This is a genomic window from Actinomadura meridiana (assembly GCF_039537545.1).
GTDB classification, from domain to species: domain Bacteria; phylum Actinomycetota; class Actinomycetes; order Streptosporangiales; family Streptosporangiaceae; genus Spirillospora; species Spirillospora meridiana.
Genome location: NZ_BAABAS010000006.1, coordinates 115344 through 170390 on the forward strand (window position 1 = coordinate 115344; position 55047 = coordinate 170390).

The 55047-nt window shown below is 69.9% G+C and carries 60 protein-coding genes (2 of these 60 running past the window's edge); 37 read left to right on the forward strand and 23 right to left on the reverse strand.

Features of this window, described 5'->3' with window-relative positions:
* The 18 genes from rpmE to ABD808_RS13835 all read left to right on the forward strand — a co-directional run.
* Positions 1-98: the end of a 50S ribosomal protein L31 gene (gene rpmE / locus ABD808_RS13750; protein WP_344895592.1), read on the forward strand. It extends 121 nt beyond the left edge of the window; 98 of the gene's 219 nt are visible here — the last part of the coding sequence; its start codon lies beyond the left edge, outside the window; the stop codon is at positions 96-98.
* Between the two features lie 88 nt (positions 99-186).
* The gene (gene prfA / locus ABD808_RS13755) at positions 187-1251 is read left to right on the forward strand and encodes a peptide chain release factor 1 (RefSeq protein ID WP_344895594.1); all 1065 of its coding nucleotides are present in this window, start codon (positions 187-189) and stop codon (positions 1249-1251) included.
* Positions 1252-1360: 109 nt separating this feature from the next.
* A complete protein-coding gene (gene prmC, locus ABD808_RS13760) occupies positions 1361-2221 on the forward strand; it encodes a peptide chain release factor N(5)-glutamine methyltransferase (protein ID WP_344895598.1) in 861 nt (286 codons plus the stop codon).
* 116 nt (positions 2222-2337) lie between these two features.
* Positions 2338-3177 (forward strand): L-threonylcarbamoyladenylate synthase, encoded by an 840-nt coding sequence (locus ABD808_RS13765; RefSeq protein WP_344895601.1) that lies wholly within the window; start codon positions 2338-2340, stop codon positions 3175-3177.
* 72 nt (positions 3178-3249) lie between these two features.
* Positions 3250-4338 carry a DUF2207 domain-containing protein gene (locus ABD808_RS13770; protein ID WP_344895604.1) on the forward strand — a complete coding sequence of 363 codons (1089 nt, stop codon included), beginning with the start codon at positions 3250-3252 and terminating at the stop codon, positions 4336-4338.
* Positions 4339-4404: 66 nt separating this feature from the next.
* Complete coding sequence (locus ABD808_RS13775; protein ID WP_344895607.1) at positions 4405-5553, forward strand: glycosyltransferase family 4 protein; 1149 nt, start codon at positions 4405-4407, stop codon at positions 5551-5553.
* A 263-nt stretch (positions 5554-5816) separates the two neighbouring features.
* Positions 5817-6233, forward strand: a complete 417-nt coding sequence (locus ABD808_RS13780) for a Cg1360 family ATP-synthase-associated protein (RefSeq protein WP_344895610.1) — start codon at positions 5817-5819, stop codon at positions 6231-6233.
* An 84-nt stretch (positions 6234-6317) separates the two neighbouring features.
* A complete protein-coding gene (locus tag ABD808_RS13785; RefSeq protein ID WP_344895613.1) occupies positions 6318-6542 on the forward strand; it encodes an AtpZ/AtpI family protein in 225 nt (74 codons plus the stop codon).
* A gap of 73 nt (positions 6543-6615) precedes the next feature.
* On the forward strand, positions 6616-7410 hold the full coding sequence (gene atpB, locus ABD808_RS13790) for a F0F1 ATP synthase subunit A (RefSeq protein ID WP_344895616.1): 795 nt from the start codon (positions 6616-6618) through the stop codon (positions 7408-7410).
* A 103-nt stretch (positions 7411-7513) separates the two neighbouring features.
* Positions 7514-7759: an ATP synthase F0 subunit C gene (gene atpE, locus ABD808_RS13795; protein ID WP_344895619.1), complete on the forward strand. Its 246-nt coding sequence runs from the start codon at positions 7514-7516 to the stop codon at positions 7757-7759.
* Positions 7760-7791: 32 nt separating this feature from the next.
* Complete coding sequence (locus ABD808_RS13800; protein ID WP_344895622.1) at positions 7792-8349, forward strand: F0F1 ATP synthase subunit B; 558 nt, start codon at positions 7792-7794, stop codon at positions 8347-8349.
* Entirely contained in the window at positions 8346-9167 is an 822-nt protein-coding gene (locus ABD808_RS13805; RefSeq protein WP_344895625.1) for a F0F1 ATP synthase subunit delta, read from the forward strand. The genes ABD808_RS13800 and ABD808_RS13805 overlap by 4 nt, the downstream gene beginning before the upstream one ends.
* 39 nt (positions 9168-9206) lie before the next feature.
* Positions 9207-10841 (forward strand): F0F1 ATP synthase subunit alpha, encoded by a 1635-nt coding sequence (gene atpA / locus ABD808_RS13810; RefSeq protein WP_344895628.1) that lies wholly within the window; start codon positions 9207-9209, stop codon positions 10839-10841.
* 5 nt (positions 10842-10846) lie between these two features.
* Positions 10847-11743 (forward strand): F0F1 ATP synthase subunit gamma, encoded by an 897-nt coding sequence (locus ABD808_RS13815; protein ID WP_344895631.1) that lies wholly within the window; start codon positions 10847-10849, stop codon positions 11741-11743.
* Between the two features lie 2 nt (positions 11744-11745).
* Positions 11746-13176 carry a F0F1 ATP synthase subunit beta gene (atpD, locus tag ABD808_RS13820; protein ID WP_344895634.1) on the forward strand — a complete coding sequence of 477 codons (1431 nt, stop codon included), beginning with the start codon at positions 11746-11748 and terminating at the stop codon, positions 13174-13176.
* A 60-nt stretch (positions 13177-13236) separates the two neighbouring features.
* On the forward strand, positions 13237-13623 hold the full coding sequence (locus ABD808_RS13825; RefSeq protein WP_344895637.1) for a F0F1 ATP synthase subunit epsilon: 387 nt from the start codon (positions 13237-13239) through the stop codon (positions 13621-13623).
* Between the two features lie 21 nt (positions 13624-13644).
* Entirely contained in the window at positions 13645-14109 is a 465-nt protein-coding gene (locus ABD808_RS13830; RefSeq protein ID WP_344895640.1) for a DUF2550 domain-containing protein, read from the forward strand.
* 117 nt (positions 14110-14226) lie between these two features.
* Complete coding sequence (locus tag ABD808_RS13835; protein WP_344895643.1) at positions 14227-15777, forward strand: M28 family peptidase; 1551 nt, start codon at positions 14227-14229, stop codon at positions 15775-15777.
* Positions 15778-15801: 24 nt separating this feature from the next.
* Here the strand turns inward: ABD808_RS13835 and ABD808_RS13840 are convergent, their stop codons facing one another.
* Positions 15802-16734 carry a DUF4097 family beta strand repeat-containing protein gene (locus ABD808_RS13840; protein WP_344895645.1) on the reverse strand — a complete coding sequence of 311 codons (933 nt, stop codon included), beginning with the start codon at positions 16732-16734 and terminating at the stop codon, positions 15802-15804.
* Between the two features lie 301 nt (positions 16735-17035).
* Positions 17036-17662 carry a cob(I)yrinic acid a,c-diamide adenosyltransferase gene (locus ABD808_RS13845; protein ID WP_344895648.1) on the reverse strand — a complete coding sequence of 209 codons (627 nt, stop codon included), beginning with the start codon at positions 17660-17662 and terminating at the stop codon, positions 17036-17038.
* A gap of 70 nt (positions 17663-17732) precedes the next feature.
* Between ABD808_RS13845 and ABD808_RS13850 the strand changes: the two genes are divergently transcribed.
* On the forward strand, positions 17733-19325 hold the full coding sequence (locus tag ABD808_RS13850) for a GMC family oxidoreductase (protein WP_344895651.1): 1593 nt from the start codon (positions 17733-17735) through the stop codon (positions 19323-19325).
* On the opposite strand, the gene ABD808_RS13855 is transcribed toward ABD808_RS13850, so the two are convergent.
* Together ABD808_RS13855 and ABD808_RS13860 are read right to left on the reverse strand one after the other, a co-directional pair.
* Entirely contained in the window at positions 19322-19801 is a 480-nt protein-coding gene (locus tag ABD808_RS13855) for a hypothetical protein (protein ID WP_344895654.1), read from the reverse strand. The two genes, ABD808_RS13850 and ABD808_RS13855, sit on opposite strands and share 4 nt — an antisense overlap.
* 37 nt (positions 19802-19838) lie before the next feature.
* Positions 19839-21152 carry a peptide deformylase gene (locus ABD808_RS13860; protein ID WP_344895657.1) on the reverse strand — a complete coding sequence of 438 codons (1314 nt, stop codon included), beginning with the start codon at positions 21150-21152 and terminating at the stop codon, positions 19839-19841.
* A gap of 48 nt (positions 21153-21200) precedes the next feature.
* Here ABD808_RS13860 and ABD808_RS13865 point away from each other — a divergent pair, with 48 nt between their 5' ends.
* The 3 genes from ABD808_RS13865 to ABD808_RS13875 are packed head-to-tail and all read left to right on the forward strand — an operon-like array spanning position 21201 to position 24033.
* A complete protein-coding gene (locus ABD808_RS13865; RefSeq protein WP_344895661.1) occupies positions 21201-22361 on the forward strand; it encodes a Gfo/Idh/MocA family protein in 1161 nt (386 codons plus the stop codon).
* Positions 22358-23575 carry a DegT/DnrJ/EryC1/StrS family aminotransferase gene (locus tag ABD808_RS13870; protein ID WP_344895664.1) on the forward strand — a complete coding sequence of 406 codons (1218 nt, stop codon included), beginning with the start codon at positions 22358-22360 and terminating at the stop codon, positions 23573-23575. The genes ABD808_RS13865 and ABD808_RS13870 overlap by 4 nt, the downstream gene beginning before the upstream one ends.
* Positions 23572-24033: an NUDIX domain-containing protein gene (locus ABD808_RS13875; protein ID WP_344895667.1), complete on the forward strand. Its 462-nt coding sequence runs from the start codon at positions 23572-23574 to the stop codon at positions 24031-24033. Before ABD808_RS13870 ends, ABD808_RS13875 begins: the two co-directional genes overlap by 4 nt.
* A gap of 110 nt (positions 24034-24143) precedes the next feature.
* Here ABD808_RS13875 and ABD808_RS13880 read toward each other — a convergent pair whose 3' ends face one another.
* Together ABD808_RS13880 and ABD808_RS13885 are read right to left on the reverse strand one after the other, a co-directional pair.
* Positions 24144-24404: a DUF397 domain-containing protein gene (locus ABD808_RS13880; RefSeq protein WP_344897926.1), complete on the reverse strand. Its 261-nt coding sequence runs from the start codon at positions 24402-24404 to the stop codon at positions 24144-24146.
* Between the two features lie 2 nt (positions 24405-24406).
* Complete coding sequence (locus ABD808_RS13885; RefSeq protein ID WP_344895670.1) at positions 24407-25219, reverse strand: helix-turn-helix domain-containing protein; 813 nt, start codon at positions 25217-25219, stop codon at positions 24407-24409.
* Positions 25220-25434: 215 nt separating this feature from the next.
* On the opposite strand from ABD808_RS13885, the gene ABD808_RS13890 reads away from it, so the two are divergent.
* Together ABD808_RS13890 and ABD808_RS13895 are read left to right on the forward strand one after the other, a co-directional pair.
* Positions 25435-25749 carry a hypothetical protein gene (locus ABD808_RS13890; RefSeq protein ID WP_344895673.1) on the forward strand — a complete coding sequence of 105 codons (315 nt, stop codon included), beginning with the start codon at positions 25435-25437 and terminating at the stop codon, positions 25747-25749.
* Positions 25750-25949: 200 nt separating this feature from the next.
* Entirely contained in the window at positions 25950-27116 is a 1167-nt protein-coding gene (locus ABD808_RS13895; protein WP_344895676.1) for a methyltransferase domain-containing protein, read from the forward strand.
* 43 nt (positions 27117-27159) lie between these two features.
* Here the strand turns inward: ABD808_RS13895 and ABD808_RS13900 are convergent, their stop codons facing one another.
* Entirely contained in the window at positions 27160-28392 is a 1233-nt protein-coding gene (locus ABD808_RS13900) for an NAD(P)/FAD-dependent oxidoreductase (protein WP_344895679.1), read from the reverse strand.
* Positions 28393-28617: 225 nt separating this feature from the next.
* On the reverse strand, positions 28618-29142 hold the full coding sequence (locus tag ABD808_RS13905) for an EF-hand domain-containing protein (RefSeq protein ID WP_344895681.1): 525 nt from the start codon (positions 29140-29142) through the stop codon (positions 28618-28620).
* A gap of 174 nt (positions 29143-29316) precedes the next feature.
* On the opposite strand from ABD808_RS13905, the gene ABD808_RS13910 reads away from it, so the two are divergent.
* Positions 29317-30816, forward strand: coding sequence for a hypothetical protein (locus ABD808_RS13910; RefSeq protein ID WP_344895683.1), 1500 nt, complete (start codon positions 29317-29319; stop codon positions 30814-30816).
* Between the two features lie 134 nt (positions 30817-30950).
* On the opposite strand, the gene ABD808_RS13915 is transcribed toward ABD808_RS13910, so the two are convergent.
* Complete coding sequence (locus ABD808_RS13915) at positions 30951-31526, reverse strand: TetR/AcrR family transcriptional regulator (RefSeq protein WP_344895685.1); 576 nt, start codon at positions 31524-31526, stop codon at positions 30951-30953.
* Between the two features lie 91 nt (positions 31527-31617).
* Between ABD808_RS13915 and ABD808_RS13920 the strand changes: the two genes are divergently transcribed.
* Together ABD808_RS13920 and ABD808_RS13925 are read left to right on the forward strand one after the other, a co-directional pair.
* Entirely contained in the window at positions 31618-32511 is an 894-nt protein-coding gene (locus ABD808_RS13920; RefSeq protein ID WP_344895688.1) for an SDR family oxidoreductase, read from the forward strand.
* A 23-nt stretch (positions 32512-32534) separates the two neighbouring features.
* Positions 32535-34058: an MFS transporter gene (locus ABD808_RS13925; protein WP_344895691.1), complete on the forward strand. Its 1524-nt coding sequence runs from the start codon at positions 32535-32537 to the stop codon at positions 34056-34058.
* A gap of 57 nt (positions 34059-34115) precedes the next feature.
* Here the strand turns inward: ABD808_RS13925 and ABD808_RS13930 are convergent, their stop codons facing one another.
* The 6 genes from ABD808_RS13930 to ABD808_RS13955 all read right to left on the reverse strand — a co-directional run bounded on the left by ABD808_RS13930 (position 34116) and on the right by ABD808_RS13955 (position 39052).
* Positions 34116-34268: a hypothetical protein gene (locus ABD808_RS13930; RefSeq protein ID WP_344895695.1), complete on the reverse strand. Its 153-nt coding sequence runs from the start codon at positions 34266-34268 to the stop codon at positions 34116-34118.
* Positions 34269-34360: 92 nt separating this feature from the next.
* A complete protein-coding gene (locus ABD808_RS13935) occupies positions 34361-34882 on the reverse strand; it encodes a GNAT family N-acetyltransferase (protein ID WP_344895698.1) in 522 nt (173 codons plus the stop codon).
* Between the two features lie 11 nt (positions 34883-34893).
* Positions 34894-36393: an aldehyde dehydrogenase family protein gene (locus tag ABD808_RS13940; protein WP_344895701.1), complete on the reverse strand. Its 1500-nt coding sequence runs from the start codon at positions 36391-36393 to the stop codon at positions 34894-34896.
* Between the two features lie 62 nt (positions 36394-36455).
* Positions 36456-37814 (reverse strand): carotenoid oxygenase family protein, encoded by a 1359-nt coding sequence (locus tag ABD808_RS13945; protein WP_344895704.1) that lies wholly within the window; start codon positions 37812-37814, stop codon positions 36456-36458.
* Positions 37815-37851: 37 nt separating this feature from the next.
* Positions 37852-38070, reverse strand: coding sequence for a hypothetical protein (locus tag ABD808_RS13950; protein ID WP_344895707.1), 219 nt, complete (start codon positions 38068-38070; stop codon positions 37852-37854).
* A gap of 160 nt (positions 38071-38230) precedes the next feature.
* Entirely contained in the window at positions 38231-39052 is an 822-nt protein-coding gene (locus tag ABD808_RS13955; protein WP_344895710.1) for an SDR family oxidoreductase, read from the reverse strand.
* 81 nt (positions 39053-39133) lie between these two features.
* Here ABD808_RS13955 and ABD808_RS13960 point away from each other — a divergent pair, with 81 nt between their 5' ends.
* Positions 39134-39751 carry a TetR family transcriptional regulator gene (locus tag ABD808_RS13960; RefSeq protein WP_344895714.1) on the forward strand — a complete coding sequence of 206 codons (618 nt, stop codon included), beginning with the start codon at positions 39134-39136 and terminating at the stop codon, positions 39749-39751.
* A gap of 7 nt (positions 39752-39758) precedes the next feature.
* On the opposite strand, the gene ABD808_RS13965 is transcribed toward ABD808_RS13960, so the two are convergent.
* The 3 genes from ABD808_RS13965 to nucS all read right to left on the reverse strand — a co-directional run bounded on the left by ABD808_RS13965 (position 39759) and on the right by nucS (position 41831).
* The gene (locus ABD808_RS13965; protein ID WP_344895717.1) at positions 39759-40547 is read right to left on the reverse strand and encodes a site-2 protease family protein; all 789 of its coding nucleotides are present in this window, start codon (positions 40545-40547) and stop codon (positions 39759-39761) included.
* Positions 40548-40666: 119 nt separating this feature from the next.
* Positions 40667-41080: a DUF3224 domain-containing protein gene (locus tag ABD808_RS13970; RefSeq protein ID WP_344895720.1), complete on the reverse strand. Its 414-nt coding sequence runs from the start codon at positions 41078-41080 to the stop codon at positions 40667-40669.
* A 70-nt stretch (positions 41081-41150) separates the two neighbouring features.
* Complete coding sequence (nucS, locus tag ABD808_RS13975) at positions 41151-41831, reverse strand: endonuclease NucS (protein ID WP_344895723.1); 681 nt, start codon at positions 41829-41831, stop codon at positions 41151-41153.
* Positions 41832-41941: 110 nt separating this feature from the next.
* On the opposite strand from nucS, the gene ABD808_RS13980 reads away from it, so the two are divergent.
* Entirely contained in the window at positions 41942-42166 is a 225-nt protein-coding gene (locus tag ABD808_RS13980) for a hypothetical protein (RefSeq protein WP_344895726.1), read from the forward strand.
* Positions 42167-42372: 206 nt separating this feature from the next.
* A complete protein-coding gene (locus tag ABD808_RS13985; protein ID WP_344895729.1) occupies positions 42373-42759 on the forward strand; it encodes an SCO5389 family protein in 387 nt (128 codons plus the stop codon).
* Positions 42760-42857: 98 nt separating this feature from the next.
* Here the strand turns inward: ABD808_RS13985 and ABD808_RS13990 are convergent, their stop codons facing one another.
* Positions 42858-43850 (reverse strand): LLM class flavin-dependent oxidoreductase, encoded by a 993-nt coding sequence (locus tag ABD808_RS13990; RefSeq protein ID WP_344895732.1) that lies wholly within the window; start codon positions 43848-43850, stop codon positions 42858-42860.
* A gap of 45 nt (positions 43851-43895) precedes the next feature.
* On the opposite strand from ABD808_RS13990, the gene ABD808_RS13995 reads away from it, so the two are divergent.
* From ABD808_RS13995 to ABD808_RS14010, 4 genes are all read left to right on the forward strand, one after another.
* On the forward strand, positions 43896-45470 hold the full coding sequence (locus ABD808_RS13995) for a 3-hydroxyacyl-CoA dehydrogenase family protein (RefSeq protein WP_344895735.1): 1575 nt from the start codon (positions 43896-43898) through the stop codon (positions 45468-45470).
* Positions 45471-45483: 13 nt separating this feature from the next.
* Positions 45484-45795 (forward strand): ATP/GTP-binding protein, encoded by a 312-nt coding sequence (locus ABD808_RS14000; protein ID WP_344895737.1) that lies wholly within the window; start codon positions 45484-45486, stop codon positions 45793-45795.
* Between the two features lie 10 nt (positions 45796-45805).
* Positions 45806-46528, forward strand: coding sequence for an alpha/beta hydrolase (locus tag ABD808_RS14005; RefSeq protein WP_344895739.1), 723 nt, complete (start codon positions 45806-45808; stop codon positions 46526-46528).
* An 89-nt stretch (positions 46529-46617) separates the two neighbouring features.
* Positions 46618-47409, forward strand: a complete 792-nt coding sequence (locus ABD808_RS14010; RefSeq protein ID WP_344895741.1) for an alpha/beta fold hydrolase — start codon at positions 46618-46620, stop codon at positions 47407-47409.
* Between the two features lie 53 nt (positions 47410-47462).
* Here ABD808_RS14010 and ABD808_RS14015 read toward each other — a convergent pair whose 3' ends face one another.
* Complete coding sequence (locus tag ABD808_RS14015; RefSeq protein WP_344895743.1) at positions 47463-48203, reverse strand: TetR/AcrR family transcriptional regulator; 741 nt, start codon at positions 48201-48203, stop codon at positions 47463-47465.
* Between the two features lie 146 nt (positions 48204-48349).
* Here ABD808_RS14015 and ABD808_RS14020 point away from each other — a divergent pair, with 146 nt between their 5' ends.
* Positions 48350-49627 carry an FAD-dependent monooxygenase gene (locus tag ABD808_RS14020; protein WP_344895746.1) on the forward strand — a complete coding sequence of 426 codons (1278 nt, stop codon included), beginning with the start codon at positions 48350-48352 and terminating at the stop codon, positions 49625-49627.
* On the opposite strand, the gene ABD808_RS14025 is transcribed toward ABD808_RS14020, so the two are convergent.
* The 3 genes from ABD808_RS14025 to mce form a co-directional block, all read right to left on the reverse strand.
* The gene (locus tag ABD808_RS14025) at positions 49602-51137 is read right to left on the reverse strand and encodes an AI-2E family transporter (RefSeq protein ID WP_344895749.1); all 1536 of its coding nucleotides are present in this window, start codon (positions 51135-51137) and stop codon (positions 49602-49604) included. The two genes, ABD808_RS14020 and ABD808_RS14025, sit on opposite strands and share 26 nt — an antisense overlap.
* A gap of 159 nt (positions 51138-51296) precedes the next feature.
* Complete coding sequence (locus tag ABD808_RS14030) at positions 51297-52628, reverse strand: DivIVA domain-containing protein (RefSeq protein WP_344895752.1); 1332 nt, start codon at positions 52626-52628, stop codon at positions 51297-51299.
* 372 nt (positions 52629-53000) lie between these two features.
* Positions 53001-53423 (reverse strand): methylmalonyl-CoA epimerase, encoded by a 423-nt coding sequence (gene mce / locus ABD808_RS14035; protein ID WP_344895754.1) that lies wholly within the window; start codon positions 53421-53423, stop codon positions 53001-53003.
* A 107-nt stretch (positions 53424-53530) separates the two neighbouring features.
* Between mce and ABD808_RS14040 the strand changes: the two genes are divergently transcribed.
* Entirely contained in the window at positions 53531-54724 is a 1194-nt protein-coding gene (locus ABD808_RS14040) for an acetyl-CoA C-acetyltransferase (protein ID WP_344895757.1), read from the forward strand.
* A 69-nt stretch (positions 54725-54793) separates the two neighbouring features.
* Positions 54794-55047, forward strand: partial view of a DUF3817 domain-containing protein gene (locus ABD808_RS14045; protein ID WP_344895760.1) — the 5' portion only. 34 nt of this gene lie beyond the right edge of the window; only the first 254 of its 288 coding nucleotides appear in the window; it begins with the start codon at positions 54794-54796; the stop codon falls past the right edge of the window.

Below are 55047 nucleotides of genomic sequence, written 5' to 3' on the forward strand. Positions count from 1 at the left end.
GCCACCCGTTCTACACGGGCAAGCAGAAGATCCTCGACACCGGCGGCCGGGTCGCGCGCTTCGAGCAGCGCTTCGGCAAGAAGAGGGCCGGCAAGTAGGACGAGCGCCGCACCCACACAGCGACCAAGTGACGGCCCGGGGACTCACCGAGGGTCCCCGGGCCTTGCGAACGGGCCAGGACACATCGTGAATCTCGACGAACTGATCAGCGAATACGCGGGCATCGAGGAACGGCTCGCCGATCCGTCCGTCCATGCGGACCAGGGCCTGGCGCGCAAGCTCGGGAAGCGCTACGCGGAGCTGCGGCCGATCGTCGAGACGCACCGGGAGCTGGCCTCGACGGAGGACGACCTCGCCACGGCCAAGGAGCTGGCCGGGGAGGACGAGGCGTTCGCCACCGAGGCCGTCGACCTGGAGCGGCACCGCGAGGAGCTGACCGAGCGGCTGCGGCGGCTGCTGGTCCCGCGCGACCCGAACGACGCGAAGGACGTCATCCTCCAGGTGAAGGCCGGGGAGGGCGGCGAGGAGTCGGCGCTGTTCGCCGGTGACCTGCTCCGCATGTACCTGCGCTACGCCGAGCGCGTCGGCTGGAAGACCGAGGTTCTCGACGGGCACCCGTCCGACCTCGGCGGCTACAAGGACGTCACCGTCGCGGTGAAGGCCAAGGGCGCCAAGGACGAGGGCGTCTGGACGCGTCTGAAGTACGAGGGCGGCGTCCACCGCGTCCAGCGCGTCCCCGCCACCGAGTCGCAGGGACGCATCCACACCAGCGCGGTCGGTGTGCTGGTGACCCCGGAGGCCGAGGACGTCGACGTCCAGATCGACGCCAACGATCTGCGCGTGGACGTGTACCGCTCGTCCGGTCCGGGCGGGCAGAGCGTCAACACCACCGACTCGGCGGTCCGCATCACACACCTGCCGACGGGCGTCGTCGTCTCCTGCCAGAACGAGAAGAGCCAGCTCCAGAACAAGGAGCAGGCGATGCGCATCCTGCGGTCACGCCTCCTGGCGATGGCGCAGGAAGAGGCCGACGCGGCGGCGGCGGCCGAACGCAAGAGCCAGGTCCGCACCGTGGACCGTTCTGAGCGGGTGCGCACCTACAACTATCCGGAGAACCGGATCTCCGACCACCGGGTCGGCTACAAGGCCTACAACCTCGACCAGGTCCTGGACGGCGACCTCCACAACGTCACGCAGGCGCTCGTGGACGCCGACATGGAGCGCCGACTGGCCGAAGCCCAACGCGCATGAGCGCAGCGAATCGGGGGGCGTGGGGGGTCGTCCCCCCTCGGATAGGCACGCGCATGAGCGCAGCGAACCTGGGGGTGTGGGGGGTTGTCTCCCCTCGGAGGGCAGGATCATGAACCTGCTGCTCGACGAGATCGCCAGGGCCACGGCGCGGCTCGCGGACGCGGGGGCCGCCTCGCCCCGCGCGGACGCCGAGGAGCTGGCGGCGGCCGTGCACCGGGTGAAGCGCTCGGAGCTGCACGGCGTCCCGGACGGCTCGTTCGACGCCCGGTTCTGGGAGTTCGTCGCGCGGCGCGAGGCGGGCGAGCCGTTGCAGCACATCACGGGCCGCGCGTTCTTCCGGTACCTGGAGTTGAAGGTCGGGCCCGGCGTGTTCGTGCCGCGTCCGGAGACCGAGGTGATGGTCGGCTGGGTGCTGGACACGCTGCGTGACATGGACGTCCGCGACCCTCTCGTCGTCGATCTCGGGACGGGGTCGGCGGCGATCGCGCTGTCGATCGCGCTGGAGGCGCCGCGTGCCCGCGTCCACGCCGTGGAACGCGACCCTACGGCGTTCGTCCACGCGACCCGCAACGTCGAGGAGCTGGACGAGCGGGGCCGCGTCCGCCTGCACCTGGACGACTTCGCCACCGCGCTGCCCGAGCTGAACGGCACCGTCGACCTGGTCGTCTCCAACCCCCCGTACATCCCGATGAGCGAGTGGGAGTACGTGCCGCGCGACGTCCGCGACCACGATCCGGCCGACGCGCTGTGGGGCGGCGGCGACGACGGCTTGGACGCGATCCGTGTGGTGGAGCAGACGGCCCGGCGCCTGCTGCGTCCCGGCGGCCACATGGCGGTCGAGCACAGTGACCTGCAAGGCAACGCGGTGTACTGGGTCTTCGCGGAGGAGAACGGCTGGCGCGACGTCCGCAACCGCCGCGACCTCACCAACCGGGACCGCTTCGTCACCGCGCGGACCACGTCCGACTGACCGCGAGGACCGCCTCGGAGTGACCGCGCGTACCGCCTCGAACTAGTGGTCTGGACCGCCGCTATCCTTGGCGGTGCCATACCGGACGAGTGTTGCGCAGAGGAAGACGGGCGACCGTGAGCCGACGTTATGACTGCTCCGATCCGAAGGAGCGCACCCGCGGGGTCGCCGAGGCCATGTCGGCCGTGCGACGCGGTGAACTGGTCGTCCTGCCGACCGACACGGTGTACGGCGTCGGCGTGGACGCCTTCACGCCCGCCGCCGTCGAGAAGCTGCTGGACGCCAAGGGACGCGGCCGCGAGATGCCGCCGCCGGTCCTGGTCGGGTCGGTGCGGGCGGCGTCCGCGCTGGCCGACGACCTGGGCGTCTACGGGCAGGACCTCATCGACGAGTTCTGGCCGGGCGCGCTGACCCTGGTGGTCCGCGCCAACCCGAGCCTCATGTGGGATCTCGGTGAGACGAAGGGCACCGTGGCACTGCGCATGCCGATGCACGACCTGGCGGTGGAGCTGCTCAAGGAGACCGGCCCGATGGCCGTCAGCAGCGCGAACCTGAGTGGTCGTCCGGCGGCGCGCGACGCGGAGGAGGCCGAGAAGATGCTCGGCGAGTCCGTCGCCGTCTATCTGGACGGCGGCGTGTCCGGGCACAACGACCCGTCGACGATCGTCGACCTCACCGGTTCGGTGCCGCGCCTGCTGCGCGCGGGCGCCATTCCCGAGGACAAGATCCGCTCGGTGGTCGGCGTCCTGCTGACCGACGAGGACGACGCCGACGCCCCCGACCTGGACGCCGCCGACACCCCCGTCGCGGACGCTTCGGACGCGAAGATCGGGGAGCCCGCAGCCGCCCCGTCCGCCGCCGAGATCGCCAAGCCCTCCCTCACCAAGGAGGCCCCGGTCGCGACGCCCGACGAGCCTGCTGAGCCCTCCACGAACACCTCTGAGCAAGACTCCTGACCCGGTTCGGGTAGGCGGACCTGGCGAACCGTCCACCCGTTACGCGGTCCCTTTCGCGGTAACGGTGGAAGCATGTCCGAGGTGCGTGGTCGTGTCCGGGGGCCGGCGATCGTCGCGGGTGTGCTGTTGCTGCTGCCCGCGCTCGTCCTGGTGCTGCCCGTCCACGCCGTGGGAGAGCCGGGTGAGCGCATCCCGACCTACGACGTCGTGCTCACCATCGGCGCGGACGGCCTGCTGCACGTCCGGGAGACGATCACCTACGACTTCGACCGGAGCGGCGAGCACGGGATCGCGCGGAACGTGCGGTTCCGGCGTGGCGACCGGCTGTTCGACGTGCGGGACGTGCGGAGCAGTTCGTCCACCGGCGCTCCGTCCCGGGCGAGGACGACGAGGTTCCTGAACGACGTGCGGATCACCGTCGGCGACCGTGGCCGCGAGGTGCGCGGCAGGCAGGCGTACGTGATCGAGTACGCGGTGGCCTGGGCGTTCACGCCCCGCGCCGACCACGACGAGCTGGTGTGGGACGCGATCGACCGGAGCTGGAACATCCCGATCGGGCACGCGGCCGTCCGGGTGGAGGCGCCGGTGCCGCTGCGGTACGCGACCTGCCGGGCGGGCGTTCCCGGCGCGACGACCCGGTGCCTGCGCGACCGCGACGGCCCCTACGCCGTGGACTTCATCCAGAACGCGCTCGCCCCGCACGAGGGCATGAAGGTCAAGGTCAGGCTGCCCAAGCGGGCGGTCGCCGTGCCGCCGCCGAGGTACGCCTCGCCGCGCTGGAACGGCGACTGGACGGGCACCGCCCTGCTCGTACTCGCCCTCGCGGCCGTGATCCTGTTCGCGCGCCGCCCGTCCCCGTCCCCGTCCCGGGCCCCGACCGCGACCCCGACCCCGTCACGGCGCGTCGGCGCGGTGCTGATCGCGGCCGGATTCCTGCTGATCGTCGCCGATGTCGGGGACGATGTCGTGGCGCACGGGGCGTGGGCGTTCTCGCTCGGGAACCGCTGCCTGGCCGGGCTCGCGCTCGTGATCGTCGGCGCCGGGATCGGCTACGGAAGCGGCACCGGTTGGGCGGATCGGCCGCGCCGAGTCGGCGGGCGGACTACAGTTGATCGGTCGCGCTGTGAACAGATCGACGCGGCGAGCCGTCTACCAAGGTGACGGCCCGCGCGGACGGGGTACGGGGCGTAGGCGGGCGGCACGGATCGGCGAGGGGAGGCGGGGGAGGTGCGGGAGTACCTGCTCAGCATCCTCGTGGCCGCCCTCGTCGCCTATCTGCTGACCCCCGTGGTGCGCTCGTTCGCCGTCTGGATCGGCGCGCAGGCCGTCCCCCGCGAACGCGACGTGCACGTCATCCCGACGCCCCGGCTCGGTGGTCTCGCGATGTTCGGCGGGATGGTCGCCGCCCTGGTCGTCGCGACGGGGTTGCCGGAGATGCGCAAGGTCCTCGCGGACGGCGACATCAACGTGACCAGGGCACTTCTGCTGTCGGGCGGGCTACTCGTGCTGATCGGCATCGCCGACGACAAGTGGGAGGTCGACGCCCTCACGAAGTTCGCCGGTCAGGTCGCCGCGGCCGGGATCTTCATCATGCAGGGCATCCAGATCTACGCGATCCCGCTGCCGACGGGCGAGTCGCTGACGCTGCCGCCCGCCTACGGGGTGCCGCTGACCGTCCTGATCGTCGTCGCGACGATCAACGCGGTGAACTTCATCGACGGTCTGGACGGTCTCGCCGCGGGCGTCGTCGGGATCGCCGCGCTGGCGCTGTTCACCTACGCCTACCTGCTGTCCCGGTCGTACGGGCTGACCACGCTGACCGCCGCGACGCTGATCGCCGCGATCCTGTTCGGGATGTGCCTGGGCTTCCTGCCGCACAACTTCAGCCCCGCCAAGATCTTCATGGGGGACACCGGCTCGATGCTGATCGGGCTGCTGCTCAGCGCGTCCACGATCATGCTGACGGGCCAGTTCGACCCGGCCATCCTCGCGAACGGGCTGTTCCCGTTCTTCGTCCCGATCCTGCTGGTCCCGGCGGTGGCCGCGATCCCGTTCATCGACATGCTGCTCGCCGTGTGGCGCCGCACCAACCAGGGCCGGTCGCCGTTCGCGCCCGACAAGCAGCACCTGCACCACCGCCTGCTGCAACTGGGCCACTCCACCCGGCGGGCCGTCCTGATCATGTACTGCTGGGTCGGGCTGCTGGCCTCGGGCCTGGTCGGGCTGGCCAAGTTCGACGCCGCCTGGATCACCGTCGGCATCACCCTGCTGGTCGCGGTCGTCGGCGTGCTGCTCATGCTGAAGCCCCGCCGCCGCGACCCGGCGATCCCGCCGGGGGACGACCGCGTCCCGAAGCGCCCGACGATGCACGTCTGACCTTCGCTTTTCGCCCGCCGACGCGCCGCCGGACGGCATCCGGGTCCGGCCGTGACCCTGCCCATGACCGTGCCCGCGACCCCGCCCGTGACCCTGCCCGTCGGCGGGCTGGGCTAGAGTCCAGGCAGCGAGCCCGGCTCGCGATTCGTGGACGGTCCATCTCCGCGTCGCGTTACCTCTAGGGTAATTGTGGACAATCCGGACGCTTGTGATACCTTTCACGAACAACAGACGACCACTGACCGTGACCAGCCGGAGCCCTCATGCAAACCTCCGACGCCCGGATGCTCCGCGGCGCCGCGATCCCGGCCACCGCCGCCGGGGTGGGCGCCGTCCTGATCGGCCTACTGGCGGCGGGCACCAAGGGTGCCCTCGCGGCGGCACTGGCCTCCGTCGTGGTGATCGCCTTCTTCTCGATCAGCGCGATGGTGGTGTCCTGGGCCGCCAAGTACTCCGCGCAGACCATGATGCTCGCCGCGCTGGTGAGCTACCTGGTGAAGATCCTCGCCGTGATGGCGCTGGTCGGCGCCATGGACGAGGTCACGATCTGGAACACCAAGGTCTTCGGCTGGACGGTCATCGGGCTCGCCCTGCTGTGGATCGCCGCTGAGGCCAGGCTCGTGATGCAGCACAAGCTGTACATCGACGAGCCCGAGAACAGCCTGGACCGGAGTCCGTGATGATGCCGCCGCGGACGGGGCTGGCCCTCCTGGACTACTCCAATATGACCACCGCCGTCATGGCCTGCTATCGTCCGGAGCGCGATGAGCGAGCAGAAACCACGGCCGGACGACGGTCAGCGGGAATTCGCCGACGCCGCCTGGTCCGTGCCCAGCTACCTCCTCTCCGGGATCCTGATCTGGGGCGGCCTCGGTTGGCTGCTGGCCAAGTGGACGGACCAGGCCTGGCTGATTCCGATCGGCGTGGTCATCGGTGCCGGGCTCGCCATCTACCTGGTCTACGTGAAGTACGGTCGCGTCTCCTCCTGAGCGGCCCCGCCGCCGAGGAAGCCACCGAGGAAAGCTTCGTGAAACATCACCACATTGATGAAGGGAACGCCGCGTGAACGCGCTGACGGTCCTCGCCTCCGAGGGGGACAAGTTCGAGGCCCCCGGGACGGAGTTGTTCGACTTCCCGCCCCTCTTCGCCGGCGGCCCCGCCTGGCTCACCAAGCCCGCCTTCTTCGCGCTCTTCGGCGCGGTCGTCGTGTGCGTCGTGTTCTGGATGGCGTTCGCCAACCCGAAGCTGGTGCCGCGCGGCATGCAGAACATCGGCGAGGTCGGCTACATGTTCGTGCGCGACGAGATCGCGCGCCCGTTCCTCGGCCGCAACACCGAGCGGTGGATGCCGCTGCTCATGTCGCTGTTCTTCATGATCTGGATCTGGAACATCTTCTCGGTCGTCCCGATCATCCAGTTCCCGATCGCGTCGCACATCGCGTTCCCGGCCGTCCTCGCGGGGCTGGTCTACTGCATCAAGGTCTACCTGGGCATCAAGCACCAGGGCCCGGTGAAGTACTTCACGAACATGATCCCCAAGGGCCTGCCGCTGCCCGTCTACTTCCTGCTGGTGCCGATCGAGTACCTCTCGACCTTCATCATCGCCCCCTTCACCCACGCGGTCCGGCTCTTCGCCAACATGTTCGCCGGGCACATGATCCTGGCGTTCTTCAGCCTCGTCGGCTTCTGGTTCCTGTTCGAGAAGCCCACGGTGGCCGGGTTCGGCGTCGGCATCCTCGGCGTGGTCGTCACCATCCTGCTGACGATGTTCGAGCTGCTGATCCAGTTCTTGCAGGCGTTCCTGTTCGCGATGCTCGCCGCCATGTACATCCAGAGCGGTCTGCACGCGGACCACTGATTCCCAGGGTCGTGCGGCGTTCCAAGCGCCGGACCGCCCGTTCGACAACCTCGTAAGCCAGACCGGTGGGAGACTCCGCCGGCCGACAGAAAAGGAAGAACCCATGACGGGAGCCATCCTCGCCGCCTCCGATGGACTCACGGGCAACGTCACCGCGATCGGCTACGGCCTCGCGGCCATCGGCCCCGGCATCGGCATCGGCATCATCTTCGGTCAGGGCGTGAACGCCATCGCCCGCCAGCCGGAGCTCACCGGCGTGATCCGCACCAACATGATGCTGGGCTTCGTCCTCACCGAGGCCCTCGCCCTGATCGGTCTGGTCGCGCCGTTCATCTTCCAGAGCATCTGACCCCGGGTCCCACCTGAGGAAGGACTGCGGACATGATCAAAACAGCGTCCGTCCTTGCGGCGGAAGAAAACAATCCGCTCATCCCGCACAACTTCGAACTGGTCGTCGGCATCTTCTCGTTCGTCGTCGTCCTGGTGGTCCTCGGCAAGATCCTGACCCCGCGAATCCAGAAGACCCTGGAGGAGCGCACCGAGGCGATCGAAGGGGGCCTGGCCCGCGCCGAGCAGGCGCAGGAAGAGGCCCGGCAGGTCCTTGAGCAGTACAAGGCCCAGCAGAAGGCGGCCGCGGTCGAGGCGTCCAACGAGCGGCGCAAGGCCGAGGAGCAGGGCGCGCAGATCATCGCCCAGGCCAAGGAGCAGGCCCAGGTCGAGGCGCGCCGGATCGTCGACAACGCCAAGGCGCAGATCGAGGCGGAGCGGCAGCAGGCGTTGCAGTCGCTGCGCGCCGAGATCGGCACCCTGTCGGTGGAGCTGGCCGGACGGGTCGTCGGCGAGTCCCTTGAGGACAGCGCGCGGCAGAGCCGCATCGTCGACCGGTTCCTCGAGGAGCTGGAGGAGCGGGCCCGCACACAGGAGCAGGTCACCTCATGACCATCACGGGAGCGGTGAGCAGGGCGTCGCTGGCCGAGGCCAAGGAGAAGCTGGAGGCGGTTCTACCGTCCGCCGACCTGGCCGAACTCGGCGGCGACCTGTTCGCGGTGCTGCACCTGATCGACCGGGAGCACGGTCTGCGGCGGGCGGTCTCCGACCCGGCGCGCGACGGTGCCGACAAGGCCCAGCTCGTCCAGATCCTGCTGGAGGGCAAGGTGTCGCCGGCCGCTCTCGGGCTGGTCGCCGACGTCGTCCGGCTGCGCTGGTCGAAGCCGTCGGAGCTGGCGGACGCGGTGGAGACCCTCGCGGTCACCGCCGAGGCCGCCCGCGCGGAGGCGGCGGACGCGATCGACGACCTGGAGGACGAGCTGTTCCGGTTCTCCCGGGTCGTCGAGGGCGAGCCCGCGCTGCGCGGGGCCCTCGCCAATCCCGGCCTGCCGGACGAGCGCAAGCTCGGCCTGGTCGGGGCGTTGCTGGACGGCAAGGTCACCCCGGCGACGCTGACGCTGGTCACCGAACTGGTGGCGCGCCCCCGAGGACGTAGCCTGGAAGGCGGGCTGGCCGAGTACGGCAAGCTCGTCGCCCAGCGCAGGCAGCGGCTGGTCGCGCTCGTGCGCGCCCCGGTCGAACTGCCGGAGGCGCAGCGGACGCGGCTCGCCGCGGCGCTCGCCACCGCCTACGGGCACGACGTACACCTGAACATCGAGATCGACCCCACGGTGATCGGCGGACTGTCGATCCAGATCGGGGACGAGATCATCGACGGCACGATCGTCGGACGGCTGGACGACGTCCGTCGGCGGCTCGGCACCGGCTGACGCCGGCAGAGCGGACTTCTGAGGAGCAAGAGAGGAATCATGGCGGAGCTGACGATCCGTCCGGATGAGATCCGGACCGCGCTGGAGCGCTTCGTCCAGTCGTACGAGCCCGAGGCCGCCGCGCGCGAAGAGGTCGGCACCGTCGTCGATTCCGGCGACGGTATCGCCCACATCGAGGGGCTGCCGTCCGCGATGGCGAACGAACTCCTTGAGTTCGAGGACGGTACCCGTGGCCTGGCTCTGAACCTGGACGTGCGCGAGATCGGCGCCGTTGTCCTTGGTGACTTCAGCAAGATCGAGGAGGGCCAGAAGGTCCGCCGCACCGGCGAGGTCCTTTCGGCCCCCGTCGGCGACGGCTTCCTCGGTCGCGTCGTCGACGCGCTGGGCAACCCCCTGGACGGCAAGGGCCCGATCGAGACGACCGAGCGCCGCGCGCTCGAACTACAGGCGCCGACGGTCGTGCAACGGCAGTCGGTGAGCGAGCCGTTGCAGACCGGCATCAAGGCGATCGACGCGATGACGCCGATCGGCCGCGGCCAGCGCCAGTTGATCATCGGTGACCGGCAGACGGGCAAGACGACCGTCTGCGTGGACACGATCATCAACCAGAAGGAGAACTGGGAGTCCGGCGACGAGAGCAGGCAGGTTCGCTGCATCTACGTCGCGGTCGGCCAGAAGGGCTCCACGATCGCCAACGTGCGCCGCTCCCTGGAGGAGGCCGGCGCGCTGGAGTACACCACGATCGTGGCGGCGCCCGCGTCCGAGCCGGCGGGCTTCAAGTACATCGCCCCCTACACCGGGTCCGCGATCGGGCAGCACTGGATGTACCAGGGCAAGCACGTCCTGATCATCTTCGACGACCTGTCGAAGCAGGCGGAGGCGTACCGCGCGGTGTCGCTGCTGCTGCGCCGCCCGCCGGGCCGCGAGGCCTACCCCGGTGACGTGTTCTACCTGCACTCCCGGCTGCTGGAGCGCTGCGCGAAGCTGTCGGACGAGATGGGTGCCGGTTCGATGACGGGCCTGCCGATCATCGAGACCAAGGGCAGCGACGTGTCGGCGTACATCCCGACGAACGTCATCTCCATCACCGACGGGCAGTGCTTCCTGGAGACGGACCTGTTCAACCAGGGCGTCCGCCCGGCGATCAACGTCGGCATCTCGGTGTCCCGGGTGGGCGGCGACGCGCAGATCAAGGCGATGAAGCAGGTCGCCGGCACGCTGCGCCTCGCGCTGTCGCAGTTCCGCGACCTGGAGGCGTTCGCCGCGTTCGCGTCCGACCTGGACGCGGCGTCCCGCGCGCAGCTCGACCGCGGTTCCCGGCTCGTGGAACTGCTCAAGCAGCCGCAGGGGTCGCCGTACCCGGTCGAGCAGGAGGTCGTGTCGGTGTGGGCGGGCACGTCCGGTGAGCTGGACGACGTCCCGGTCGCCGACATCCACCGCTTCGAGCGCGAGTTCCTCGACTACGTGGAGCGCGAGGCGGGCGGCGTGCTGACCACGATCCGGGAGACCGGCAAGCTGTCCGACGACGCCCTGACCGGTCTCAAGAGCGCCATCGCGGAGTTCAAGCGGGGCTTCCAGACCAATGAGGGCGAGCTCCTCGCGGAGGAGCCGGTCGAGCCGATCGACGACGAGGATGTCGAGCAGGAGACGATCACCCGCGTCAAGAAGGGCTGACGGCCATGGCCGCACAGCTTCGTCAACTCCGGCAGCGGATCAAGTCGGTCAAGTCGACCGCCAAGATCACGCGTGCCCAGGAGATGATCGCCACCTCGCGGATCGTCAGGGCCCAGCATGCGGTGGCGGCGTCCAAGCCGTACGCCGACCAGATCACGCAGGCCCTGACCGCGCTGGTGAGCCATCATGTCGGGATCGAGCATCCGCTGCTCCAGGAGCAGCCGACCGACAACCGCAGTGCCGTCCTGATCATCACCAGCGACCGCGGGTTCTGCGGCGCCTACAACGCCAACGTGATCCGCGAGGCGGAGGCGCTGATCGCGCGGTTGCGGGAGGAGGGGCGCGAGCCCGTCCCGTACGTGATCGGCAACAAGGGCATCACCTGGTACCGCTTCCGCGGCCGGGACGTCGCCGAGTCGTGGCACGGTTTCAGCGACCGGCCCGGTTTCGCCAACGCCGAACGGATCGGGCGGCGCCTCACCGAGGACTTCCTGAAGACCGACGCGGAGGGCGGGGTCGGTGAGATCCACGTGGTCTACACCGAGTTCGTCTCGATGCTGACGCAGGCGGTCCAGGTCCGGCGGCTGCTGCCGCTGGAGATCGAGGAGAGCGAGTCGGGGAAGGTCCCGCCCGCGTACGAGTTCGAGCCGTCCGCGTCGGCGGCGCTCGACCTGCTGCTGCCCAACTATGTCGAGAGCCGCATCTTCCACATGCTGCTTCAGTCGGCGGCGTCGTTCCAGGCGTCGGTCCGGCGGGCGATGAAGTCGGCGACCGACAATGCCAACGAACTGCTCGGGGTCTACACGCGCCAGATGAACCAGGCGCGGCAGGCCGCGATCACCCAGGAAATCAGCGAGATCGTCGGTGGCGCTGACGCGCTCGCCGAGTCTGGCGGGGAGTGATAATGACTGCTCAGGTAGAGACGGCGACCGCCACCGGGCGCGTCGCCCGTGTCATCGGCCCGGTCGTCGACGTGGAGTTCCCCGCCGACGCCATTCCGGAGATCTACAACGCGCTGCACGTGCGGGTCACGCTCGGCGGCGAGGAGAAGACCCTGACGCTGGAGGTCGCGCAGCACCTCGGCGACAACATGATCAGGGCCATCTCGATGCAGCCGACGGACGGCCTGGTCCGCGGCACCCCGGTGACCGACACGGCGAAGTCCATCGCGGTGCCCGTCGGCGACGTCACCAAGGGCCACGTGTGGAACACCCTCGGCGACGCGCTGGACGTCCCGACGGCCAGCCTTGAGATCAACGAGCGCTGGGGCATCCACCGGCGCGCCCCGGCGTTCGACCAGCTCGAGTCCAAGACCGAGATGCTGGAGACCGGCATCAAGGTCATCGACCTGCTGGCCCCCTACGTCAAGGGCGGCAAGATCGGCCTGTTCGGCGGCGCGGGCGTCGGCAAGACGGTGCTGATCCAGGAGATGATCCGCCGGGTCGCGCTGAACTTCGGTGGCACCTCGGTGTTCGCCGGGGTCGGCGAGCGCACCCGTGAGGGCAACGACCTCTGGGTCGAGATGGACGAGATGGACGTCCTCAAGGACACCGCCATGGTGTTCGGGCAGATGGACGAGCCGCCGGGCACCCGCCTGCGAGTCGCGCTGTCGGGCCTGACGATGGCGGAGTACTTCCGCGACGTGCAGGGCCAGGACGTGCTGCTGTTCATCGACAACATCTTCCGGTTCACGCAGGCCGGTTCGGAGGTGTCCACGCTGCTCGGGCGCATGCCGTCCGCGGTGGGCTACCAGCCGACGCTGGCCGACGAGATGGGCGTGCTCCAGGAGCGGATCACCTCGACGCGCGGTCACTCGATCACCTCGATGCAGGCGATCTACGTGCCCGCCGACGACATCACCGACCCGGCGCCGCACACCACGTTCGCGCACCTGGACGCCACCACGACCCTCGCGCGGAGCATCTCCGAGAAGGGCATCTTCCCGGCGGTCGACCCGCTCGACTCGACGTCCCGGATCATGGACCCGCAGATCCTCGGCCGCGAGCACTACGAGGTCGCGCAGGAGGTCAAGCGGATCCTCCAGAAGTACAAGGAGCTCCAGGACATCATCGCGATCCTCGGTATCGACGAGCTGTCGGAGGAGGACAAGGTCACCGTCCAGCGGGCGCGGCGCATCGAGCGTTTCCTGTCGCACCCGATGTACGTGGCCGAGAAGTTCACCGGCATCCCCGGGGTGACGCTGTCGAAGGACGAGACGGTCGCGTCCTTCAAGGCGATCGCCGAGGGCAAGTACGACCACCTTCCCGAGCAGGCGTTCTTCATGTGCGGCGGTATCGAGGACGCCGAGCGGAAGGCCAAGGAGCTGGAGAAGTAGTCCGCTCCGGCGGGGCCTCCCGGACGGGAGCGCCCCGCCGGAACCGAGGAGGAAGCAGACGTGGCAAACCTGAAGGTCGGGCTGGTCTCGCCGGAGCGCGAGATCTGGTCCGGCGAGGCCAGGATGGTGGTGGCCCAGACCATCGAGGGTTCGCTCGGCATCCTGCCGGGTCACGCCCCGGTGCTGGGCGTCCTCCTCGACGGCAGCGTGGTCAGGATCGAACCGGCGGACGGCGGTGAGACGATCTCCGCGATGGTCGGCAGCGGCTTCTTCTCGATCGCCGCCGACGAGGTGTCGGTGCTGGCCGAGCAGGCCGAGCTGGGCGAGGAGATCGACGTTCCGGACGCCCGGCGGGCGCTGGACGAGGCGGTCGCCGCCGAGAGCGAGGACTCGACGCTGGAGCGGCGGGCCCGGGCCCGGCTGCGCGCCGCCGGCGTCGAGGTCTAGGTTCGGCGGACGGCGGGAGATTTGGCCGAACATCTGGCATGGGATGCGGGCGGTGTGCTCGCCGTCGTCATCCTGGTCGTGTTGCTGCTGTTCGTGTCGATGGCGGTGCGCCGCCTGCTGTTCACGCGCGCGGGCGGCGCCGTGGAGTGCAGCCTTCGGGTGCTGTCCCGGGAGGGCGGAGCCCCGGGAGTGTGGCGCCTCGGCATCGGCCGCTACAAGGGCGATGTCCTGCAATGGCATCGTGTGTTCGGTTTTCGTCGCAGGCCCCGGCAGGTGATCCACCGCCGGGGCCTCGTCGTGTCCAACCGGCGCCGTCCCGGCCCGGAGGAGGCGGAGGGACTGCTGCCGGACGTGAGCGTCATCGAGGTCAGGGACGGTGACCTGACGGTGGAGCTGGCGATGGGCGCGGCGGCGTTGACGGGGTTCCTGGCGTGGTTGGAGGCGGCGCCGCCCGGTTCGCCGGTGGAGCCGCACCTACCGGAATGATTCGGTAAGGCGCAGGTATCGGATCGGTCTGACGGCCGCGTCGCCGCCCGCCGCGGCCGGGTAGCGGGGCGAGGATCGCTGCTGGTCAAGCTCTGTTTCCCGTCCGCAGGAGTTGCTGTGCGCAAGCTGCTCACCGGCGCCGCCGTGGCGCTTCCCGCCGCGTTCCTTCCCGCGGCCCTCGTTCCGGCGGCGCCGCCGGAGGTGCGGGTCGCGGCGCACCGTGATCTCGCGGCGGCCCCGGCCCGTCCCGACCTCGCCGGGCTCGTCACGGTGAAGGACGTCCAGGAGCATCTGCGGGCGTTCCAGGAGATCGCCGACTACAACGGCGGGAACCGCGCGGCGGGGACGTCCGGCTACGACGTGTCGGTGCGGTACGTCGCGGGACGGCTGCGCAAGGCGGGCCTCACCCCGAAGATCCAGAAGTTCGGTTACCTGTCGTGGCGGGAGAAGTCCGACGCGGTGCTGGCCCGGACGGAGCCGTCGAAGGCGTCCTACAAGCAGGGCGACGACTTCCTCACCCTGGAGTACTCGGGGTCGGGGGACGTGACCGCGCGGGTGGTCGCCGTCGACGTCCCGGTGAAGGGCGAGGGGACAAGCGGCTGCGAGAAGGACGACTTCAAGGGCTTCAAGAAGGGGTCGGTCGCGCTGGTGCAGCGCGGGTCGTGCACGTTCGCGGTGAAGGCCGCGAAGGCGCGGGCGGCGGGCGCGGCGGCCGTCGTGATCTTCAACAGGCCGGGGGAGAAGGGGCCGGTGCGCGGCACCCTGAACAAGCCGTCGAAGGTGCCGGTGGTCGGCCCGTCCCGGGAGGTCGGCGTCGCGCTGGCGAAGGCCGCGAAGAAGGGCGACCTGACGCTGCGGGTGCGCACCGACGCCGTGACGAAGAAGCGGACGACGTCCAACGTCATCGCCGACACCGAGCACGGCCGCGGCGACAACGTGGTGTTGGTCGGAGCGCATCTCGACAGCGTCCGGAAGGGCGCGGGGATCAACGACAACGGCACCGGCGCGGCGGCGCTCCTCGCCATGGCCACGAAGATCAAGGAGCTGGGGCGGGACGGTCTGCGCAACCGGGTCCGGTTCGCCTGGTGGGGCGCCGAGGAGGAGGGCCTGCGGGGTTCGGAGCACTATGTGCGGTCGCTGTCGGCGTCCCGCCGCGAGTCGATCGCGTTGGCCCTCAACGTCGACATGCTCGGCTCGGTCAACGGAACCCGTGGCGTGTACGACGGTGACCGCTCCACCCGCGCCGGGACCCGCGCGCCCGCCGGGTCCGGCGCGATCGAGAAGATGTTCCGGGACTACTTCAAGGGCCGCCACCTGCCAACGACCGAGCACGTCTTCAATGGACGGTCCGACTACGGCCCGTTCATCGCGGCCGGTATCCCGGCCGGGGGAATGGCGACCGGGGCGGACGGCGTGAAGACGGCCGCCGAGGCCAAGGCGTACGGCGGCAAGGCGGGCAAGCCGTACGACCCGTGCTACCACGAGAAGTGCGACCGGTTGAAGAACGTGAACCTGAAGCTGCTCGACACCACCGCCGACGGCCTCGCGCACGTCGTCCAGCACCTGGCGCGCACGACCGTCGCGGTGAACGGCGGCGCGCGCCTTTCCGTTGTCGAGACCGTCCCGGTGTACACGCCGGTGTGGCGAGGGTCCCACCAGGTCCGCTAGGCAGGGTCCGCTAGGCGGGGTTCGCTAGTTGGGGTAGACGCAGACGTCGCCGTCGTTGCTGTGCAGCACGAGCCGGCGGCCGGACCGCGAGTCCTGCTGGACGGCCGGGTCGATCCGCCGGGCGCCGTCGTTGCTGGACAGGTCGATGGCGTAGGCCTGATCGGTCGGGACGTGGACCCGCACCGTGCCGCTGGCGCTGGTGGCGCGGACGTTCGAGGGCGCCGTGGCGAGCCGCAGGTCGATGTCGCCGTCGTCGGTCTTCGCGGTGACCCGTTCGGAGGTCAGCTCGCTCCCGCCGATCGAGCCGCTGTTGGTGCGGACGTCGGCGACGGTGGCCCGCCCGCCCAGCCCGATGCTGCCGTCGCTCGTGGACGCGTTCAGCCGGTCGGTCGTGAGGCCGGTGGTGTTGATCGAGCCGCTGTCGGTGTGCAGGTTGACGGTCTTCGCTCGTCCCGACACCTGGATGGCGCCGTCGTCGGTGTCGAGCGACACCGTGGTCGCGCGCAGGTCGGTCACCGTCAGCCTGCCGTTGTCGGTGTGCAGCTTGACGGTCCCGGCGAGCCCGGACGCGACGATCGCCCCGTCGTCGTTGTCGACCTCCACGGGCGTCGTGCGCGGCACTTGGACGCGGTACGACACCGAGCACTTGGTGTACCCGATCGAGGCCCTCGCGCACTTGGACGACAGCGTGAGCGTGCCGTCCTCGACGGTGTGCCGGGGGCCCGGCTTGTTCTTGCCGTTGGACCAGCTCAGCCGTTCCCGCACCTTGATGTCGGGCGAGTCGGACGCCGTGATCTCCACCCGGGCGCCGCCCGACCTGATCTTCAGCGCGGTGATGCCCGGGGGAGCGGTGTAGGCGCGGTCCTCGTGGTGGGTGCCGAAGGACAGGTTGCCGCAGCCGGTCAACGTCGCGGCGGCCCCCGCCACCAGAACGGCCGTGATCGTCAGGGTCCTCACGTGGTCACTCCCGTTGTCGCTGTGCGCCCGTATGGACCAAGCCTGCTCGGAACGGGCGGGCGTCACCAGGAGGGGAGCCGGTCTTCCCGGGGTGGGGATAACCCCACCCCGGGCCGGTCTCCTGTGGGGGGGCGACCCCCCACACCCCCCGGAATGGGGCCGGTCTCCTGTGGGGGGGCGACCCCCCACACCCCCCGGAATGGGGCCGGTCTCCTGTGGGGGGACGACCCCCCACACCCCCCGGAATGGGGCCGGTCTCCTGTGGGGGGACGACCCCCCACACCCCCCGGAATGGGGCCGGTCAGCGGTCCCCGCCGGGCTTCCACAGGACGTCCCCGTGCCCGGTGTTGGCGACACGGCACAGGATGAACAGCAGGTCGGACAGCCGGTTCAGGTACCGGGCGGTCAGTGGGTTCACGCCGCCCTCGACGGCGTCCGGGTCACCGCCGGCGGCCGCGCCGTGCGCCTCCAGGGCCGCCCACGCGGACCGTTCGGCGCGGCGGCTGACCGTCCGCGCGACGTGCAGCAGCGCCGCGCCCGGCGTCCCGCCCGGGAGGATGAAGCTGCGCAGGGCGGGGAGAGCCGCGTTGTGCTCGTCGCACGCCGCCTCCAGCCGTTCCACGTAGGAGTCGTCGACGCGCAGTGGCGGGTACTGCGGGTCGGGCACGACCGGGGCGCACAGGTCGGCGCCCACGTCGAACAGTTCGTTCTGGACGCGGGTCAGCAGTGTGACCAGGTCGTCCGGGAGTGAGCCGAGCGCGACGGCCGTGCCGATCGCGGCGTTGGTCTCCTCGACATCGGCGTAGGCGGCGAGCCTCGGGTCGGTCTTGGGGGTCCTGGACCCGTCGCCGAGCGCGGTGGTTCCGTCGTCGCCCGTCCGGGTGTAGATCCGCGAAAGGACGACGGGGTTGTCCCTGTTCTTCGCCATGTCGATCAGCCTAGCCCGCCGCGTCCAGAAGCCCGTTCGGTAGGGTTTCGGGAAACACCCGGAGGCCGCCGTGTACGACTACATCATCGTGGGGGCGGGCAGCGCGGGATGCGTCCTGGCCGCCCGGCTGACCGAGGACCCGTCCGTCCGGGTCCTGCTGCTGGAGGCGGGTCCACCCGACGACGCGGCCGAGATCCACATCCCGGCCGCCTCGGGTGCCCTGTTCAAGGGTCCCTACGACTGGGACTACTCGACCGTCCCGCAGGAGCACGCCGCTGGACGCAGCGTGTACTGGCCGCGTGGCCGGACGCTCGGCGGCAGTTCGTCCACCAACGCGATGGTCTACATTCGCGGCTCCCGCCACGACTACGACACCTGGCGCGACGCCTACGGCTGCGACGGTTGGGGTTACGAGGACCTGCTGCCCTACTTTCGCCGCGCGGAAGATCAGCAGCGCGGCGACATCCCGTACCACGGCGTCGGCGGGCCGCTTCGCGTGGAAGATCCTCGTTACCGGCATCCTCTGACGCGCGCTTGGGTGCAGTCGGCGAAGGCGTACGGGTTGGCCGCGAACCCCGATTTCAACGGTGCCGAGCAGGACGGTGTCGGCTTCTACCAGGTCACCTGCAAGCGCGGGCGTCGTTGGTCGGCGGCTGCCGCCTATCTGCGTCCGGCTCAGGAGCGGCCCAACCTCACGGTCGTCACCGACGCCCTCGTCTCGCGGGTCCTGTTCGAGGACGGGCGTGCGACCGGTGTCCGGTACGAGGTGCGCGGCGAGAGCCTGTCGGACCGTGCCGAGGCCGAGGTGATCCTGGCGGGCGGCACGGTGAACAGCCCGCAACTCCTGATGCTCTCCGGCATCGGCCCCGCCGACCACCTGCGTTCGCTCGGCATCGACGTCCTGGTCGACTCCCCGGTCGGACGCGGCCTCCAAGACCACCCGTTCGTGAACGTCGCGTACGCCACCCCTCGGACCAAGGTGCTGTGGGAGCTGGCGAACGCCCGCGCCCTAGCCCTCTACCAGACGGTCGGACGCGGCCCGTACACGTCCAACGTCGCCGAAGCGGGCGGTTTCGTCCGGACGACCGAGGGCCTGCCCGCCCCCGATCTCCAGTACCACGTCCTGCCGTCCCCGTTCGTCAACCAGGGCCTCACCGAAATCTCAGAACGCGTCCTCTCTGTCCTGGTCACCGCAGTCGCCGTGCGGAGCCGGGGCGCCCTCACCCTCCGCTCCGCCAGCCCGAACGCCAAACCCCTGATCGACCCGGCCTACCTCTCCGACAAGGCCGACCTGGACGTCCTGGTCGCGGGCGTCCGCCAGGCCCGCGAGATCGCCGCGACGGGCCCACTGTCGTCCCTCACCACCGGCGAATGGGCCCCCGGCGAACAGGCCGACACCGACGAGGCAGTGATCGACTACATCCGCCGCGAGTGCGGGACCCTCTTCCACCCCACCAGCACCTGCGCGATGGGCACGGGCAACGCCGTCTGCGACACCGACCTCCGCGTCCGAGGCGTCGAGGGGCTCCGCGTAGTGGACGCCTCGGTCATGCCCGCCGTCCCCCGAGGCAACACGAACGCCCCCACCATCGCCATAGCCGAACGTGCCGCCGACCTAATCCGCAACAACACCCCTCTAAAACCCGCCAACACCCAGAACTAACTCCTCTCGGCCTCCTCACGCTGCGACGCTCCGACCGCCGCGCAAACCGCGAGCGTGACGGCGGTGAAACCAAGAACGGCAACAGCCGGATTCACATATCCGGGTACAGCGGCCTCATAGCTACCCCCACCCGCCACATGGCACCCGAACCCCAGGGGAACGAACGAAGGCTCGTACCGGTCGACATCCCCCGCACGCGCCGCCCCCACCGCCGCCTTGCACTCCTGGTCCGCCGTCGTCTTGTCGATGACGAGATGCAACGCCCCCCACACGTACATCCCGATCGCAGCGGCAGCGACAACAGCCGTAAGACAACGCACCCCAACACCGGGCGACCGGCGATACCCCAGGCTGTACCAGTACAGGCGCCTGATCACATAGCTCACCAGCCATAACGTGACCACCGCCCCAACGAGAAGGATCACTAATAAGACCCTCGGGTTGGGCAGCGCGAAATGTTCTTCTGGCATCAGCATCCCTCACATGTTCCTGGAGATTCCGAATCAAGGGACTTCAGCGGTAGGACCAGGCACGGCCGGTTCCTCGGTAATTCTCGACGGGAATCGGATGAATGCCATCGCGCATCCGATCGGTGTAGAGGCGCCCGTACAGGTGGTCGATCTCGTGTCCAGCCAGGCGGGCGAGTGCGGCGTTCAGGATGACGATCCCCGACTGCCCGTCCAGACGGGTATGGGCGACTTCTAGTCGGAGTGGACGGGGCACCAGGCCGCGCACGTCGAAGAAGCTGAGGCAACCCTCGTACTGCTCGTCGGTCTCGGGCGATGCGTTGATCACACGGGGGTTGAGCAGCACGAGCGGCTCGGCGTCGGGATCGGGCGGGGCGATGACGGCGGCTTTCATTCGGTCGCTGGCGGTGCGTAGTTCGGGCCGGGGCTGATCGGCATCCCCGTCGCGGGCGCGGAACCGCCATTCCAGCCTGTAGCGGGCGCCCATCGGCGGGTCCTGGGTGGCCCAGGAGAAGACAAGTCGATCCCCGCCCTCGGTGCGAGTGATGGGTGTGCGCAGGGGGACGGCTTCCGCGGTGGTGGAGGTTTCGGTGCCCCATACCACCGGGTCCAGCTCAGCCGGGAAAACCAGCTCGACGGACAGACGACGTGTCGGCAGGCGGACGGCGCGCTGGAACCATGGGCCCCAGCGCCCGTCGTCGACCTGGTAGCCGTACTCGATGGTCGAGTGCTGGCCGGGGTAGAGGGGGAAGCGTCCGCGATCGTTGTCCAGGCACAGCCACGCCTCTTTGAACGAGTCGCGATCTTGCTTGGGGCGCCAGTTCATGGGTTCGCCGCCACAGGTCGCGGTGAGCGCGAGTTCGTCCCAGGTGAGCGGCCGGGTCCGATACAGGGCGTTGGACCGGTCGGGTCGGCCGGGGTAGCGGTCGACGCTGATGCGGATCAGGTAGCGGGTGACCGGTTCGGCGCCGCCGTTGAACAGTCGGCGCCGTTGCATCGGCCGGTACGTCGTCCCGTCGTATTCCAGCCGGGCATGGTCCTCCTCCACGACCAGGCCCTCGACGTTGCTCGCACCGGTGCTGGCCCCGGCGGCTCGGGACGGCCCGTCGGCTCGCCACGTCTGCCACAACGAGCCGTCCGCGCTGAGCACGCTGTCGGCCTTGCGGACGAAGTCCTCACTGGCCGGATGGCGTCCAGCCTCCACGTGGCTGACGTAGGACGGGTCGAAACCCATCGCCGCCGCCAGCTTCTTCTTCGACATCGCGCGGTGTTCGCGCCACCGGGTCAAGACCTCGCCGAACGGAGGCGTCCCCTGGGCGGAGGCGGTCCTTGGATCATCGGCGGAGTGCTGGGCGCCCATGTCCCAATCATCTCTTCAATCCGGGCTGAGCGAATGAATGAACCGTGAATGAGGTCCCGTCAGCGTGGCCTCACAGACCGTATCGAGAGTTCCCTCACTGGTGACGACAACCTCCAGGAGGCGCTCGATGACTCGCCCAGCTCCCCCGCCGATCGGGACTTGCGGTTCCTGATCGTCGGCGCCGGGCAGCGCACCGTCGATGTGCTGCTGCCCGCGTTGCACCGGGCCATGCCGACCGCTCGCGTCGCGGCGATCTGTGACCCAGATCCTGCCGTGACAGTCCGGATCGCCGGGCTGACGCAAGCCGGACGTCTGGTCGATGACATCTCGGTGTTCGCCGAGCTGGACCCAGCTCTGGCCGCGGGCCCGTACCAGGTCGCGATCCTGGCCTGCCCGCACGACCTGCACCAAGAGGCGACACTTCGGCTGCCCGACGCGCACATCGCGGTGTGGAAGGAGAAGCCCTATGCCCTCACTCTCCAGCAGACCGTCCACCTGGCAACCCGCGACGTGCGAGTGCTGGCACATCGTCCACACGGGCAGCTGCTACAGATCGCGACCGACCGCATGGCCGCGTGGGGACGGCTGCTGTCGTACCGAATCCGGATCACCCGCCCTACCGGCGACTACACCGGCACCTGGCGCGCTTCGGCCGAACGCGCGGGCGGCGGCGCCATCTGCGACCTGGGCTACCACGCCTTCGACCTGATCAGCCGCCTTACGACACGGCCCTCCGTGCGACCCGCCACCGTCTACGCGGTCACCACCAGCTCTCCAGCGCACCGGCCCGCCGTTGAGGTGGAGGAGAGCGCCCACCTGACCATCACCCACGTCGACGGATGCGCGGGCACCGTGCACCTGTCGCGCTGCGAAGAGCGTGCCGACGAGATCGACCTGGTCGCCGAGCGAGGACGCGTCACGATCTCTGGCGACCGGTCCGTGCTTCGCATCACCACTCCAGCCGGACGAACCCACCACACCGAGCTGACCGCCGCCGCCAACGATCCGTGGGCGGCAATGCTGCGCCACCACGCCCGGACCCTCGGCGACACTGTCGTCACCGCCGCCGAGGCCCGCATCGGGATCGCCGCGACCGCGCTGATGGAGGCAGCCTACGCCTCGGTGCGGCTGGGCCGTCCCGCCCAGGTAGCCTCCTGCGCCGGCGCTGGTCCGGCGACCGTCCCCACTCTGGAAGGGCGCGCATCATGACCTTCGCGTGGCCGCCCATCGACGCCGAGGTCTCCGCTGCGGTCACCCGGCAACTGCACACGACGGTCTCCATCTACGACCGGTCGGGCATCATCGCCCGGTTCGAGGACGCCTTCGCCGCCCGTCACAATGCCCCGTACGCGCTGCTGACTTCGTCCGGTACCGCGGCGCTGCACTCGGCCTACTACGCACTCGGCCTCGGCCCCGGCGACGAGGTGATCGTGCAGGACTACACCTTCTTCGCCACCGCCACCCCGCTGCTCCAACTGGGTGCCGTCCCGGTCTCGGCCGACATCGACATCCACGGCGAGCTCGACCTCGAACGCGCGGACAAGCTAATCACCGACCGCACCAAAACCGTGGTCATCACGCACATGTGGGGCAACCCGCAGAACACCCGGCGGCTGCGGGACTGGTGCAATGCGCGCGGGCTGGCGCTGGTGGAGGACTGCTCCCACGCCCACGGCGCCGCCCGCGACGGCGTCAGCGTCGGTGAACTCGCCGACGCCGCCTGCTGGAGCCTGCAAGGCCGCAAGACCATCACCGCCGGTGAGGGCGGCATCCTGACCACCCCGCACCGTGAGATCTACGAGAAGGCGAATCTCCTCGGACACTTCAACAAGCGTGCCTCAGCCGAAGTGAGGGCCGAATCGCCGCTGTACCGGTTCGCCGAGACCGGCCTCGGACTCAAGTACCGGGCACACCCGCTCGGGCTGGCGATGGCCGAGGTTTACCTGCGGCGCCTGGACGACTGGCTACGCACGCGCGAGCGCCACGCCGCCCGACTGGAGCATCTGCTGGCCGGACGAGCCGGCATCGGCGTCCTCACCCCGACCGGCCCCGACCGGTCCGCCACCTTCTACGCCTTCGTGTTCACCGTCGACCCGAAAACCGCCGGGTTCTCCCGCGATGCTCTCCTCCGCACCCTCCGGCGGTGCGGATACGCCGAGATCACCACCTGCGACGCGATGCGGCCGCTACACACCTACCCGGTCTTCGCCGCACCCAGATCACCGGTCACCATCTATGAGACGTCCTGTATACGCTGCGATGCGCACGTCGCCGAACACCTGGCCGCCACCTCGTTACGGATCAACGTTCCCGCTGACGACGGGCCGGATGGACGCGCCTACATCAACACCGCGATCGACACCCTCGGCCGAGCCCTGAACGTCCTCGCCTCACCGCCTGGCCGGACTACGCTGCCATCGTGACCGCCGCATCGCGCCTCGACATCCAGCAGTTGCACGCCGACGCCGACCGCGACGGCATCACCAAACTCGTGGTCGGCGCCATCGTTCACACCGCCGACCGAGTGCTCATCCTGCGCCGCTCCGCCGAGGACACGTTCATGGCCGGTATCGAAGAACTCCCCTCAGGCGGCGTTGAGCCAGGCGAGAACCTGCTCACCGCGCTGGAACGCGAGCTCGCCGAAGAAATCGGCTGGACCGGACCACTCATCCTCGATCCCGGCTTCGTCGCCCACTTCGACTACATCTCCGGATCAGGCCGTCGAGCCCGTCAACATATGTTCGGCGTACCTCACCACGCCCGGCCCATTGTCCTGAGTAACGAGCACACCGCCTACCGATGGCTCCATCCCGCCGACCTGGCAGACTCCGACGTCACTGACGAGACTGCTCAGGCAATCCGGGACTGGGCCGCCCCGTGACTCCAGTCCGCACGTTCTACCGAGTCGGGGCCTCACGGATCAACGGGCCCGCCAACACCCCAGCGGCAATGGCGACGCCCCTGCCCAGTGGGCAGGGGCGGGGGTCTCTGTCAGAGGTCGAGTGCGCCTGCTTTGGCCTGGGCGAGGAGTTCACCGAAGGCGGCACGGTCGAGGGTGAGGTGTCCGGCGCCGGGATCCTTGCTGTCCCGAACCCCGATGACAGCGTCCGTCCGAGCCACCTCTACACACTGGCCGCTTTGTCCGCCGCTGTAGCTGCTCTTGCGCCAGCCTCGCGCGACTTCCACGCACATGCCGCTGTCTCCGCCGCTGCGGCTGCTCTTGCGCCAGCGGGCGGACGAGAAGTCGATCATGGTCACAGTTCCTCCAACGCCTTACGGATTGCGGCCTGCGAGTCCTCAGCGTTCAGTGCCTTGGACCTGATCAACTCAAACAATACGCCAAGATCGGCGACATATCCGTCATCGTCGATCAGGCGGCCGCGACCGCATGCCATCTCGGCATAGGCGGAGTCGGGTGCTCCTGGTGAGCACAGGATCGTGAAAGATCCTTCGGGGAACAGCTCGGCGTCCTCCGGAACCACGTGGATATGGATGTGAGGCAATGCTGCCAGGTCCAGAAGGTGCTGTAGCTGGACGTGCATGACCTCTTGGCCGCCAAATCGGCGGCGGAGCGCCGATGCGTCCAGAAGAGCGACGATCACAGGTGGGTTCTCCCGGTACAGGATCTCCTGCCTTTGCATCCGCTCGGCCAGTAGCTGTTCGAGTTTTTCCGGCGGCTGAAACACTCGCAGGATGGCGCGGGCGTAGTCCTCCGTGTGGAAGAGGCCAGTGATCGCGAAGTTCTCGTACTTCTTCATCATGCCCGCCGCGGCCTCGGCGTCGACGAACTCCGGGAAGCCTGCCGGGAGGCCGGTCTCCTCGATGACTCGGGGGTAGAGGGCCTCGAAGAACTGGTCGAGGCCGAAGACCTCGTCGAGCTTCTGGCAGACCTTGAAGGTCGGACGGCGTGTGCAGAGTTCGATCCCGCTGACCAGGCTGCCGGAGATGTTCACTTTTGCTCCGAGTGCGGGCTGTGACCAGCCTTTTCCCTCTCGATACCGCTTGAGGTGGTAGGCGAAGAATGCTCGGGCCGATTCGGACGGGAGCGACGTTGGCAAGGAAATCATTCCTCCCTACACGGGGTTTTGTGCTGGTGGCCGGTCTGTTGTGTAGACGAAGCCGTAGCCGAGAGTAGCCGGATGATTGAGGATTGGGAGCTGAAGCAGCGGATTTCTGCATGACAAAGAGGTCGATCATGAAATTCGGCAAAGGTTCCGGCTGCCCTTCTTCCAGAGGGAAACATGAAAATTTCCCGCGCGCGCGCTCTTTTTCAGTGCCGCCTGTGGAAGCGAAGATCGGGCACGGTCCGCAGCCGCCGATCCCGCAGCGGGACCGGGTCACGTTCCTGGTTCGGCTCTCCGAGATGTTCGGTCCGGTCGTCGGGCTGATGACGGCGTTCGCCGTCATCGACGGCTTCATGGTCCTCAACGTGATCTCGCAGAACCACGCCGAGCGCACGGTGACGGTCGGATGCGGCTACCGCGACGGGCGATGGTGGTTCCACTACGTCCACACGAATGAGCTGATCCGTCCGGCCGACGAGCTGACCGTGGCGGCGCACCACATCCGGACCCGGATGGAGCGGACGGGACGATGACGGGTGAGCGGCGGAGCGCCGCCGACCATCCGACCGACGCCCTCGTCCAGATCAAAACGGCGCTGCACAGCGCGGAGTGAGGAAAGGATGCACATCGAGATGGGGAAGCACGGCGGCAAGGACGAAGGCGACTCGCACCAGCCCGGTAGGCCGATCCCGCCACCGGAGAAGGATGAGAAGGGCAAGGGGGGCAAGGACAAATGACGGCCTCCACGGAGGACGCGGCGCGTAAGGCCGCCTCTGCCATCGAGCAGCTCGCCGACACGCTTTACGTCCGCGGTGACCTCGCCGACAAGCGCATACGTCGTGCCCTGCACGCCGCGCCCCGGCACCTGTTCGCCCCTGACCGCGCGTGGTGCGCGCCTGACGGGCCGGGATACAAGCGCGTCATCGACCGGCATCGCGATCACGACGACTGGTGGGACGCCGTCTACTCCGACGCGTCCATCGTCACACAGGTCGACGACGGTGCCGGTGACCCGGCGGGCGGAGTCGGGGAGGCGACGTCGTCGCTGTCGGCGCCCGGTGTCGTCGCGGCGTTCCTGGAGTTGCTGAACGTCCAGCCCGGCGACCGGGTGCTGGAGATCGGCACCGGCACGGGATGGACGGCGGCGCTCCTGACCGCGCTCGGCGCGCACGTCACCACGGTGGAGGTCGATCCGGCCCTCGCCGAACTCGCCGACGCGCGCCTGCGCCGCCACGGGTTCGACGTGGAGGTCCTCGCCGGGGACGGCGCCGAGGGGGCGCCCGACCGCGCTCCCTTCGACGCCGTCCATGTCACCTGTGGAGTCACGCGGGTGCCGTACGAGTGGGTGCGGCAGACCCGTCCGGGCGGGCGGATCGCCGCGCCGTGGATGCCGGAGTTCGGTGACGGGCACAAGGTGCTCCTCGCGGTCACCGAGGACGGCCGGGCGGCCGGGCGGCTCGCGGGCGGCGCCGAGTACATGATGCTCCGCGCACAGCGCACGAGTCTCGGGGACCGCATCGACACGTCACCCGCGAGGGAGACGTTGACGCGGCTGGACCCCCGCCGCGTCGCCTACGACGGCGGCGGCGCCCACGCCGCGATCGCCGGGCAACTGCCCGACGTGATGGCCGTGCCCTGGGAAGGTGCCCGGTTCGTCCTGGAACTGGCGGATGTCCACGGCACGTCATGGGCGCGCTGTGCCCGGAGCGGCACCGGCATGCACCGGGTTCACGAAGGCGGCCCCCGGCGCCTGTGGAAGGAGGTCGCCGACGCCTACCGCCGGTGGACGGCCTGGGACCGTCCCGGCCGGGACCGCTTCGGCATGACCGTGGGCGCCGACGTCCAGACCGTGTGGCTCGACGACCCCGGCAACACCCTCTGTTCTCGCACTCGTTCGTGAGGTGGGAGAGAGGACGCCTGGTGCGGATCGGCCGCGTGCCCGGTCAAGGGACGGCTACCGCCGCCATGTCCGTCACGCCCGCGACGATGCGGTGGACGTTCTCGTCCGAGAAGAACTCGGTAGGTGGGATGGCGCCACCGTACATCCGTGCGAACCCGTCCATTGCCCGTTGGTCGCCTCGCATGGCGACCAGTAGTTGCTCGAAGTCTTCCGGCAAGGGGCCGAGTTGGGCGAGTTGACCCGTGAACTCGTACATCGGAAGGGCGTGTCCGTCGCGCGCTGCCTGATAGGAGCCCATCGCCTCCTCGTAGGGCCGGGAGCCGGACAGTGCTTCGTCCACGGCGGTTGCGCACAGTTCCGCGTCGCGGAAGGCGTCGCTGATGCCCTGGGCCGTGACGGCGTCCTTGACGTACCCGGCGTCCCCGACCAGGGCCCAACCGGGGCCGAAGGGCCTGCGGAAGAAGTTGGGGAGGGACGCGCCGACGAATCGCGACTCCCGGCTGGCGCGGCCGATCCTTTCGGCGAACGAGGGCACCAGGTCGAGCGAGGCCGAGAATCGGCCTTCGACATCGGTCCTGTTGGCCCTGACCTCCGCGAACGGCCAGCTCACCGCGACCAGGGTCAGATCGTCGTGGGTGGGGATGGCCACGATGGCCCGCCGCGGTCGCACGTAGGTCTCGACGCGGTGGTTCATCGGCAGGCCACTCCAGTAGCTGTAGTACGCCGTCTCCAGGCGGGGCTTCTCGTGGTAGCGCTCGGGCCGTACCGCCCTGGCGACGGTCGAGCGCACACCGTCTGCCCCGATGACCACCCTGGCCCGTTCGGTGACCGTGAGCCCGTTCGCGCCGTGCCCGGTGATTCCGGTGACACGACCGTGGTCGACGACCACGCCCGTGACGGCGAATCGTTCCCGGACCTCCGATCCGGCCTCGGCCGCGGCGTCGACAAGGATCTTGTCCAGCACGGTCCGCCGGGGCGCGTAGGCGACGGGTGCCCGCTCGATGCCGGGGGCCCCGGTGATCACACCGGACCCGAAGTCGAACATGTAGGTGTCGATCGGCGGGCATCCGGTCTCCGTCAGCCGCTCCAGCAGACCCCAGCGACGCAGCGCCGCCACACCCGGCGGATGAAGCGCGTGGGTGGAGATCGTGTCGCTGGGAAAGGCCGCGCGGTCCAGGAGGAGCACCCTGTGACCCTTCCGGGCGAGATGCATCGCGGTCGGCGAGCCGCCGCACCGGGCGCCTACGACGATCACGTCGTACTGCTTTGCGGACATGGACACGTCCTTTGATCATGTCTGCTGGTTTTCGCGGGATCTCGCGTTGGATCGCGGGACGCTCGTCGCGTGGGGGCGGTCGAGTGCGGGAGGCGCGGAGCGCCGGGCGGAGAACACCGGGCGGGCACGCACCTCGTGCGTGCCCGCCCAGTGCGGCCGTGAGGCGACCCGGGAAAACGAGGGCGAATCAGGGATCCTCATGGCGCCGACGGTTCGGCGCGGGGGTCACCCCAGCAGCGGTGTGTCGAGCTCGCCCTCCACATAGGCCTTGATCGCGGCGCTCAGTTCTTCGACCGAGAGGTGTCCGTCGCCGTCGAGGTCGATCTTCCGGAACGTCTCGGTCGTGTCGGCCTTGACGCCGATCGCCTGGAGCCACCTGGCGAACTCCGGCTGGCTCACCCGGCCGTCGCCGTCGGTGTCGCACAGCTCCGCCATGGCGGTGATGTGCGGGCGCACCACGGCGGCCCATCCGGTGTCGCCCTCGCCGATGACGTCGTCGCCGATCCGCTCGAACTGTGCGCGGGTCACGGCGTCGACCGACCCCGCCTTTTCGGAGATGTAGGACCAGATGCCGTCATAACCGGATATTACGGCGTGGCCGCGCGGTGAGTTCTCCGATTCCTCGAACGCCCGAACGACCCTGCGCCCCTCGTTCTGGAAGTCCTCGCGTCGGAGTAGGCCGTCGCCGTTTTTGTCCCACAGGTCGAAACGGGTCGTGAGTCGGTCCTTGGCGAGCTGGGTTGTGGCCATGTTCTCTCCCCTGGAATTGCGCGATTGGGCATCTTGCCGAGGAAGCGTATCGTGATGATACGCTACGCAACGTAACATCGCCGAGGTTGATGAGCACGTGGCGGGAGCGTCAGTGCTTTGTAACCTTCTGGACATGGACGTCGACGGTAGGTCCCGACAAGGTAGGGAGAGCGTATGGAAAAGATCATGGAACTGCGGGACGCACGGCAGGCCGCGATCGGAAAGCACCCGTTCTTCGAATGGCTGAACGACAGTTCTACCGCGATCGAAGAACGGCTGACATTCGCGCCTATGGCGGCGTTCTTCGTCATGCAGTTCCGTGACATGAATCTGTGGGTGCTGCGCTTTCCGCAGACTCGTGACGAATATGAATGGATCATCAATCTCGGTACGCGTGAGGACGAGCGTCACTCCAGGATGTTCCTTGAGGACTGGCGCAAGCTGGATCTCGACGGGCGCCTGCGATGGTCGGCGAGCGACACGCTGTGGTGGCTCTTCCTGTCACCCGATCAGGAGGTCTTCCGTCGCAGCGGCATCGAGTTCATCTCCCTGGCGGTCGCGGACGGCGACGACGCGCTCATCCGCTTCGGCCACTCCGAGGCGGGTGAGGCGACCGGGCACGTCATGCTCGGCAACACCGCCACGATCACCGAGTCCCTCGCGGAGAAGACGGGTCTGACCTACCGGTACTTCGGCCCCTATCACCTCGAACTGGAATCCGGGCACGTCGCCAACACCGAGGGCGTCTTCGAACGGGTCGTCCTCGACCCGCGCCGCCGCGCGGAGTCCGTGGAAGCGTGCAACCGCATGTTCGACATATTCGAGCGGATCTTCGACGGATTCCTCCGTTACGCCAGGACCTATGTCGATACGGGGACGGTTCCAGAGCGCTCGGCGGCGCCGTCGGCCACGGCCGAGTGGACGGCGCCGCCGCTGGAGATCAAGCCGAACGACCAGCGGGGGATCAGGGTCGCGCGGCGGCTCGCGCAGCGGAAGGCGCAGGTCGCCGCCCACCCCTTCTACGACTGGCTGCGCGAGGCCGACGGTCTTTCGGCGCGGCAGAAGCTCAACCGGTTCATCCCGATGTGGGTCATGGACATCCTGGGCTATCGCGATCTGAACCGGTACGCCATGACCTACCCCTCGCCCAAGGACACGGCCGAGCAGGCGGTCAACACATGGGCGGCCAGGCTGTCCCGGCACAGCGGCCTGTTCCTGTCGGACTGGGACGCGCTCGGGCTGGACGCGATTCTCGGACACTCCGCCAGCGACGCGCTGGAGTTCCTCTTCCTCGACCAGGACATGGACCTGCACCGCCAGAACATGATCGAGTTCGTCAAGCTCGCGCTTCGCCACCGCGATCCGGCGGTTCGATGGTGGATGATGGCCGCCCTTGAGTCGACCGGTGAACAGTTCTTCGCCCACACCCGAACTCTCGCCACCACGGTCGAGGCGGAGACCGGGCTGCGCCTCGACTACCTCGCCGGTCGGCACGACCCGTCCGACACCTGCGCCAACACGGGCGGCGACCAGGACGGGGTTCCACCCGCGCCACTGTCCGCCGAGGGGTTGGAGGCCGCTCTCCGGGTGGTCGACCACGTATTCGACTCGATGGAGGCGCAGCTCTGGAGGTCGCTGGCGGTGGCGCGCGCCAACAAGTTCAACGTCCCCTAACAAGGGCCCGGATGTCCGGACCAGCACGATGCCTGCGCAGGCCCAGACGCGCCCCGTCCGAACGGACGGGGCGCGTGTTGGTGCGGTGCCGTCGTGGACACTCGGCCGCGTCCGCCGCGCTGGTCACGGCCTGGTCAGCGCGGCTGCCGGGGGTGGACGTCGTGGAGGAGGGCCGCGGCCATCTCGCGGGGGTTGAGGTGGGCGGGGTCACGGCCGGTCATGATCCAGAAGAAGGTGGGGCCGATCAGGAGGGCCGTGGCCTGGTCTACCGGGACCTGTTGGCCTGTTGCTCGTTCCAGGATGGTGCGGGCGCTGGCGCCGAGGACGTCCTTTGAGGCGAGTAGTTCGGCCACGGCCTTGTCGTGTTGGGCCTCGCCGATGAGGGCGCGGTAGGCGGCTCCGGCGGGTGAGTGGGCGAGGAAGTGGGCGAGCGCTTCCAGGTAGGCGGTGAGGTCGTCCAGGGGAGTGCCCGTGGGTTCTGTCGCCAGTTCCTCTTCGGCGTCTGCCGCGCTGGCCTCCAGGAGGATCTCGGCCTTGGTCGACCACCAGCGGTAGACGGTCATTCGGGAGACGCCCGCTCTCTCGGCGATCCCCTTCATCGTCATGGCCGCGTAGCCGACGTCGAGCAGTAGGTCGTCGACCGCGTGCAGGACGGCCTCCCTGGCCTGTTCGCTGCGGGGGCGGCCGGCTCGGATGCGTTCCTTGTCCACCGGACCATCATACCTGGACATGGTGTCTCGTATATGTGTTACTGTTTCGGTACACTGTGACTCGAAATATGGTTCGGAGGAGGTCGTCGTGATGAGGGTCTTCGTTACCGGGGCCAGTGGCTGGATCGGGTCCGCCGCTGTGGATGAACTGGTGGGTGCCGGTCATGAGGTCGTCGGGCTCGCTCGGTCGGACGGGTCGGCGGCGGCGCTGGAGGAGAAGGGGGTCGAGGTGGCGCGGGGAGATCTTGATGATCTTGATTCGCTTCGGGTCGGCGCGTCGGGTGCCGGGGGCGTCGTCCATCTGGCCAACAAGCACGACTGGGCGAATCCGGCTGAGTCGGATCGGGCCGAGCGTGCCGCCGTGCGGACCATGGCGGACGCGCTGGAAGGCACCGGGCGTCCTTTCGTGGTCGCGAATGCGCTGAGTGGGTTGGTCGAGGGGCGGCCCGTTGTGGAGACGGATCCGTCGCCCGCCGTGGGGCCGGGGTCCGACCGGGGTGGGAGCGAGAACCTCGCGCTCGACTACGCGGCTCGTGGGGTGCGGACGGTCATCGCTCGGTTTGCCCCCTCGGTTCATGGGGCGGGTGACTGGGGGTTCGTCACCTGGCTGGTGGAGGCGGCTCGGCGGGCTGGGTTCTCGGGCTACATCGGGGACGGGTCGACGGTGTGGTCGGCCGTTCATCGGTCTGACGCGGCGCGGCTCATCCGGTTGGGGCTGGAGAAGGCTCCGGCCGGGTCGCGGCTGCATGTCGTCGCTGAGGAGGCCGTTACGACTCGGGCCATCGCCAAGGCCATTGGACGGGCGCTCGGTGTTCCGGTGGGGTCGGTCGACCCGGGTGACGCGTCCGCGCACTTCGGGATCGTCACCGGGTTCTTCGGGACGGACCTGACCGCCACGAGCGCGATCACCCGCCGGACGCTCGGCTGGACGCCGTCGGGGCCGACCCTGGTCGCCGACATCGCCGCGGGCGCCTACACCCCCTGATCTCTTCGTGGACTGGAGTTCTCGTGTCTGACCTTGATCCGGCGGCGTCCCGTGCCCGGCCCGTTCGCGAAGGGGTCGTGCTGGCGTGCGTCTCTCTGTGCACGATTCTGGTCGTGGGCTTTGTGGCCTCGATCAATCTGGCGGTGCCCAAGCTCGCCGAGAGCGGGCTGAACCCGTCGTCCGCCCAGCTTCTGTGGATCGTTGACGCCTATGTGGTGTTCTTCGCGTGCCTGGTGATCCCGGCCGGTGCCGTGGGGGACCGGTACGGGCGCAAAGGGGTGCTGCTGGCCGGGCTGCTGATCTTCGCGGTGGGCGCGGCCGTTTCCGCCGCCGCGACCGGGGTGGCGATGATGCTCGTCGGACGGGCCGTCACCGGTGTCGGCGCCGCGTGCGTGCTGCCCAACGGGCTCGCGGTGCTCATCCATGGCACCCGGCCGTCCCGGCGTTCGCACGCGATCGCCGTGTGGGCCGCGATGACCGGGGTCGGCGGCGTGGTGGGCAACGTCGGCGGCGGCGCGATCCTGAGCGCCGGGTCGTGGCGGTGGTTGTTCGTGGCCATCGTGCTGCTCGCGACGGTCTGCGCGATCTGGGCCGCCGTGGCGGCGCCGCGCAGTGAACGGCATGACCGTGATCTGAACCCACGGGCGTCCCTGTTGCTCACGTTCGCGACGCTGGCGCTTCTGGTCGGGATCATCGAAGGGCCTGAGCACGGTTGGGGCAGTGCGGTGGTGGTCGGTGCGTTCGCGGCGTCGCTCGGGCTGTTCGCCGCTTGGGCCTTCACGGAGATGCGTGCGCGGCATCCGTTGCTGGATCCGCGGCTGTTCCGTATCGGGGGGCTGCGGGCCGCCTGTCTGGGGATGCTCGTGGCGTTCTTCGGGATGTTCGGGCTGTTCTATCTGAACGCGTCGCTGTTGCAGTACGGGCGTGGGTTCAGTGTTTTCGAGGCTGGGCTCGGTGTCATTCCCATGGTCGTGGCGCCGGTCGTCGCGTCGCGGTATGTGCCCGCGCTGGTGGGCCGGGTTGGTCGTCCCGTTGTGCTGGGGGCCGCGTTCGTCGCCATTGGTGCCGGGCTGTTCGGGCTGGCGACGGCCATCGACGGCGGTTACGTCTGGTACGCGGCCTGGCTCGTCGTCATCGGGGTCGGGATGACGTTGGCGTTGCCGTGCCTGACGATGTCGATCGCCGCCGCGCTGCCACGGGCGCAGGCCGGGGTCGCGGGCGGCCTCCAGTCGACGACTCGGGAGCTGGGCAGTGCTCTCGGGGTGGCGGTCATCGGGACGATGGCCACGTCCAACTTCATCCATCGCCTGCCCGCCGGGGCGCACGGGACGCGCACCGTAGCTGACGCCCTCGCGGTGACGGACCCGTCCCGGCACGGCGCGGTCATCGACGCCTACACGGCGGGCGCGGGCGCCGCGCTGAAGGTCGTCGCGGTGCTGGTGCTGGTCGCCGGGGCACTGGTGCTCACCGACATGCTGTGGGCGCAGCGGCGTAGCCGTGCCGCCACGCCGGTCGCCGAGAAGATCGCCGAGAAGGTCGCGAAATGAGACGCGCCCCCGTCCGTTCGGACGGGGGCGCGTGGTGGGGCGTACAGGCCGGGGGCGTCACCGCTTGAGGGCCTTCGCGATGCGGACGCGGCGGGCCCTCTTGGCCTCGTTGCGCAGCTCGCTGACGCGGTCCTTGATGATGACGTTGCTGAAGTCCGGGCGGATCATCGCGCTCTCCTCGTTTCCCGCCGGGCCCTCTCGGCCCGACATGTACAAGGTTCGTCCTAAGGCCCCACCCCGCACATCGGGACGACGCCTTATCTGAGCGCCTTAGGACGGCTTAGATCCGTCCCCGGGGGCGCTTAGGCGATCTCCACGAAGCCGAGGCTCTCGTAGAGGCGGCGGGCGCGGTGGTTGCGGCGGGTCACGGCGAGGGTGACGGTGTCGTGGCCCTGGGCGGCCAGGGCGTGCATGACGGCCTGGATCAGCGTCCGGCCGAGCCCGTGGCCCGTGTGGGATTTCGCGACGAACAGGAACGCCAGGAGCGGGACGCCCTTGTAGAGGGTTACCAGCGCGCCCGCCACGGGACGGCCCTCGTGCTCGGCGACGAACGACGCCGTGGGCAGGAACGTCCCGTACTCGCCGTTCAGGGTGAGCCGGATCTCGCGTACCGCGCCCGCGAGGTCACCCACGTCGGCCTCGTCGGGGGTGCCCCGGTAGGCGTCCCACATCGGGGCGGCGAGCGCGACGGCGTCGGTGACGGCGAGCGGACGCAGATTCGGCGAGAGCGGAGGCGGAGGCGAGGGCGAGGGCGAGGGCGAGGGCGGAGGCGGCGCGCCGAGGGACGCCTGGAGGTGGCTGCGGACGGGCGTCCCGGAGGTCATGGGGCCTCCGGTCAGCGCTTGTAGCGGCGGGCGTGGAACATGGTGATCAGGCCGAGGACGCGGTTCATGTCCTTGTCGGTCCGGGTGAACGAGGTCAGGTTCATGGCCGAGAAGCGCTGCCTGCTGATGGCCTTCGGACGGGCGAACTCGCGCAGGCCGTCCGGACCGTGGATGCGACCGAAGCCCGACTCGCCGACGCCGCCGAACGGCAGCGCGGGGATCTGCGAGGTCGCCGCGAAGGCGTTGATGGACGTCATCCCGGACCGCATCCGCCGCGCGGCGTCCATCGCGCGGGACTTGTCGCCGGAGTAGATCGTCCCGGCCAGGCCGTAGCTCGACTCGTTGGCCTTCTCGACGGCCTCGTCGAGGTCCTTGACCCGGTGCACGGTGACCGTCGGGCCGAACGTCTCCTCGCGGACGGCGGACGAGTCGTCCGGCACGTCCGCCAGCACGACCGGCTCCACGTACGGCCTGCGCACGGACTCGGCGCCGCCGACGACGGCCGTGGCGCCCCGGGACAGGGCGTCCTGGATGTGGCGTTCGATGATGTCGAGCTGGCCCGGCATCGTGATCGGTCCGTAGGCGGCCTCGCGGTCGAAGCCGGGCCGCAGGTCGCGGGCCTTGTCGGTGAGCTTGCCGAGGAAGGCGTCGTAGGCGTCGTCGACGACGTAGATCCGTTCGACGGCGATGCAGGTCTGGCCCGCGTTCGCCATGGCGCCCCACAGCGCGGCGTCGGCGGCGGCGTCCAGGTCGGCGCCGGAGTCGACGATGCAGGCGTCCTTGCCGCCGCACTCGGCGATGATCGGGGTGAGGTTCTCGGCGCAGGCGGCCATCACACGCTTGGCGGTGCGGGTCGAGCCGGTGAAGGCGAGCTTGTCGACGCCGGGGGAGGAGGCGAGCGCCGCGCCCGTCGCGCCGAAACCGGTGACCGTCTGGAGGACGGGATGTTCGGGGACGACCGCCGCGACCAGCTCGGCGAGGTACACACCGGCGCCGGGCGTGAACTCCGACGGTTTGAACACCACGGCGTTCCCGGCGGCGAGCGCGTAGGCGATCGAGCCCATCGGCGTGACGACCGGGTAGTTCCACGGGCCGATCACGCCGACGACGCCGAGCGGCTGGTACTCCAGCACGCACTTCTGGTTGATCGCCATGATGCCCGGGTAGACGTTGCGCGGCCCGAGGACCTTCGAGGCGTTGCGGGCCGCCCAGTCCAGGTGCGTGATCGCGAGGATCGTCTCAAGCTGGGCGTCCTGGAGCGGCTTGCCGGTCTCCTCGTGGATGAGCTGCGCCATCCGGTTGAGGTTGCGGGTGAGGGAGCCCTTGATGTTCAGCAGCCGGAGCCGCCGCTCCTTCCACCCGAGGGCGCCCCACCATCCGGCGGCCTCGCGGGCCCGTTCGACGGCGGCGGCGACGGCGGCGTCATCCTGGACGGGGTGCTCGGCCACGACCTCCCCGGTGGCCGGATTCAGCGACGCGAACGTCTCGATGCTCTCCGTGGCCACGGACATAGGGACCTCCCGGGGGAGTCAGTGCCTACTTGCACACCATGGATACCGGTCAGTAAACCACCCTAGGCCCCGGGCGCCGCGTCGGGGATCCAGCTTCCGTGGAACCCGGCCGGGACGCGGCGCGGCAGCCGCACGCCCGCGACGCGCGTCAGGTCGGAGGCGTCCAGGACGACCAACTCGGAGCCGGTGCGGCCGGTGACGATCGACAGCAGGGTGCCCTCGTCCTCAGCTTGGGCGTCCGGTGCCGGGACGAACACCGCCTCGCCCACATGCGCCCCGGACTCGAAGCCGTGTTCGGACGAGGCGTCGTCGCGCAGGTCGTACTTGACGATCGAACTGCCCGCCACCGCGTAGAGGTAGCGGTGTTCGCGGCCCGTCCGGGAGTCGTCGTGGGTCGGGAACTCGACGCCGCGGTCGTCGACCTGCTCCTCGGACGCCCGTCCGGTCGCGGGGTCCAGGACCCAGCGGTGCAGCTTGGAGGTCAGTGACTCGGCGGCCTTCGCGGCGGGGTCGGGGGCGCCGCCGATGGACGTCCACGTGGCGGCGAACGTCTCGGGGCTGTAGCGGACGCCGTCCAGCACGATCCGACCGGCGGCGTCCTCGTGGGCGTTGCCGACGTGGAAGACGTAGCAGGGATCGACGTCGAACCACCGCACGCCACCGGACCCGTCGCGGGGCATCACGCCGAGCCGCGCGCCGTAGCCGTCGTCCCAGCGGTACGGCATCCCGGACTTCCCGGACAGGGCCAGCTCCAAATCGAACATCACCGGCAGGTCGAGCCAGACGACGTTGTGCTCCGTGATCGCGAAGTCGTGCATCATCGTCGGGCCCGGCACGTCGATCTCGCGGCTCTCGACCAGCGTCCCGTCCGCGGACAGCCGGTGGTAGGTGAGGTAGGGCGGGAAGACGCCGTACCCGAAGAACAGCAGGTCGCCGGTGACCGGGTCCTCCTTGGGATGCGCGGTCATCGCGGTGGTGAGCCGTCCGCCGAAGTCGTGGGGGCCGACGGTGTCGAGCTCCGGCGTCAGCTCGTAGGGGAAGCCGGACTCGACCAGCGCCCAGATCCTGCCCGCGTGCGGGACGACATGCGTGTTGGCCTGGACGGCGCGCCGGTCGAAACTGAGGTCGTCGCGGACGAACTTCGCGCGCTCGGTGAACATCGTCGTCCTGACCCAGCGGTTGCGGTACCACTCGGCGCGGCCGTCGCGCAGCCGCACGCCGTGGATCATCCCGTGGCCGTTGAACCAGTGGCGGCTCGGCTCGCCGGGCTTCGGGTTCGGGCCGTTGCGGAAGTACCGGCCGGTCAGCTCGGGCGGCAGCGTGCCGGTGATCCTGAGGTTGTAGGCGTCCGTCTCGTCCGGGACGGGAGCCAGGGCGCCGTCCAGCCAGGTGGCGGGATCGGCGGCGATGCGCTCTTTCATCGCTGTGTCCTCCGGAGTCCAATGTATAGCGGGACGGTCAGCAGGGCCGAAGGTTTTTCTCGGGCGCCTCGCCCTTCGCGGCCTCGGCCGTCGAGCCGGCCGTCGAGTCGAGCTGGGCGAGGTGCCGCCTACGCGCGATCTCGGGGTAGCGGGCGGCGATGACGGCGGGAACGGTGAACCCGGCGACCTTGACGGCGACCAGCAGCGCCGTGCTCTCGGGCGCCCAGTGCTGGACGCAGCCGAGCGCCACCGCCACGACGGTGAACGCTTGGCGACGGGCCGCTTGGCGACGGGGCGCTTGGCGACGGGGCGCTTGGCGACGGGGCGCTTGGCGACGGGGCGCTTGACGACTGCGCGTAGGGCGGAGCCGGCCCGAGGGTGGCCGGGCTCCGCCCGCATGTTCTGGTGCGTCCCGGTCAGCAGAAGTCGTCGGCGTGGTCGGCGGCCCACTCGGCGAACGTCCGGCCCGAACGGCCGGTGATGCGCTCGACCTCCCCGGTCGGCTCCGCCGGGTGGTCGACGGACTCGGCGCGCAGGCGGAGCAGGACGTCGGCGATGCCCTCGCGCATGTAGGGGCGGGAGAGCAGTTCCTTGCGCGCCTCCTCCGGCGTGATCTCCTCGAAGCGCACCGGACGGCCCGTCGCCTGCCCGATGAGCCGGAGCTGCTCCGGCCGCGTGAGCGCCTCGGGGCCGCTCAGCACCGGCCGCGCGCCGACGAGATCGTCGGTGAGCAGGGCCTTCGCCGCGACGGCCGCGATGTCACGCTCGTGGATCATGGTGGTCCGCCCCGCCGCGTACGGCTCGCGCACGGGGTCGCCCGCGCGGATCGCGTCCCGCCAGGCCAGGGCGTTGGTCGCGAACTCGCCGGGACGGGTGAACGTCCACTCCATCCCGGAGTCCTCCACCGCCCGCTCGATCCGCAGATGGCGCACGGCGATGTCGTTGGACGGGTCGGGATCGAGGGCGGCGGCCGACGACAGCACGACGACGCGGCGGACGCCGTGGTCGACGGCGCGGGCGAGCAGGTCGTCCGCACCGTTCCAGAACGCGGCGGGGTTGAGGAAGATCGCGGTGACGCCGTCCATCGGCGGCTCGTCGGAGTGGGCCACCTCGGCCTCGCCGGGCAGCCGTGCCGAAGCGGGGTCACGGGACAGCGCGCGGACCTTGGCGCCCGCGCAGAGCAGCTCGCCGACGACATGGCGGCCGACGTTTCCGGTGGCTCCGGTCACAAGAATCATGCCGCCATGTTCAACCGTTTGGATGAATATGTCAAACATACGGATGGTTGAGAGTGTGACGTGGCCGGATAGCATGGCAACGTGACCGAAACCAGCAGGCGGCCGCGGCGGGCCCCGGCACCGGACGAGCGCAAGCTCGACGCCGAGCGTTCCCGGCGGCTGCTGATGGAGGCCGCGCTGGACGAGTTCTCCGCCAAGGGCTTCGCGGGCGCCCGCGTCCAGGACATCGCCGACCGCGCGGGCGTCAACAAGCAGCTGATCAACTACTACTTCGGCGGCAAGGAGGGCCTGTACTGCGCGCTCGGTCGCCGCTGGCTGCGGCTGGAGTCCGAGTTGAACGACCCCGGCTGCCCGTTCGAGGAGGTCCTGGTCCGGTACCTGCACCATGTGCTGGACGACCCGCGCGGGACGCGGCTCAGCGCGTGGCGGGCCCTCACCGAGGAACTGCCCGACATCCCGTCCGTCGAGCGCGAGGACCTGTCCGACCTGGAACGCCGCCAGCAGGCGGGCGAGCTTGCCGCCGACCTCGACCCGCCCGCGGTCATGCTCGCGTTGATGGCGCTGGTCGCGGCGCCCGTCACGATGCCGCTGGCCGTCCGCCGCGTGTTCGGCGTCGACCCGGATTCATCCGAGTTCCGGGAACGTTACACCGAGCAGCTCCGCTGCATCGTCCGCCACCTCGCGGGCGGCGCGGAGTAGATCAGGGTCAGTCGTTCCACCACTGGAACAGCGAGTAGCCGAACTGGATCGGCAGCTCGTCCAGCCCCAGCACGTCCGTGATGTTGTAGACGAGGTCGAAGAACGCGTTGTTGATCGGATCGATCCACAGCAGCGCGATCAGGCCGAGGAAGACATAGCCGCCGTACGCCTGCGCCTGGTCGACCCAGCGGCGCGGCAGATACGGCTCGACGATGCCGAAGCCGTCCAGCCCCGGGATCGGCAGCAGGTTCAGCAGCGCGGCGGTGACCTGGAGGAACGCCAGGAACGCCAGGCCCAGCCAGAAGACGCCGTGGTCCTGGTGGGCGAAGTTCTTGTACATCACCGCGAGCATGATCGCGAACACCGCGTTGGACAGCGGGCCCGCCGCCGAGATCAGGCTGTGGCGCAGTTTGCCCCGGATCTGGTGCCGGTCGATCCACACCGCGCCGCCGGGCAGGCCGATCCCGCCGAGCAGGATGAACACCACCGGGATCACGAAGCTGAGCAGCACGTCGGAGTACTTCAACGGGTTCAGCGTGAGGTAGCCCTTGGCGATGACGCCGCGGTCGCCCGACCGGAACGCCATGTAGGCGTGCCCGAATTCGTGCAGACACAGCGACAGCACCCACGCCGACAGCACGAACCCGAACACCGCGAGCCGCGCGGGCCTGGACGGGTCGTTCTCGTACCGCCAGGCGATCAGGCCGCACAGGACGGTCGCCGCGACGATGGCGAGGAACACCGGACTCGGCCGGACCGCCGAATCCCCTCGTTTCCCGTGGGCAATTCCCGTCATCGTCCCCGGCCCCTCTCGCCACGCGGTTCCCCGGGTGTCCCGTCCCGCCTGGGCGGCGTCGCGTCGGTGGTGACCGGGGGCATGCCTGAACATTACCGGCAGTACGCCGTCGTCCCGTCCTAGTCGAGGGTGTACTCCAGGCCCCAGGTGTGGGTGCCGTCCTCGGTGACGGTGATCTGGCCGACGCCGCGGATGCCCGCCAGCTCCCCGGTGCCGGACGTCGGCACGATCAGCCACCGCAGCCACTGCGTGTCGGACGTGCCGTCCTCGCTGCCCGCGCTGTGCTGGAGGATGAACCCGCCCTCGCGGCCGTGCAGGATGCCCTGGACCCGCTCGATCCCCACGTAGGCGACGGGCCCGGCCGCCGTCTCCACGGTGATCAGTTCGGTGGTGCTCGTCCCGACCAGGTCGCCGTGGAAGGTCTTGCCGACGTGGACCCGGGTCAGCTTGCTGCCGTCGCGCTCGTTCTCGTCGTAGGGCTTCTCGGCGTCCCACGCTTCGATGTCGAACGTGCCGCTCGCTTGAAAGGTCATGTCCGCAATCATGCCGGTCCGCACAGCCGGACCGACTCAGAACGCGGACGGGCTCCGGACGAGGGCCGGTTCAGAACAGGGTGCCCTCGTGCTCGATGCCGCGCAGCGCGTCGTAGTCGAGGGTGACGCAGTCGATGCCGCGGTCGGTGGCGAGGACGCGGGCCTGCGGCCTGATCTCCTGCGCCGCGAACACGCCCCGGACGGGCGCGAGATGCGGATCCCGGTTCAGCAGCTCCAGGTAGCGGGTGAGCTGCTCCACGCCGTCGATCTCGCCGCGCCGCTTGATCTCGATGGCGACGGTGGCGCTGTCGGCGTCCCGGCACAGGATGTCCACGGGACCGATCGCGGTGGGGAACTCGCGGCGGACCAGCGACCAGCCGTCCCCGAGCGTGGTGATGTGCTCGGCGAGCAGCTCCTGGAGGTGCGCCTCGACGCCGTCCTTCTGGAGGCCCGGGTCGATGCCCAGCTCGTGGCTGGTGTCGTGCAGGAACTCCTCGATGGTGAGGATCAGCCGCTCGCCCGACTTGCCGTGCGTGACCGTCCAGCGGGCGACGGCGCCGTTCTCGTCGTGCGGCTCCTCGCGCAGCGAGCACGGCGGGTTCATCCAGTTGAGGGGCTTGTAGGCACGGTCGTCGGCATGGATGCTGACGCTCCCGTCCGCCTTGATCAGGATCAGGCGGAGTGCCATCGGCAGGTGGGCGGTGAGCTTTCCGGCGTAGTCGACGCTGCACCGGGCGATAACGAGACGCACGGCGACCAACCCTAGTGCGGGCGGTCGGCTAAGGCGGCCCGACGGCGATATAGGGCGTCCTGCCGATGTGCTGGAAGGGGCCTTAGGACGAGTCTCTTCACTGCCGGGTCGTGACGTTCGACCCGGGGTACCTGGGAGGGGCCGTGTATCACCACGACATCATGCAGTCGATCATCCGGGATCGGGCGCACGAGCGACGGGCGGAGGCCGAGGCCGTCCGGTCCGGACGGCTGGTGCGCCGCGCCCGCGAGTACTGGGCGGAGCGGGCCGAGCGGGCCGCGTCCCGTCCGGCCCGGCGGCGTGCGTCCAGGCACGGCGCGGCCCCCGCGCGTTGAGGTGCGAGCCGCGCGTTGGTGTGGGTCGCGCGTTGACGTGAGTCGCGCGTTGACCAGCCGAGCCTTGTCGGAGACGCGCTGAGGGCCCGGCGCGCGGGGGCCGCCGGGGCCCGGCATAGCGGAATGAAAACCTTTGTCAAGCCTGGAATTGTGCGGGGACCGTGATTAGCGTCGAAGCATCCGACGTCTGCGAAAGGACCCCCGCAATGTCACTGGACGTGACCCCGGAACTCCTGGAGGCGGCGAAGCAGGGCGAGGTCGGCGACGCGGAGTTCGTCGAGTGCGTCAAGACGTCCCTCCCCTACGCCTGGGAAATGATCAGCGGCCTGGTGGCGCGGCTACAGGTCGACGGCGGCGAGTTCGCCGACAACCAGACGCCCCCGCCCGACGAGCAGGCCAGGGGCCAGCTGCTGAGGGCGCTCGCGAGCGACGCCATGCGCGGCGCGCTTGAGCGCTACTTCGGCGTCAAGCTGGCCTTCCAGAACTGCCACCGCGTCGCCGTCTTTCCCGGCGGTGGCTCCGACTCCTACCGCACGTTCGTGACGGCCCGCGAACAGATCCTCAACCAGTCGCCCGAACTCCGCGACTGCTGATCGACCGCGCGGCGCGCCCGGCCGTCGGCGCGCCGCGCGCCACTCATCACCCCGTCACTGGTCAATCCGTCACTGTTACCCCGCCGCGCGTCACTCCGTCACTGCGGCGGGAGGGCGGCGCGTACCTTGGGCAAGACCTCGGCGCCGAGGCGGGCGATGTTCTCCAGTGTGGCCTTGCGCGATCCGGCGGCCTCTACCAGCAGGATCAGGTGGCGGATGCCGGTGCGTTCGACGGTCGCCACCAGCGACTCGGCGCAGTACTCCGGCGAACCCACTGGGTGTAGCTCGCACATCCGTTCCGCGTAGGCGACGGGGTCGCGGGACGGTCTCGGACGATCGTCGACGGCGACGTACCCGTCCAGGCCGGGGCCGAGCCAGCGCGGCATCTCACGCATGAGCGTCGCGACGGCCTCTTCTCGTGTGTCCGCGACGTGCGCGACGTGGGCGGAAACGTGGGGAACGTCTGGCAGGCCGTGGCGGGCTACGGCGGCGGCCTTCTCGTCCGGTCCGATGTGCATGCCCAGGAGCATCGGCAGGCCGCGTTCCGCCGCCAGCGTCTCTGTGTCTCGTGAGGTGCACGCGACCGTCACCGGGGGCGGGACGAGCGCGCGCGGCACCACCGGCACCTCGCGGAATTGGAACGCCTCACCGGCCCACGCGAGCTGGTCGGAATGCAGCCACGCCAGCAGTAAGTCCAGCGACTCGGCGAAACCGTGCTCGTAACGGTCGAGACCGGTACCGAACACCTCCAGATCGCGCCACGGGCCGCCGCGCCCGACGCCCAGGCGGAACCGTCCGCCGGACAGCAGCGACAGCATGGCCGCCTGCTCGGCCAGCGCGACCGGATGCTGGGTGGAAAGGACGCTGACCGCCGTCCCCACGTCGATCTGGCCGGTGGCGGCCAGCAGATGCCCGGCCATGACGGTCGCTGACGGCACCACCCCGTACGACATGAAGTGGTGTTCGGCCAGCCACACGTCGTCGAACCCGGCCCGTTCGGCGGCGACCGCGGCGTCAACGGTCCTGATCAGGGCGGCGGCGTCGTCCTGGCCGGGGAAGCGGGCGGCGAGGAGGAAGATTCCGAGGCGCACGCCCCCGTCGTACCCGCCTTCCGGGAACCTGCGAAACTGCCGTCCATGACTGGTCGTTCGTTCAGCAGGGTCGGGGTCGTCGGACTGGGGACGATGGGCGCGGGCATCGCCGAGGTCCTCGCGCGCGGCGGTCTCGCCGTCGTCGGCGTCGAGATCAACGAGGACGCGCTGGAACGCGGGCGCGGCCACCTGAAACGCTCGACCGGACGGGCCGTCCAACGCGGACGGCTCACCGAGGAGGGGCAGCGCGACATCCTCGGACGGGTCACGTTCGCCACCGGTTTCGAGGGCCTCGCCGAGTGCGATCTCGTCATCGAGGCCGTCCCCGAACGGCTCGACCTGAAGCACACGGTGTTCGCCGAACTCGACCGGGTGTGCCGCGACGACGCCGTCCTCGCCACGAACACCTCCTCGCTGTCGGTGACCGAGATCGCGGCGGGCACGGGCCGTCCCACCAGCGTCGTCGGCGTGCACTTCTTCAACCCGGCGCCGGTGATGAAGCTGGTCGAGGTGATCGCGACCGTCCGCACCGAGCCGGACGCCGTGTCCCGCGTCGCCGAGCTGGTCACGAGCCTGGGCAAGACGCCGGTCACGATCGGGGACCGCGCCGGGTTCGTCGCCAACCGGCTGCTGTTCGGCTACCTGAACCACGCCGCGACCATGCTGGACTCCGGGCACGCCACCCGCGACGACATCGACGCCGCGATGCGGACCGGCGCCGGGCTGCCGATGGGCCCGTTCACCTTGATGGACCTGATCGGCCTCGACACCTGCGTCCAGGTCCTGGACGCGATCTACGCCGAGTCCCGCGACCGCAGGTACGCGGCCGCGCCGGTGCTGCGCGAACTGGTCACCGCCGGGCTGCTCGGACGTAAGAGCGGCCGCGGTTTCTACTCCTACGACCCGGCCGAAACCCCAGCCGCGGCCCCAGCCCCGGACGGCCCGCCGCCGGTCGTCGGGCTCGTCGGCGTCGGCCCGCTCTCCGACGCGATCGCCGCGCTGTGCGAGCGCGCGGGCGGCCGGGTCCACGACTCCGCCGCCGAGCTGTCCGGGTGCGACCTGGTCATCGAGGCCGCGCAGGACGCGGAGGCGGGCCGGGCGCTGCTGTCCACCGCCGCGCAGGCCGTGAAGCCGGGCACCGTGCTCGCCGTCACGTCCGTGGACGGCTCCGTGATCCGGCAGGCCATGGCGACCGGGCGTCCCGCCGACGTCGTCGGCCTGCACCTGCCGGACCCGTCCGGCACCCTCGCCGAGATCGCCGCCACGGTCGCGACCGCCCCCGGCACCGCCGTCCGCGCCGCCGCGCTCCTCGGACGCCTCGGCCTCACCACCGTCCGCTGCCGCGACCGCGCGGGCCTCATCGTGGACGCCCTCCGCTTCCCGTATCTGAACGACGCCGCCGCCATGCTCGGCGCGGGCTACGCCGACGCCGCCTCGATCGACGCGGCGATGACCCTCGGCTGCGGCTACCCGACCGGCCCGATCGCCGACCTCGACCGGCTCGGGCTCGACCGGGCCGTCACCGTCCTGCGCGCCCTCCACGCCGAGACCGGCGACCCCGCCGTCACACCGGCACCGCTACTGGTGGAACACGTCACAGCGGGAGTCCCGCTGCGCTGAATATCCTCGTGACATGAGCCCCCGCAAGAACCGTCGTGCGGTTTCCGGTCGTCCGGACAGGTCCGGCGGCTCGTGGGTTCAGGAGACCGAGGCGGCGGCGGACGGGGAGTGGAACGTCCGGGCCGTGTCCGGGGCGGGCGCCGTCAAGGCGTACCGATGTCCCGGATGCGACCAGGAGATCCCGCCGGGCGTCGCGCACGTCGTCGCCTGGCGGACGGACGACCGTTCGGGCGACGACCGGCGGCACTGGCATCGGCCCTGCTGGCAGGCACGGTCCCGGCGCTCGCCCCGCGTCCGGCGGTCACGCGACGCACCCCGCTACTAGAAGGAGACCCATGGCGGAGATCAGGGCGGCCACCGTGCTGCCGGCGCGGCGTGAGGAGATCACGCTGCACACGTCCGACGGCCTGGAACTGGTCGGCGAGCTGGCGTCGCCCGTGACGCGGCCGCCGGTGGCGACGCTGGTCTGCCTGCATCCGCTGCCCACGGCGGAGGGCATGATGGACAGCCATGTACTGCGCAAGGCGTCCTACCGGCTGCCCGCGCTCGCCGATGTCGCCGTGCTGCGGTTCAACACGCGCGGGACGACGTCGGCGCGCGGCACGAGCCAGGGCGAGTTCGGCGAGGGCGAGACCGAACGGTTCGACGTGGCGGCGGCGCTGGAGTACACCGAGTTCCACGACCTGCCGCGTCCGTGGCTGCTGGGCTGGTCGTTCGGCACGGAACTGGCGCTGAAGTGGGGGCGCGACCCGCTGGTGGAGGGCGTGATCCTGCTGTCGCCGCCGCTGAAGCGCGCGGGTGACGCCGACCTGGACGCCTGGGGCGACGACGGGCGGCCCGTCGTCGCGCTGGTGCCGGAGTTCGACGACTACCTGCGTCCGGCGGAGGCGCGGGAACGGTTCAAGCGCGTCCCGCAGGCCGAGGTCGTCGCGGTCGACAAGGCCAAGCACCTCTGGGTGGGGGAGCCGTACGTGCGGATCGTTCTGAACGAGATCGTGAAGCGGGTGGCGCCCGCGGCGGCCCCACTTCCCATCGAATGGGATGAAACGGACGAATAACCGCGCGGCCGGTCACGGCCACTCCGGTCGGTCAGGACCCGGGAGCGGGTAGGCGAAGGGCGAACCCTCGACCTCCGGGAGGACCTCCGGTGACCGTGCAGCTGTACGCCCGTGACGTCGGTTCCGGCACACCGCTCGTCCTGCTGCACGCGTTCCCGTTGTCCTCGGCGATGTGGCTCGCCCAGCGGGAGGGGCTCGCCGCGCGTTTCCGCGTCGTCACCCCTGACCTGCGCGGTTTCGGCGGGTCCGTGCTCGGCGACGACGATCCGTCGATCGACGCGATGGCCGACGACGTCGCCCGCCTGTGCGAGCGGATCGGCGTCCGGCGGGCCGTGGTCGGCGGGCTGTCGCTGGGCGGGTATGTGGCGATGGCGCTGTGTCGGCGGCATCCCGACCTCGTCCTCGGGCTCGTGTTAGCCGGTGCCCGCGCCGGGGTGGACGTCGCGTCCGTCCGGGAGGACAGGCTGCGGCAGGCCGGACGGCTCGACGGCGACGGCACCTCGACGGTGCTCGTGGACGAGGTGCTGCCCGCGCTCGTCGGGCCGACCACGTTCCGGCAGCGGGCGTTGGTGTACGGGCGTGTGCGCGGGCTCGTCCAGGCCACTCCGCCGCGCGCCGCCGCCTGGGCGCAGCGGGCCATGGCGGGACGGCCCGAGGCGTTCGGCGCGCTCCGCGACCTGCGGGTGCCCGCACTCGTGCTGGTCGGGGACGAGGACACCCTCGCCACCGAGGCCGAGGCGCGCGTCATGGCCGACGCGATCCCGAACGCGGAACTGCTCGTCATCCCGAGGGCCGGGCACTTGTGCTCCGTCGAGCAGCCGGACCTTTTCAACCAGGCCGTCGCCGACTTCGCCGCCGCCCTCGCCCGCACGGGCCGCTAACCACCCTGGTCGACCTTTTTCGGCGTTCTGGTGGCGTCCGCCGAAACCGTGATCTAGCTGGGGTTTCGCCGAGTGAGGGTGTCGACGCCGTCCAGGACGCGGTCCAGGCCGAAGGCGAACTCGGCGTCCGCGTCGTCCTGGTCGTCGTCGATGGCTCCGGCGGCGAGGGCCGCGCTGACCGCGGGGAAGCGCCGGACGTCGATGAGCCGCGCGAGCGCGCTCGCGTAGTGGATCGGTGGTCGCTGGTCACCGGCCGCGTGGATGCCCGCCGCCAGGCTCGCCCAGTTCCGCACGACGCCCCCCAGCAGCATGATCACCGACAGTTTCTCGCTCTCGGTCAGGCCGGTGCCCCGCAGTTGGGTGAGGCCCCGTTCCAGCCAGGCGATCTGGTTCGGCGCGATCGGCGGGCCCGGGATGGGCACCTGCAAGATCCAAGGATGTCGGCGCAGCACGGCCAGATAGTCCCGCGCCCACAGCGAGAGGCCCGGACGCCACTGTTCCGGGTCCGCCTGCTCGTGGACGGGCGGGGGGCCGGTGGCCGCGTCCACCATCAGGTCGAGCAGCTCGTCCTTGGCCGCGACGTACCGGTACAGCGCCATCGTGGAGACGCCGAGTTCCTTGGCGACCCGCACCATCGACACCGCCGCCAGGCCGTCGGTGGAGGCGACCTCGACGGCGGCCGCGACGATCCGCTCCAGCGTCAGGCCCGGCCGGGGCCCGGGGGGCGTGCGGCCGCGCACACCCCAGGCGGCCTCGATGCTCGCCGGGAGCCCGGTGCCGTCGCCATCGCTCATGCGAGCCTCCGCGGTTGCCACTTCTCGACGATGTGTGTATAGCATACGCAATCAGGTTTATGGGTTACGCGATTACGTGTACACCTTAAGCAGATGGCGGTGCCGTGCCCGGCAGGGGCACGTCCCAGACCCGGCAGGAGAGCCGCGTGCGCAACACCAACATCCTCATTTCCGGCGCGAGCGTCGCCGGTCCGGCGCTGGCGTACTGGCTGCACCGGTACGGGTTCGACCCGACCGTGGTGGAGCGCGCGCCCGCGCTGCGACCCGGCGGCTACAAGGTCGACCTGCGGGGCGTGGCGGTCGACGTCGCCGACCGCATGGGCATCGGCGCGCGGGTGCGGGACCGGGCCACCGACATCCGCGGCGGGACCTGGCTGACCGGCAGGGGCAAGACCGTGGCGACCCTCGGCCCCGACGTGATCGGGTTCCGGGACCCCGGCGACCTGGAGATCCTGCGCGGCGACCTGGCCGACATCCTCCACGGGGCCACGGCCGGGCGGACGGAGTACCTGTTCGGTGACGAGATCACCGCCCTCACCCAGCACGCCTCCGGGGCGGACGTCACCTTCCGGCACGCGCCGTCCCGCACCTTCGACCTGGTCGTGGGCGCTGACGGGCTGCATTCGGGCGTGCGTTCCCTGGCCTTCGGGCCGGAGGAACAGTTCGCCCACCCGCTGGGGCTGAACGTCGCGGTGTTCAGCGTCCCCAACCGCTTCGACCTCGACCGCTGGGAGCTGGCCTGTTCCACGACGGGCCACATCGTCAACCTCTACGCCCTGAGCCGGTCCGGCGACGCCACCGCCCAGTTCTTCTTCTCCGCCAATGACTCGCAGCCGAGCCGTCGCGAGTCGGACGCCAGGTCCGCCCTCGCCGAGGCGTTCGCCGGGCACGGCTGGGAGGTGCCCGGGCTCCTGGCCGCCCTACCGGACGCGCCCGACTTCTACTTCGACTCCCTCGCGCAGATCCGCATGCCCAGCTGGTCGAACGACCGGACGGTCCTGCTGGGCGACGCGGCTTACTGCCCGTCCCCGGCGTCCGGGCAGGGCACCGGCCTCGCTCTCGTGGGCGCCTACGTGCTGGCCGGTGAACTCGCCGCCGCCCACGGCGACCACCGCGTCGCGTTCCCCCGGTTCGAGGAGGAGATGCGCGCGTTCGTCGACCTGAACCAGCGGCTCGGACGCGACGTCGTCAAGCAAATGGTCCCCGCCACCCGCGTGCGCGCCGCCCTCCAGCTGGCCATGATGCGCATGATGCCGTACATGCCCGGCAAGGCCAGGGTCATCGAGAAGATCATGCGACCGGTCCGGGAGGCGGCCAACGCCATCACGCTCACGACCTACTCGGTGCCGCCGCCGACTGAAACCACGCCGTCGGCCGAAACCACGCCGTCGGCCGAAACTACATGGTCTCCTGACGCGGCATGACGACCTCGCGGATCAGCAGCGAGATCGCCGCCGCCGTCGGGATCGCCAGCAGCGCGCCGACGACGCCCAGCAGCGTCCCGCCGATCAGGGCCGCCACGACCGTCACCGCGGGTTGGACGTCGACCGTCCGCTTCATGACGCGCGGATAGACGACATAGTTCTCCACCTGCTGGTAGAGGAGGTAGAAGACCGCGCAGATGATCAGGTCGGTGAGGTCGGCGGTGAGGAACGCGACCAGGCACACCACGAGCGCGCCGATCGTGGCGCCGATCAGCGGGATCAGGTCGGTCACCGCGACGATCAACGCCAGCGCCAGGGCGTACTTCACCCCGACGATCGACAGGAAGATGTACGAGGTCGTGCCCGCGATGAACGCGATCGTGAACTGCCCCGCGACATAGCCCCCGATCCGGTCGAGGATCTCGTCGCCGAGCAGCGCGACCCTGGCTCTTCGGGACCGCGGCGCCAGCTTGTAGAAGAACGTCTTGATCTGCGGCAGCGAGCTCATGAAGTACAGCGTCAGGATCAGGATGGTGATCGTCTGGAAGACGCCGTTCACCGCGACCTTGCCGATGCCGGTCGCGATGTCGGTGAGCTGGCCCTGGAAGTCGTCGCTGTTGACCGTCTTCTCGGCGCGCTCCAGCAGCCCGTACCGCTTGTCCCAGTCGGCGAGGGTCTTGTTGTCCTGGAGTTGCTCGACGTACTCGGGGATGTTCTTGCGCAGCTCGGTGACCTGCTCGGACACCGGCTGGACGAGCGAGGCCACGAACCCGGCGAAGAACATGATCAGGACGAGGAACACGGTCGCGACCGCCGCGCCGCGCGGCAGCCCGAACCTGCGGAGCCGCTCCACCGCCGGGTTGAGCCCGACCGCGAGGAACATAGCGACCACGATCATCACGATCACGGACTTGGCGTTGGACGCGGCCTGCACCAGCATCCAGGCCGTGATGACGCCGAGCGCCGCGGTGAACCCGAACACGAACGGGTGGGCGCGGCCGAGCGGCTGGCCGGGGCGTCCGAACGGGAAGCGGTGGTCGACGCCCGCCTCGCGCCTGCGCTGCTCGACGTCGTGCGCCGGGTCGGGGGCGTCCGGGTCGAGCGAGTCGGACGCGGGCGTCAGCTGCTCGCCCGCCTCGGCCGGGAGGGTGACGGGCGTGCCGGTGGCGGGGTCGCGCTCCCCGACGGGCTCGTCGATCTCCTCGGGATCGAGCGCGCCACTGGGCGCGACGGCGCCTTCGTCCGGGTCCGCGTCCGGCTCGGGGGTCTCGTCGGTGTCGGCGCCGGTTCCGCTGTCGGCACCGGGCTCGGTGTCGGCGCCGGGCTCGTTGTCGGCACCGGGCTCGTTGTCGGCACCAGGGTCGGTGTCGGTGTCGGCGCCGGTGGCGGGGGCTGGGGCGGCGTCGTTGTCGGCGGGCGGGGTGGGAGCGGGCACGGTGCGGCCGGGGGCCGCCCGTCCTTTGCCGGGTGCCGCCTCCGGGCCGTCCTCATGGGGGGTCTCGTCGGGCACGGCGCTCTCCTCTTTCCGTCCGGCCTCGGCCGCTCGCCCACCCGCGGGCCGGGCACCGGATCAAGCCACTACGTGGTGAGACGTAGGAAAGCCTAGAGGCGTTTCCGACCTCTAGGCTCTCCCGGTGCTCGTGGGCCGCGTGTCAGACGGCCCGTGGCCTCACTCCTGCCACCAGTCCTCGTCGTCGTCCTCGGACTTCTTGGCCTGGCCGCCCTGCTTGGCGGGCGCCGCCTTGCCGACGGGCTGCTGCTGCTTGGGCTGTGCCTGCTGCGGCGGGGCCGGCTTGGGGTCGGCCGCGGGGATCGCGGGCTTCTCCGGCGGCGCGGCCAACTCGGTGTCGCCGCCCAGGTTCGGCGCGACACCGCCGATGAGCTGACGCAACTGGTTGAGGTGGCTGGTGATGCTGTCGCGCTGACGGGTCAGCTCGTCGACCTGACGCTGCGCCGCCGTCCGGACGCGGTCGGCCTCGGACTTGGTCTCGGCGAGCAACTGCTCGGCCTGCGACTTGGCCTCGGCGATGACGTTGTCGGAGTTCTTGCGGGCGTTGGCCATGAGCTGCTTGGCGTGCGAGTCGGCCTCACGCCGGGTCTGCTCGGCCTGCTGGGTCGCCTTGGCGGCCCGCTGCTCGGCGGACGTGGCGCGCTGCTCGGCCTCGGCGACCAGCTTCTGCGTCGCCGTCTGGGCCGCGGAGTGGCGTTCGGCGTCCTGCCGGTCGGCCTCCTCGCGGCGGGCGGCCAGCTGGATCTCGAACTCGGCCTCGGCCTGGGCGCGCTGGGCCTCGCTCTCCTCCAGGATGCGCTGGGCCTGCGCGCGCATCTCGTCCGCCTGGCGCTTGGCGGTGGTGAGGATCTCGTCCCGCTCGCGCTTGGTGGACGCGCGCAGCTGCGCGACCTCGCGTTCGGTCGTGGTGCGCAGCTTGGCGATCTCGCGTTCGGCGCTGGCGCGCTTCTCGGCCACCTCGTGATCGGCGGTGGCGCGCAGCTTGGCGACCTCCCGCTCGGTCGTGGAGGTCAGCTCGTCGGCCTCCCGGCGAGCGGAGGTGCGCACGTCGTCGGCCTCGCGCTCGGCCGCGTTGCGCATCTCGTCGCCCTCGCGCTGCGCGCTGGCGCGCAGCTCGGAGGCGTCGTTCTCGGCGTTGGCGCGCTGCTCGGCGGCGTCGACCTTGGCGGCCGCCTTGATCTCGTTCGCCTCGGAGCGGGCCGCCTGCACGAGCTCGGTGGCCTGCTCCTCGGCCAACCGGAGTAGCTGCTCGATGCGGGCGCCGAGCCCGGAATAGGTGGGTCGCTCCTGTTCCTGCAACTGACGATGGGCGTCCGACAGCTCCCTTTGCAGCGCCTGGGTCTGCTCGCGGGTTTGCCGGACCTCGTTGTCGAGCGATTTGATGTGCTCATCGACCTGGTGCCGGTCATAGCCGCGAAGCACCACGTCGAACTCGCGCGGGGGCGTGTCTTCAAAGAAGTTGCTGAGCTGGGCGTCGATGTCGGACTGCATGTGGCTCAATCCTGATGTGACGGGGCTACCAGTGGTTCCGGGAACCGGTTGATCGCCTGGCATGACGGCATGACGGGCTCCATGACGGGCTCAGTGCCCCAGACCTCATCCGGCGAATGAAGCCTACTCCCGACACTGCCGTGTTGGGGGTTCATCTTGACACGCTGCGTGGTTTGTCTGCTTTGCACCAGCGCTCACCGGCCCGGCAACTGCGCTGGTACGGGGCGTACAAATACACCAAATGTGTCCGAACAGTCACAGGGCGGCGGTCCAGGACGTTCTGTCAGCCTCCGTGTATCGAACTAGTCACGATCCGGAGGCCCCCGGTCACCGGGCCCGCGCACCGCGCCTCTGGAAGATCATCGGTGCGCCTCACCGCTTCTGGACGAGTTCGGTCAGCACGCCGTGGCAGTCCTTCGGGTGCAAAAAGTTGATCAAGGAACCCAAGGATCCGTCGCGCGGCGCGTCGTACAGCACGCGCACCCCCTTCGCGGCGATGCCCGCGGCCTCGTCGGCGACGTCGCCGTCCGTCCCGAACGCGATGTGGTGCACGCCCTCGCCGTTCTTCTCCATCCACTTCGCGACCGCCGAGTCGTCGCGGATCGGCTCGATCAGCTGGAGATAGGACGCCGCCCCGTCCCCGGTCTCGTTGATCTTCAGCATGCACTCCCGGACGCCCTGCTCCTCGTTCACCTCGAAGTGGGCGTCGGTGAAACCGTAGGTCGCCTTGTAGAACTCGACGGTCGCGTCGAGGTCACGACAGGCGATGCCGATGTGGTCGATTCGGGTCAGCATGGGCCTTCTCCCTACTCGGACGTCCAGGCGGGGTCGCACAGAACCGAACGAGGTTCTCCTGGGTATGGTGGCAAACGTCGCCGCCCACTGTCCTGGAGGCTCCCCACATGACCACCACGTCCGTGATCGTCGCCGGTGCGCGCACCCCCGTCGGACGCCTGCTGGGCTCCCTGAAGGACTTCTCCGCCGCCGACCTCGGCGCGCACGTGATCAGGGCGGCGCTCGACCGGGCCGGGGTGTCCGGCGACCAGGTGGAGTACGTGATCCTCGGCCAGGTGCTCCAGGCGGGCGCGGGGCAGATCCCGTCCCGGCAGGCGGCGGTCAAGGCGGGCATTCCGATGAGCGTCCCGTCCGTCACGATCAACAAGGTGTGCCTGTCCGGGCTGGACGCGATCGCGCTCGCCGACCAGCTGATCCGCGCGGGCGAGTTCGACATCGTCGTCGCGGGCGGCATGGAGTCGATGACCCAGGCCCCGCATCTGCTGCCGAAGTCGCGCGGCGGCTACAAGTACGGCTCCGTCGAGGTCATCGACCACATGGCCAACGACGCGCTCACCGACGCCTTCGACGGCATCTCCATGGGCGAGTCGACCGAACACCACAACGCCCGGCTCGGCATCTCCCGCGAGGAGCAGGACGAGTTCGCCGCCCGCTCCCACCAGCGCGCCGCCGCCGCCATCAAGAACGGCGTGTTCGACGACGAGATCGCCCCCGTCGAGATCCCGCAGCGGCGCGGCGAGCCCGTCGTGTTCGCGACCGACGAGGGCGTCCGCGGCGACACCACCGTCGAAGTCCTGGCGAGGCTGCGCCCCTCGTTCAGCAAGGACGGGACGATCACCGCGGGCACGTCCTCCCAGATCTCCGACGGCGCCGCCGCCGTCGTCGTGATGTCCAGGGCCAAGGCCGAGGAGCTGGGCCTCACCTGGCTCGCCGAGATCGGCGCCCACGGCAACGTCGCCGGACCGGACAACTCCCTCCAGTCGCAGCCGTCCAATGCCATCAAGCACGCCCTCCGCAAGGCGGGCAAGACCGTCGACGACCTCGACCTCATCGAGATCAACGAGGCGTTCGCGTCCGTCGGCATCCAGTCCATGCGCGACCTCGGCGTCGACCCCGACAGGGTCAACGTCAACGGCGGCGCCATCGCCCTCGGCCACCCGGTCGGCATGTCGGGCGCCCGCATCGTCCTGCACCTGGCCTACGAACTGACCCGCCGCGGCGGCGGCCTCGGCGCCGCAGGACTGTGCGGCGGCGGCGGTCAAGGAGACGCTTTGCTTATTGCAGTTCCCTCCTCCGTGTGAGGGAGGCCATAGGGGTGGGTGAAACCTTCCGGGGCGTGGGGGCGTTGCCTGCGCGTGGATGTGATTCGTGTGTTCCGGTGGGTCTCCATCATTGAGGCGGTCTCCTTTCTGGTGCTGCTGTTGGTCGCGATGCCGCTGAAGTACGGGGCGGACGTGCCCGCCGCCGTTCAGGTGATGGGGCCGGTGCACGGCGTTCTCTTCATCGGGTATGTGGGGCTGGTGCTCGTGGTTCGGGCGGGGCTTCGGTGGGACGTCACGCGGACGGCGCTCGCGCTGGCCGCCGGTGTGCTTCCGGTCGCGCCGTTCTTCGTGGAGCACTACTG

Excerpts from the sequence above, each read along its gene's own strand:
- ABD808_RS13860 (WP_344895657.1), bottom strand. The coding sequence starts at position 21,152 with ATGGGCGCCCAGCACTCCGCCGATGATCCAAGGACCGCCTCCGCCCAG.
- ABD808_RS13970 (WP_344895720.1), bottom strand. The coding sequence starts at position 41,080 with ATGACCTTTCAAGCGAGCGGCACGTTCGACATCGAAGCGTGGGACGCC.
- ABD808_RS13870 (WP_344895664.1), top strand. The coding sequence starts at position 22,358 with ATGACCTTCGCGTGGCCGCCCATCGACGCCGAGGTCTCCGCTGCGGTC.
- atpD (WP_344895634.1), top strand. The coding sequence starts at position 11,746 with ATGACTGCTCAGGTAGAGACGGCGACCGCCACCGGGCGCGTCGCCCGT.
- ABD808_RS14015 (WP_344895743.1), bottom strand. The coding sequence starts at position 48,203 with ATGAGCGATGGCGACGGCACCGGGCTCCCGGCGAGCATCGAGGCCGCC.
- ABD808_RS13865 (WP_344895661.1), top strand. The coding sequence starts at position 21,201 with ATGAGGTCCCGTCAGCGTGGCCTCACAGACCGTATCGAGAGTTCCCTC.
- ABD808_RS14040 (WP_344895757.1), top strand. The coding sequence starts at position 53,531 with ATGACCACCACGTCCGTGATCGTCGCCGGTGCGCGCACCCCCGTCGGA.
- ABD808_RS13985 (WP_344895729.1), top strand. The coding sequence starts at position 42,373 with ATGTCACTGGACGTGACCCCGGAACTCCTGGAGGCGGCGAAGCAGGGC.
- ABD808_RS13955 (WP_344895710.1), bottom strand. The coding sequence starts at position 39,052 with ATGATTCTTGTGACCGGAGCCACCGGAAACGTCGGCCGCCATGTCGTC.
- ABD808_RS13945 (WP_344895704.1), bottom strand. The coding sequence starts at position 37,814 with ATGAAAGAGCGCATCGCCGCCGATCCCGCCACCTGGCTGGACGGCGCC.
- ABD808_RS13785 (WP_344895613.1), top strand. The coding sequence starts at position 6,318 with ATGAGCGAGCAGAAACCACGGCCGGACGACGGTCAGCGGGAATTCGCC.
- ABD808_RS13900 (WP_344895679.1), bottom strand. The coding sequence starts at position 28,392 with ATGTCCGCAAAGCAGTACGACGTGATCGTCGTAGGCGCCCGGTGCGGC.
- ABD808_RS14005 (WP_344895739.1), top strand. The coding sequence starts at position 45,806 with ATGGCGGAGATCAGGGCGGCCACCGTGCTGCCGGCGCGGCGTGAGGAG.
- mce (WP_344895754.1), bottom strand. The coding sequence starts at position 53,423 with ATGCTGACCCGAATCGACCACATCGGCATCGCCTGTCGTGACCTCGAC.
- ABD808_RS13910 (WP_344895683.1), top strand. The coding sequence starts at position 29,317 with ATGGAAAAGATCATGGAACTGCGGGACGCACGGCAGGCCGCGATCGGA.
- ABD808_RS13930 (WP_344895695.1), bottom strand. The coding sequence starts at position 34,268 with ATGTCGGGCCGAGAGGGCCCGGCGGGAAACGAGGAGAGCGCGATGATC.
- ABD808_RS13800 (WP_344895622.1), top strand. The coding sequence starts at position 7,792 with ATGATCAAAACAGCGTCCGTCCTTGCGGCGGAAGAAAACAATCCGCTC.
- ABD808_RS13965 (WP_344895717.1), bottom strand. The coding sequence starts at position 40,547 with ATGACGGGAATTGCCCACGGGAAACGAGGGGATTCGGCGGTCCGGCCG.
- ABD808_RS13920 (WP_344895688.1), top strand. The coding sequence starts at position 31,618 with ATGAGGGTCTTCGTTACCGGGGCCAGTGGCTGGATCGGGTCCGCCGCT.
- ABD808_RS14000 (WP_344895737.1), top strand. The coding sequence starts at position 45,484 with ATGAGCCCCCGCAAGAACCGTCGTGCGGTTTCCGGTCGTCCGGACAGG.
- ABD808_RS13880 (WP_344897926.1), bottom strand. The coding sequence starts at position 24,404 with ATGATCGACTTCTCGTCCGCCCGCTGGCGCAAGAGCAGCCGCAGCGGC.
- prmC (WP_344895598.1), top strand. The coding sequence starts at position 1,361 with ATGAACCTGCTGCTCGACGAGATCGCCAGGGCCACGGCGCGGCTCGCG.
- ABD808_RS13895 (WP_344895676.1), top strand. The coding sequence starts at position 25,950 with ATGACGGCCTCCACGGAGGACGCGGCGCGTAAGGCCGCCTCTGCCATC.
- ABD808_RS13815 (WP_344895631.1), top strand. The coding sequence starts at position 10,847 with ATGGCCGCACAGCTTCGTCAACTCCGGCAGCGGATCAAGTCGGTCAAG.
- ABD808_RS13770 (WP_344895604.1), top strand. The coding sequence starts at position 3,250 with ATGTCCGAGGTGCGTGGTCGTGTCCGGGGGCCGGCGATCGTCGCGGGT.
- ABD808_RS13805 (WP_344895625.1), top strand. The coding sequence starts at position 8,346 with ATGACCATCACGGGAGCGGTGAGCAGGGCGTCGCTGGCCGAGGCCAAG.
- ABD808_RS13855 (WP_344895654.1), bottom strand. The coding sequence starts at position 19,801 with ATGCTGATGCCAGAAGAACATTTCGCGCTGCCCAACCCGAGGGTCTTA.
- ABD808_RS14030 (WP_344895752.1), bottom strand. The coding sequence starts at position 52,628 with ATGCAGTCCGACATCGACGCCCAGCTCAGCAACTTCTTTGAAGACACG.
- ABD808_RS13935 (WP_344895698.1), bottom strand. The coding sequence starts at position 34,882 with ATGACCTCCGGGACGCCCGTCCGCAGCCACCTCCAGGCGTCCCTCGGC.
- ABD808_RS13885 (WP_344895670.1), bottom strand. The coding sequence starts at position 25,219 with ATGATTTCCTTGCCAACGTCGCTCCCGTCCGAATCGGCCCGAGCATTC.
- ABD808_RS13940 (WP_344895701.1), bottom strand. The coding sequence starts at position 36,393 with ATGTCCGTGGCCACGGAGAGCATCGAGACGTTCGCGTCGCTGAATCCG.
- ABD808_RS13995 (WP_344895735.1), top strand. The coding sequence starts at position 43,896 with ATGACTGGTCGTTCGTTCAGCAGGGTCGGGGTCGTCGGACTGGGGACG.
- ABD808_RS13905 (WP_344895681.1), bottom strand. The coding sequence starts at position 29,142 with ATGGCCACAACCCAGCTCGCCAAGGACCGACTCACGACCCGTTTCGAC.
- atpA (WP_344895628.1), top strand. The coding sequence starts at position 9,207 with ATGGCGGAGCTGACGATCCGTCCGGATGAGATCCGGACCGCGCTGGAG.
- ABD808_RS13845 (WP_344895648.1), bottom strand. The coding sequence starts at position 17,662 with ATGGCGAAGAACAGGGACAACCCCGTCGTCCTTTCGCGGATCTACACC.
- ABD808_RS13780 (WP_344895610.1), top strand. The coding sequence starts at position 5,817 with ATGCAAACCTCCGACGCCCGGATGCTCCGCGGCGCCGCGATCCCGGCC.
- atpE (WP_344895619.1), top strand. The coding sequence starts at position 7,514 with ATGACGGGAGCCATCCTCGCCGCCTCCGATGGACTCACGGGCAACGTC.